At 72.4% G+C, this 56886-nt stretch carries 49 protein-coding genes and 1 riboswitch (1 of these 50 only partly in view); of the genes, 27 read left to right on the top strand and 22 right to left on the bottom strand.

The genetic code is table 11. From position 1 onward, the window contains the following. A protein-coding gene (locus tag IEZ07_RS16690) for a cell division protein SepF (protein ID WP_231647566.1) crosses the window boundary here: on the top strand, window positions 1-43 show its 3' end. 338 nt of this gene lie to the left of the window's left edge; only the last 43 of its 381 coding nucleotides appear in the window; its start codon lies off the left edge, out of view; the stop codon is at window positions 41-43. 103 nt (window positions 44-146) lie between these two features. Here IEZ07_RS16690 and IEZ07_RS16685 read toward each other — a convergent pair whose 3' ends face one another. The 4 genes from IEZ07_RS16685 to IEZ07_RS35725 form a co-directional block, all read right to left on the bottom strand. Continuing rightward, the gene (locus IEZ07_RS16685; RefSeq protein WP_239321330.1) at window positions 147-1475 is read right to left on the bottom strand and encodes a hypothetical protein; all 1329 of its coding nucleotides are present in this window, start codon (window positions 1473-1475) and stop codon (window positions 147-149) included. 146 nt (window positions 1476-1621) lie between these two features. Then, entirely contained in the window at window positions 1622-3358 is a 1737-nt protein-coding gene (argS, locus tag IEZ07_RS16680) for an arginine--tRNA ligase (RefSeq protein ID WP_191895585.1), read from the bottom strand. Between the two features lie 37 nt (window positions 3359-3395). Next, window positions 3396-4382: a phosphate acyltransferase PlsX gene (gene plsX / locus IEZ07_RS16675; RefSeq protein WP_239321333.1), complete on the bottom strand. Its 987-nt coding sequence runs from the start codon at window positions 4380-4382 to the stop codon at window positions 3396-3398. 174 nt (window positions 4383-4556) lie between these two features. Continuing rightward, complete coding sequence (locus IEZ07_RS35725; protein WP_275413890.1) at window positions 4557-4691, bottom strand: hypothetical protein; 135 nt, start codon at window positions 4689-4691, stop codon at window positions 4557-4559. Window positions 4692-4838: 147 nt separating this feature from the next. Between IEZ07_RS35725 and IEZ07_RS16670 the strand changes: the two genes are divergently transcribed. Further along, window positions 4839-6161 (top strand): KamA family radical SAM protein, encoded by a 1323-nt coding sequence (locus tag IEZ07_RS16670; RefSeq protein WP_191895583.1) that lies wholly within the window; start codon window positions 4839-4841, stop codon window positions 6159-6161. A 441-nt stretch (window positions 6162-6602) separates the two neighbouring features. Continuing rightward, complete coding sequence (locus tag IEZ07_RS16665) at window positions 6603-7382, top strand: hypothetical protein (RefSeq protein ID WP_191895582.1); 780 nt, start codon at window positions 6603-6605, stop codon at window positions 7380-7382. A 104-nt stretch (window positions 7383-7486) separates the two neighbouring features. On the opposite strand, the gene IEZ07_RS16660 is transcribed toward IEZ07_RS16665, so the two are convergent. The 4 genes from IEZ07_RS16660 to IEZ07_RS16645 form a co-directional block, all read right to left on the bottom strand. Continuing rightward, the gene (locus IEZ07_RS16660) at window positions 7487-7648 is read right to left on the bottom strand and encodes a hypothetical protein (protein ID WP_230883993.1); all 162 of its coding nucleotides are present in this window, start codon (window positions 7646-7648) and stop codon (window positions 7487-7489) included. Window positions 7649-7979: 331 nt separating this feature from the next. Continuing rightward, the gene (locus IEZ07_RS16655; protein WP_191895581.1) at window positions 7980-8504 is read right to left on the bottom strand and encodes a YbhB/YbcL family Raf kinase inhibitor-like protein; all 525 of its coding nucleotides are present in this window, start codon (window positions 8502-8504) and stop codon (window positions 7980-7982) included. 53 nt (window positions 8505-8557) lie between these two features. After that, entirely contained in the window at window positions 8558-9406 is an 849-nt protein-coding gene (locus IEZ07_RS16650) for an ABC transporter ATP-binding protein (protein WP_191895580.1), read from the bottom strand. Beyond that, on the bottom strand, window positions 9399-10334 hold the full coding sequence (locus tag IEZ07_RS16645) for an ABC transporter permease (protein WP_191895579.1): 936 nt from the start codon (window positions 10332-10334) through the stop codon (window positions 9399-9401). Before IEZ07_RS16645 ends, IEZ07_RS16650 begins: the two co-directional genes overlap by 8 nt. A 497-nt stretch (window positions 10335-10831) precedes the next feature. On the opposite strand from IEZ07_RS16645, the gene IEZ07_RS16640 reads away from it, so the two are divergent. The 5 genes from IEZ07_RS16640 to IEZ07_RS16620 all read left to right on the top strand — a co-directional run bounded on the left by IEZ07_RS16640 (window position 10832) and on the right by IEZ07_RS16620 (window position 16610). Next, window positions 10832-12457 (top strand): peptide ABC transporter substrate-binding protein, encoded by a 1626-nt coding sequence (locus IEZ07_RS16640; protein ID WP_191895578.1) that lies wholly within the window; start codon window positions 10832-10834, stop codon window positions 12455-12457. A 209-nt stretch (window positions 12458-12666) separates the two neighbouring features. After that, window positions 12667-13608, top strand: a complete 942-nt coding sequence (locus IEZ07_RS16635; RefSeq protein ID WP_068902015.1) for an ABC transporter permease — start codon at window positions 12667-12669, stop codon at window positions 13606-13608. After that, complete coding sequence (locus IEZ07_RS16630) at window positions 13601-14545, top strand: ABC transporter permease (RefSeq protein WP_191895577.1); 945 nt, start codon at window positions 13601-13603, stop codon at window positions 14543-14545. Before IEZ07_RS16635 ends, IEZ07_RS16630 begins: the two co-directional genes overlap by 8 nt. A gap of 9 nt (window positions 14546-14554) precedes the next feature. Further along, on the top strand, window positions 14555-15610 hold the full coding sequence (locus tag IEZ07_RS16625; protein WP_444980674.1) for an ABC transporter ATP-binding protein: 1056 nt from the start codon (window positions 14555-14557) through the stop codon (window positions 15608-15610). After that, window positions 15594-16610, top strand: a complete 1017-nt coding sequence (locus IEZ07_RS16620; protein ID WP_191895576.1) for an ABC transporter ATP-binding protein — start codon at window positions 15594-15596, stop codon at window positions 16608-16610. The genes IEZ07_RS16625 and IEZ07_RS16620 overlap by 17 nt, the downstream gene beginning before the upstream one ends. A 137-nt stretch (window positions 16611-16747) precedes the next feature. Here IEZ07_RS16620 and IEZ07_RS16615 read toward each other — a convergent pair whose 3' ends face one another. From IEZ07_RS16615 to IEZ07_RS16605, 3 genes are all read right to left on the bottom strand, one after another. After that, window positions 16748-17044 (bottom strand): hypothetical protein, encoded by a 297-nt coding sequence (locus tag IEZ07_RS16615; protein WP_191895575.1) that lies wholly within the window; start codon window positions 17042-17044, stop codon window positions 16748-16750. Window positions 17045-17296: 252 nt separating this feature from the next. Further along, a complete protein-coding gene (locus IEZ07_RS16610; protein WP_191895574.1) occupies window positions 17297-18466 on the bottom strand; it encodes a S8 family serine peptidase in 1170 nt (389 codons plus the stop codon). Between the two features lie 289 nt (window positions 18467-18755). Next, on the bottom strand, window positions 18756-19562 hold the full coding sequence (locus IEZ07_RS16605; RefSeq protein WP_068902026.1) for an SAM hydrolase/SAM-dependent halogenase family protein: 807 nt from the start codon (window positions 19560-19562) through the stop codon (window positions 18756-18758). A gap of 117 nt (window positions 19563-19679) precedes the next feature. On the opposite strand from IEZ07_RS16605, the gene IEZ07_RS16600 reads away from it, so the two are divergent. The 3 genes from IEZ07_RS16600 (at window position 19680) to IEZ07_RS16590 (ending at window position 21697) form a co-directional block, all read left to right on the top strand. After that, window positions 19680-19994 (top strand): DUF3263 domain-containing protein, encoded by a 315-nt coding sequence (locus tag IEZ07_RS16600; RefSeq protein ID WP_068902028.1) that lies wholly within the window; start codon window positions 19680-19682, stop codon window positions 19992-19994. 171 nt (window positions 19995-20165) lie between these two features. Beyond that, window positions 20166-20936 (top strand): trehalose-phosphatase, encoded by a 771-nt coding sequence (otsB, locus tag IEZ07_RS16595; RefSeq protein WP_191895573.1) that lies wholly within the window; start codon window positions 20166-20168, stop codon window positions 20934-20936. Between the two features lie 140 nt (window positions 20937-21076). Beyond that, on the top strand, window positions 21077-21697 hold the full coding sequence (locus tag IEZ07_RS16590; RefSeq protein ID WP_191895572.1) for a hypothetical protein: 621 nt from the start codon (window positions 21077-21079) through the stop codon (window positions 21695-21697). A gap of 187 nt (window positions 21698-21884) precedes the next feature. Here the strand turns inward: IEZ07_RS16590 and IEZ07_RS16585 are convergent, their stop codons facing one another. Together IEZ07_RS16585 and IEZ07_RS16580 are read right to left on the bottom strand one after the other, a co-directional pair. Next, on the bottom strand, window positions 21885-23138 hold the full coding sequence (locus IEZ07_RS16585; RefSeq protein WP_191895571.1) for an MFS transporter: 1254 nt from the start codon (window positions 23136-23138) through the stop codon (window positions 21885-21887). Between the two features lie 42 nt (window positions 23139-23180). Further along, window positions 23181-24626 (bottom strand): alpha,alpha-trehalose-phosphate synthase (UDP-forming), encoded by a 1446-nt coding sequence (locus IEZ07_RS16580; protein WP_191895570.1) that lies wholly within the window; start codon window positions 24624-24626, stop codon window positions 23181-23183. Between the two features lie 155 nt (window positions 24627-24781). On the opposite strand from IEZ07_RS16580, the gene IEZ07_RS16575 reads away from it, so the two are divergent. The 5 genes from IEZ07_RS16575 to groL all read left to right on the top strand — a co-directional run bounded on the left by IEZ07_RS16575 (window position 24782) and on the right by groL (window position 29704). Beyond that, window positions 24782-25339 carry an RNA polymerase sigma factor gene (locus tag IEZ07_RS16575; RefSeq protein ID WP_068902039.1) on the top strand — a complete coding sequence of 186 codons (558 nt, stop codon included), beginning with the start codon at window positions 24782-24784 and terminating at the stop codon, window positions 25337-25339. A 135-nt stretch (window positions 25340-25474) separates the two neighbouring features. Beyond that, window positions 25475-25615, top strand: a riboswitch (SAM riboswitch). A 14-nt stretch (window positions 25616-25629) separates the two neighbouring features. Beyond that, window positions 25630-26895, top strand: coding sequence for a threonine synthase (gene thrC / locus IEZ07_RS16570; protein WP_191895569.1), 1266 nt, complete (start codon window positions 25630-25632; stop codon window positions 26893-26895). Window positions 26896-26918: 23 nt separating this feature from the next. Beyond that, complete coding sequence (locus IEZ07_RS16565) at window positions 26919-27194, top strand: MoaD/ThiS family protein (RefSeq protein ID WP_068902043.1); 276 nt, start codon at window positions 26919-26921, stop codon at window positions 27192-27194. A 338-nt stretch (window positions 27195-27532) separates the two neighbouring features. Further along, window positions 27533-27733, top strand: a complete 201-nt coding sequence (locus IEZ07_RS16560) for a cold-shock protein (protein WP_068902046.1) — start codon at window positions 27533-27535, stop codon at window positions 27731-27733. Between the two features lie 342 nt (window positions 27734-28075). After that, window positions 28076-29704 carry a chaperonin GroEL gene (groL, locus tag IEZ07_RS16555; RefSeq protein WP_068902048.1) on the top strand — a complete coding sequence of 543 codons (1629 nt, stop codon included), beginning with the start codon at window positions 28076-28078 and terminating at the stop codon, window positions 29702-29704. Window positions 29705-29813: 109 nt separating this feature from the next. Here groL and IEZ07_RS16550 read toward each other — a convergent pair whose 3' ends face one another. The 5 genes from IEZ07_RS16550 to IEZ07_RS16530 form a co-directional block, all read right to left on the bottom strand. Next, entirely contained in the window at window positions 29814-31952 is a 2139-nt protein-coding gene (locus IEZ07_RS16550) for a HelD family protein (protein ID WP_191895568.1), read from the bottom strand. A gap of 456 nt (window positions 31953-32408) precedes the next feature. Continuing rightward, the gene (locus tag IEZ07_RS16545; protein ID WP_191895567.1) at window positions 32409-34064 is read right to left on the bottom strand and encodes a DNA repair helicase XPB; all 1656 of its coding nucleotides are present in this window, start codon (window positions 34062-34064) and stop codon (window positions 32409-32411) included. Window positions 34065-34137: 73 nt separating this feature from the next. Further along, window positions 34138-34797 carry a chromosomal replication initiator protein DnaA gene (locus IEZ07_RS16540; protein WP_191895566.1) on the bottom strand — a complete coding sequence of 220 codons (660 nt, stop codon included), beginning with the start codon at window positions 34795-34797 and terminating at the stop codon, window positions 34138-34140. A gap of 160 nt (window positions 34798-34957) precedes the next feature. Then, window positions 34958-37399: a helicase-associated domain-containing protein gene (locus tag IEZ07_RS16535; protein WP_191895565.1), complete on the bottom strand. Its 2442-nt coding sequence runs from the start codon at window positions 37397-37399 to the stop codon at window positions 34958-34960. An 85-nt stretch (window positions 37400-37484) separates the two neighbouring features. Further along, window positions 37485-38108 carry a TetR/AcrR family transcriptional regulator gene (locus IEZ07_RS16530; RefSeq protein ID WP_191895564.1) on the bottom strand — a complete coding sequence of 208 codons (624 nt, stop codon included), beginning with the start codon at window positions 38106-38108 and terminating at the stop codon, window positions 37485-37487. Between the two features lie 247 nt (window positions 38109-38355). Here IEZ07_RS16530 and IEZ07_RS16525 point away from each other — a divergent pair, with 247 nt between their 5' ends. Further along, window positions 38356-38973, top strand: coding sequence for an HAD family hydrolase (locus tag IEZ07_RS16525; protein ID WP_191895563.1), 618 nt, complete (start codon window positions 38356-38358; stop codon window positions 38971-38973). A gap of 89 nt (window positions 38974-39062) precedes the next feature. After that, window positions 39063-39461: a cold-shock protein gene (locus tag IEZ07_RS16520; protein ID WP_191895562.1), complete on the top strand. Its 399-nt coding sequence runs from the start codon at window positions 39063-39065 to the stop codon at window positions 39459-39461. Window positions 39462-39644: 183 nt separating this feature from the next. Here IEZ07_RS16520 and IEZ07_RS16515 read toward each other — a convergent pair whose 3' ends face one another. Beyond that, window positions 39645-41330: an MFS transporter gene (locus tag IEZ07_RS16515; protein ID WP_239320171.1), complete on the bottom strand. Its 1686-nt coding sequence runs from the start codon at window positions 41328-41330 to the stop codon at window positions 39645-39647. Between the two features lie 301 nt (window positions 41331-41631). Between IEZ07_RS16515 and IEZ07_RS16510 the strand changes: the two genes are divergently transcribed. Continuing rightward, on the top strand, window positions 41632-42462 hold the full coding sequence (locus tag IEZ07_RS16510) for a DUF3027 domain-containing protein (protein ID WP_068902068.1): 831 nt from the start codon (window positions 41632-41634) through the stop codon (window positions 42460-42462). 191 nt (window positions 42463-42653) lie between these two features. Next, on the top strand, window positions 42654-45992 hold the full coding sequence (locus tag IEZ07_RS16505; RefSeq protein WP_191895560.1) for a sacsin N-terminal ATP-binding-like domain-containing protein: 3339 nt from the start codon (window positions 42654-42656) through the stop codon (window positions 45990-45992). Between the two features lie 167 nt (window positions 45993-46159). Here IEZ07_RS16505 and IEZ07_RS16500 read toward each other — a convergent pair whose 3' ends face one another. Beyond that, window positions 46160-46501 (bottom strand): DUF2530 domain-containing protein, encoded by a 342-nt coding sequence (locus IEZ07_RS16500; RefSeq protein WP_239320173.1) that lies wholly within the window; start codon window positions 46499-46501, stop codon window positions 46160-46162. 157 nt (window positions 46502-46658) lie between these two features. Here IEZ07_RS16500 and IEZ07_RS16495 point away from each other — a divergent pair, with 157 nt between their 5' ends. The 6 genes from IEZ07_RS16495 to thpR all read left to right on the top strand — a co-directional run bounded on the left by IEZ07_RS16495 (window position 46659) and on the right by thpR (window position 52479). Next, window positions 46659-48092: an NCS2 family permease gene (locus tag IEZ07_RS16495; RefSeq protein ID WP_191895559.1), complete on the top strand. Its 1434-nt coding sequence runs from the start codon at window positions 46659-46661 to the stop codon at window positions 48090-48092. A gap of 896 nt (window positions 48093-48988) precedes the next feature. After that, on the top strand, window positions 48989-49426 hold the full coding sequence (locus IEZ07_RS16490; RefSeq protein ID WP_191895558.1) for an SSI family serine proteinase inhibitor: 438 nt from the start codon (window positions 48989-48991) through the stop codon (window positions 49424-49426). A 286-nt stretch (window positions 49427-49712) separates the two neighbouring features. Continuing rightward, window positions 49713-49910 (top strand): hypothetical protein, encoded by a 198-nt coding sequence (locus IEZ07_RS16485; protein WP_191895557.1) that lies wholly within the window; start codon window positions 49713-49715, stop codon window positions 49908-49910. Between the two features lie 127 nt (window positions 49911-50037). After that, window positions 50038-50499, top strand: coding sequence for a MarR family winged helix-turn-helix transcriptional regulator (locus IEZ07_RS16480; RefSeq protein ID WP_068902081.1), 462 nt, complete (start codon window positions 50038-50040; stop codon window positions 50497-50499). A 53-nt stretch (window positions 50500-50552) separates the two neighbouring features. Continuing rightward, a complete protein-coding gene (locus tag IEZ07_RS16475; RefSeq protein WP_307729023.1) occupies window positions 50553-51842 on the top strand; it encodes an MFS transporter in 1290 nt (429 codons plus the stop codon). After that, window positions 51799-52479 (top strand): RNA 2',3'-cyclic phosphodiesterase, encoded by a 681-nt coding sequence (thpR, locus tag IEZ07_RS16470; RefSeq protein WP_191895556.1) that lies wholly within the window; start codon window positions 51799-51801, stop codon window positions 52477-52479. Before IEZ07_RS16475 ends, thpR begins: the two co-directional genes overlap by 44 nt. Before the next feature lie 122 nt (window positions 52480-52601). On the opposite strand, the gene IEZ07_RS16465 is transcribed toward thpR, so the two are convergent. Beyond that, window positions 52602-53570, bottom strand: coding sequence for an aldo/keto reductase (locus IEZ07_RS16465; RefSeq protein WP_068902085.1), 969 nt, complete (start codon window positions 53568-53570; stop codon window positions 52602-52604). Between the two features lie 300 nt (window positions 53571-53870). After that, complete coding sequence (locus IEZ07_RS16460; protein ID WP_204054429.1) at window positions 53871-55544, bottom strand: methyl-accepting chemotaxis protein; 1674 nt, start codon at window positions 55542-55544, stop codon at window positions 53871-53873. 610 nt (window positions 55545-56154) lie between these two features. On the opposite strand from IEZ07_RS16460, the gene IEZ07_RS16455 reads away from it, so the two are divergent. Beyond that, window positions 56155-56838: a neutral zinc metallopeptidase gene (locus IEZ07_RS16455; protein WP_239320176.1), complete on the top strand. Its 684-nt coding sequence runs from the start codon at window positions 56155-56157 to the stop codon at window positions 56836-56838. The last annotated feature ends 48 nt before the right edge of the window (window positions 56839-56886 follow it).

The following is a 56886-nucleotide window of genomic DNA, read 5'->3' as shown; positions in this document are numbered from 1 at the left end:
CTTCCTGCTGGCCCCGGCCGATATGGAGATCACCAGCGGCTGACCCCCGACGTGAGACCGTCGCCGTCCCCTCGGGACGGCGGACCCCCCATTCCGCCCCCGCCGCGGTCTCACGTCACCGGTCTCCTGCCCGGACGGGTCCCGGGTCAGCCTGCCCGAGGACCGCGCCGCAGCAGGCGGGTCAGCTCGGTCAGATCAGAGGAGGCGGTCTGCGCGCGCTTCTCCGCCTCGCGGGCGTACTCGTGCAGGGCCCACACGGCTCCGTCGGCGAGTTCGCGTAACTCGGCGAGTTGGGCCGCGACGTAGTCGGCGTCCTCCTGCTCGCGTGCACGCCGCTGCCAGAGCAGGTAGGCGCCCCCCGCCGACAGCAGGAGCGCGAGCGCCGCGGCCGGGAGCGGCGCCGGGACGAGGAAGGCCGCGGCCACGAGCACCGCGCCGAGAGCGAACAGGGCGTAGGCGGGCCAGGGGAGTCCTCGGGGCGGGACGCTCTCGGCCACCAGGTGTTCTTCGGCGGTGGCGAGCGAGGCGGGGTCGGGGCCCTCCGGGCGAAGGGCTACGTCGTGCCCGAGCAGGGAGACGGTGACCGCGGAGGGCGGGGCGGCCTGGGTGGCCTGGACGAGTTCCTCGGCGGCGCTCCGCACGGCCGGTGCGGCCACGTGCAGGGCGATGGCCGCGAGCCGGGGGTCGGATCCGGGGCGCAGGTCCGCCAGGAGGTAGTCGGTCAGGGACAGCGCCCGGCCGCCGGTCTCGTCGGAGACGATCAGCCGGCGCAGCACCGCCGCCGGTTCGTCCTCGGTGCCCGCCGCTCCGGGGCGGTGGGGCGTACCACCGGTGCCGTCACCTCGCTCCTCGCGGACCGAGGTGATCTCGACGCAGCGGCTGCGGAGCCGGGCCAGCTGGATGGCAGCGTGTACGGGCCGGGCCAGTTCGGGAAGCTGGGCGATCTCCGGGAAGTCGGCCAGCGACGGGGGGACCACGATCGAGGGTTCGTCGGGGGCCAGGGCGCGGAGCCAGCGGGCGGGATCGGAGTCGGCGGAGAGGGAGAACGCGTCGAGCTTGCGCAGCACGAAGATCTTTCCCGCCGGGCCGTACGCGCCGCGGGCGGCGGTGAGCCAGAGGGCCCGCTGGCCCGGGGTGACGGGCCGGTCCATGGAGAGGTCGCCGAAGGCGGTGCCGAACCAGGAGGCGTGGATGCGGTCTCCCTGGCCGGCGGCGGCGAGGGCGAGGCAGAGGAAGAGCGCGGTCCTGCGCTCGTCGCACTGGGCGGCGCGGCCGAGGGGACCCAGCGCGTCTTCGCCCCGGGAGAGGGCCGCCAGGGCTTCGACGGCCGGGGGCAGCCAGTGGCCGGGCGCGTCCGTTAGCTCCCGCGGCGGTGGTGCCGGGAGTGCGTCGGTGGAGAGACTCGCCAGGAGTGCGTCGGCATAGCGGTGCAACTCCGCCCCGGCGTGGGGGGTCGCGGTCAGGTCCGTGCTCAAGGGCGGGGAACTCTTTCGAAGTCGTGACCGTTGACCGCGCCAGCGTAGTCCGCTGCGGAGATCACCGTTGGGAGGCGCGCCGTACCGGTCTTTGCCGGACGATCACCTGGATTTGACGAATCCGGGTGATCGTCCGGCGGACGGGGTCACATGCGCTCGGGCACCGGGACGCCGAGGAGGTCGAGCCCGGTCTCCAGCACGCGGAGGGTGAGGGCGCACAGCGCGAGGCGCGAGGCGCGGGTGGCCTCGTCGACGCCCTCCTTCAGGACCGGGCAGTTCTCGTAGAACGCGGTGAACGCGCTGGCGGTCTCGAAGAGGAAGGTGGCGACCTTGTGCGGGGCGGAGCCCTCCGCCATCTCCTCGACGGCCGCGCCGAACCCCAGCAGTCGCAGGGCCAGGGCGCGCTCGGCCGGGTGGCCGAGGACGATCGGGCCGGTGGCCTCCGCCGGGGCGGCGCCGCCCCTGCGGAAGATGGAGCGGATACGGGCCGTGGCGTACTGCAGGTAGGGGCCGGTGTTGCCGGTGAGGGCGAGCATGCGGTCGAAGTCGAAGACGTACTCGCTGTCGTGGCTGACCGACAGGTCGGCGTACTTGACCGCGCCCATGCCGACCGCGTGGGCGATCTCGGCGCGGGCGGCGTCGGCGTAGTCGCGGTCCGCGATCACGGCGGCGGCGCGGACGTCGGCCTCGTCGAGCAGCTCCAGCAGCTTGATCGACTTTCCGCTCCGGGTCTTGAACATCTTGCCGTCGCTGCCGAGCACGCTGCCGATCTGGACGTGTTCGGCGCGGACGTGGTCGGGCAGCCAGCCCGCGATCCGGGCCGAGTCGAACAGCATCGACATGTGCAGGGCCTGCGTCGCGCCGATCACGTAGAGGATGCGGTCGGCCTTGAGGTCCTGGACGCGGTAGCGGATCGTGGCCATGTCGGTGGTGGCGTAGCCGTACCCGCCGTCGCTCTTGCGGATCATGAACGGCAGCGGCTGGCCCTCCCGGCCGGTGTAGCCCGGCGGGAAGACACAGAGCGCGCCGTCGCTGACCACGGCGATGCCGCGGTCCTGCAGCTCGTCGCAGACCTGGGAGAGCATGGCGTTGTACATGCTCTCGCCGGCGATGTCCTCGTCGGTCAGGGTGACGCCGAGCCGGTGGTAGACCTTGTTGAAGTAGCGGACCGTGGCGTCCATGAACAGGTGCCACAGGCGCATGGTCTCCGGCTCCTCGGCCTGGAGGGTCACGACCCGGGCGCGGGCGCGCTTGTTGAACTCCGGATCGGAGTCGAACTTCACGCGGGCGGCCTGGTAGTACTCGTTGCCCTCGCCGGCTTCGAGCTGGGCGACGGCGGCCTCCTCGCCGATGTCCAGGAGGTGCTCGATGAGCATGCCGAACGGGGTGCCCCAGTCGCCCAGGTGGTTCTGCCGGACGACCTTGTTGCCGAGGTGCTCGTGCACCCGGACCAGGGCGTCGCCGACGATGGTCGTGCGCAGGTGGCCGACGTGCATCTCCTTGGCCGCGTTGGGCGCGGAGTAGTCGATCACGACGGTCTGCGGCGCGGACGCCGCGGCGACGCCGGTGCGCGGGTCGGCGAGGATCTCGGCGGCCTGCGCGGCGATCCAGGAGTCGTCGAGCGTGATGTTGAGGAAGCCGGGGCCGCTGACCTCGACGGTGCCGGGGAACGCGGTCTTCGCGGTGAGCCGATCGGCGATCTCCTGGGCGACCTCCCGCGGGGCACGTCGCAGGCGCTTGCTCAGGCTCATCGCGACGTTCGCCTGGTAGTCGGCGAACTGCGAGGGGCGGATCAGCGGGTCTGCGTCGGAGTACTCGGCACCGAAGGCGGCGGCCAGCGCCTGCTGGACGCGCTCGGTGAGGACGAGCTGCGGGTCGGTCATGTGCCAAGGATATCGGTAGTGCCGCCGTGGCTCCGGGTCACCAGAGGCGGTGCGGCCGGTGTGCGTGGCCGAGGCGTTCGCCGATGCGGGCCACCACGCCGCGGTGGGCCAGCGCGGCGGCCAGCTCGCAGGCGGCGCTCACGCCCGGCGCCTGCGAGGCCCCGTGCGCGATGACCACGGTGCCGTTCAGCCCGAGCAGTACGGCGCCGCCGTACGCCTCGGGGTCCAGCCGGCGGCGGAGCTCCATGATGCGCCTGCGCTGCAGCAGCCCGCCCAGCCGGGCGGTGCGGCTCTCCTGGATCGTCTCGCGCAGCTCGGCGAAGGCGTAGCGCACGCTGCCCTCCATGGTCTTGAGCGCCACGTTGCCGGTGAAGCCGTCGGCGACGATGACGTCCACGGCCCCGGTGAGCAGGTCGTGCCCCTCGACGTTGCCGGCGAAGTCCAGGCCGGAGGCGGCCGAGAGCAGTTCGTGCGCCCGTTTGACGAGCTTGTTGCCCTTGCCGGGTTCGCTGCCGATGGTCAGCAGGCCGATGCGGGGCCCGGTGATGCCGAGCGCGGTCTCGGCGTAGGCGGCGCCGAGGTGCGCGAACTGGACCAGCATCTCGGGCTTGACCTCGGCGTTCGCTCCGGCGTCCAGGAGGATGGAGGGGCGCGGGCGGGTGGGCAGGGCCACCGCGATCGCGGGGCGGAGCACACCGGGCTGTCCCTTGAGCCGGAGCTTGCCGGTGGCCACCACCCCGGCGGTGGAGCCCGCCGAGACGACGGCGCACGCGTCGCCGCGCCGTACGAGGTGGCAGGCGACGGCGATGCTGGAGCGGGGGCGGCGCAGGCTGGCGAGGGCCCCCTCGTCCATCGCCAGTGCCTCCTCGGCGCGGACGATCGGGATCTCGGCGGTCGCGCCGTGCCGGGCCAGCGCCTCGTGGATCGGGCGGGGCGCGCCGACGAGGACGACGGGGACCCCGTGTTCCCGGACGGCCTGCACGGCTCCGGCGACGATCTCGCCGGGGGCGTGGTCGCCGCCCATCGCGTCCAGCGCGACGGGAGCGCCGGAGACGTCGGCGGTGTCAGGCAAGCGGTCACCTCGTACGGGATGGGCCCCGCGTCGTAGGCGCCGTGATGCCGGGCGGCGGTCACCTCGTGCGGGGCGGGATCCCCGCATCGTAGGCGTCGCCGCCGGGTGTCACACAGGCGGGGGCGATCAGGGAGCGCTCGGGATGTTCCAGTCGGTTCTCTCCCGGGAGACGACGACCTTGCCGGAGGTCACCCGGTCGGTGACCTGGAGGACCGGGCCGCGGAAGCGGGAGCGGTCATGGCCGAGTCTAGACGAGATCAAGATATATCGCGATGGATGTGCCTGTGAGTTCGGTATCGGATGGAACCGATTCCGGGTGTGGAGGCGTCCGGTGTGTAAGCGTTCTCGACGCGCGGGTGTCCGAAGAGGTTTACGTGAGGAAGATTAAAAAACGAGAGGAAACACTTAGTGATCTTGAAAGAGACGTCCACCCGGGGGTTCCGCGCCTACACGGCGAAACACCTCGACGACCTGCTGCGGCGGGCCGGCCTCGACGAGGATGAGCGGCTCCGGATCCGGGCGGTGGCGACCGTGCTGCCCTTCCGCACCAACGCCTACGTGGTGGAGGAGCTGATCGACTGGTCGGCCGTGCCCGAGGACCCGATCTACCGGCTGGTCTTCCCCCAGCCCGACATGCTGCCCGCCGCGGACGTCGCCCGGCTGGCGGGCCTGCTGCGCGACGGCGCCCCGAACGCGCGGCTCCAGGCGGCCGCGAACGAGGTGCGGGCGCGGCTCAACCCGCATCCGGCCGGGCAGCTCGACCTCAACGTCCCGCGTGTCGGGGCCGAGCCGGTCCCCGGGATGCAGCACAAGTATCCGGAGACGGTGCTGTTCTTCCCCAAGCAGGGCCAGACCTGCCACGCCTACTGCACCTACTGCTTCCGGTGGGCGCAGTTCATCGGGGAGCCCGACCTGAAGTTCGCCTCCGACGACGTGACCGCGCTGGTGGCCTACCTGCGGGCCCACCCCGAGGTGACCAGCGTGCTGCTGACCGGCGGCGACCCCATGATCATGGGCGAGGCGGTGCTCCGCCGCTACGTGGAGCCGCTGCTGGAGGTCGAGCAGCTGGAGTCCGTCCGGATCGGCACCAAGTCCCTGGCCTACTGGCCGCAGCGGTTCGTCTCGGACCCGGACGCCGACGACACGCTCAAGCTGCTCGCCTCCGTGGTGGACGCGGGCAAGAACCTCGCCTTCATGGCCCACTTCTCCCATCCCCGGGAGATGGACTCCCCGCTGGTGGAGGCGGCGGTGGCGGGGATCCTCGGCACGGGGGCGGTGATCCGCACCCAGGCGCCGCTCATCCGCACCGTCAACGACGACCCGGCCGTCTGGTCGTCGATGTGGCGTCGGCAGCACGTGATGGGCATGGTGCCGTACTACATGTTCGTCGAGCGGGACACCGGGCCGCAGGACTACTTCGCGGTGCCGCTCGCGCGGGCCCACGAGATCTTCCGGGACGCGTACGCGGACGTTTCGGGGCTGTGCCGTACCGTGCGGGGGCCGTCGATGTCGGCCACGCCCGGCAAGGTCTGCGTCGACGGCGTCGCGGAGGTCGCCGGGCGGAAGGTCTTCGTGCTCCACCTCATCCAGGCGCGCGACCCCGGGCTGGTGGGCAGGCCGTTCTTCGCCGAGTACGACCCCGAGGCGGTGTGGCTCACCGACCTGCGGCCGGCCTTCGCCGACCGCTTCCCCTTCGAACCGGCCGAGGCCGGGACGCGGCTGTCCGCCTGATCGCGTCCGGTCAAGCCGTTCCCCGGTGACGGGAAAGCCCGGGCCCGCGGTTCGCCGGAGCCCTTTTCCCGTCTCTTTCCCCGCGGTCCGCCCGGCGATCGGGAAGCCCCTTCCCGGCTTCCGGGATTTTTCCGGCGTACAGGAACCAAGGCGTTCTCTTTCATGGGGACATTTCCGTTTTCGTGGCCTCGCGGGACGGGCTCCCGGACCCTCACGTGCAGGTGGGGAGCCCTCCCGGTCCTTGCTTCAACAGGTGCTCTGGTCATCGTAAACAGGCCGGAACGCCCGACGCGGCGGTGATAGAAATTCGCAGGACAGCTTCCGGTCGGTGCACCCCCTGTAATCCTCTCAAACCGCGCCACCGGCGAAAACGGAGTCTTGGGGCCCGCGTTCTCTGAAATGTCAGGGAAAACGGGCTGATCACGAGCTGGGAAGGCAATCATGAAGCGAGTCATCAAGACGGCCGTGGCCGTTGCGGCACTGGGGCTGGCGGCGGCGATCTGCACGCCCGCCCAGGCGCAGTCGATCCCCTCCCTCGGCGGTCAGGACGCGACCGAGACCGTCTCCATGGCGATCCGGGGGCTCGCCGGCGGGCTCACCGGCGGTCGGCTGGACGGCCTGGCGGGGGGTCAGGGACTGGACGGCCTGACAGGCGGTCAGGGACTGGAGGGCCTGGCGGGCGGGCAGGGCGCCCCGCCGGTCACCGACGGAGTGTTCGGGAAGGCCTCGGCCGCCGTCGAGCGGCTGCTGGGCGTCCCCGCCGAGCAGCTGACCCAGGGGGGCGCCCCGCTGCGGGGCGTCACCGGTGAGGCGGGACCGCTGGCCGGGACCACCGACAGCGCCGGGCACCTCGTCGGCGCCACGAACGGGCTGACCCATTCCGGGGCGCGCTCGGTGGAGAACGTCCAGGGGACCGTGGAGGGCGCCGAGGGTCTCACCCACCAGCGGCCCCGGGTCGAGGGCCTGGTGGACGGCCTGAACCAGGCGGTCCCGCAGGGAGCCGAGCGGGCGGGCACCGTCGCCCCGCTCGTCGGCGGCCTGGCCCCGGCCGAGGCCGGCCCGCTCGTGGGCGCGGTCGAGCCGGTCACCCGCTCGGCCTCCATCGACGAGCTCTCGCCGCTGCTGGGCAACCGCAGCGCGCAGAGCGGCGAGGCGGCCGCCGGAACGCTCGACTCGGTGACAGGCGTGGTCCGGGGCGTCACGGAGAACCTCACCCGGTAGCCGCTTTCCGGACGCTCCGTACGGAGGTCCGGGCACACGCGCGAGGAGACCGGCCGGTGCGCACCGGCCGGTCTCCTCGCGTGCGGGGCCGGGGCGGGAACCGCTCAGCCGCCGGGGGTCCGGACGGATGTGCGGCGGGCGATCTGGGCCTGGAGCCTGGCCATCTGCCAGTGCAGCTCGATGAGCTGCTGGGTGAGCTGGAGATGGGGGATCTCGGACGGATCTTCTGCGGCCAGGTGGTCGATCGCGGTCGACAGCTCTCGCATCGCGTGCCCCCACTCCATCATCTTCCAGCGGCTTCTCGATTTTTCGCCCGGCAGGAGAACCGCTCACCTGTCACGGTTCCGCTGTCCGAAGCGGTCAGGGCTCGGCCGTCGCCCACCTCGGTGGAGGGAAGCGGGAAGCCGCTCCCTTGGGGGAATGGAGGAGTCACGACGGCTTCCTAGGTAGAATCCGTTGCTCGAACCGGCGTTCGAATCATAGCCGAACACCGGTCCCGGTGTCAGTCGATCGCCGCACGACTCGCCGTGCGGCGGCGCCGGACGGGTCCGTCTGCGGCCTCGTCGTATCCGGCGCCGCCGGAGGTGCCGACCGCGCTCAGCCCACCTCGTAGACGGGCGCGAGGTGGCCGCGGGCCAGGGTGTTGGCGGTGATGTTGAAACCGATCACGGCCGGCGGGGCGTCGGCGTCCACGCCGAGCTTCTCCACGCCCAGGGCGTGGACGGCGAACAGGTAGCGGTGCGGGTGGCCGGGCGGCGGGGCGGCGCCGCCGTACTCCTTGGTGCTGTAGTCGTTGCGGCCGTGCAGGCCGAAGCGGGTGTCGGCGGTGCCCGCGCCCCGGGGCAGCTCGGTGACGTCGGCGGGGATGTCGTACAGGAGCCAGTGCCAGAACCCGCTGCCGGTGGGGGCGTCGGGGTCGAAGCAGGTGACCGCGTAGCTCCGGGTGCCCTCCGGGGCACCCGACCAGCGCAGGTGCGGTGAGACGTTGCCGCCGGACATGCCCCAGCCGTCGAAGACGTGGGCCTCCGGCAGGGTCTCGCCGTCGCGGACGTCGTCGCTTTCGACGGTCAGGGCGGGGACGGGCGGCAGGAAGTCGTACGGGATGGGTGGCCGTGAGGACACCGTTCACCTCCGGTGGGAGCGTCGTTTCGGACGCTCCTCATCCTGCCCGGTCGTCAGCCCTTGTTGTAGGCGGCGAGCACCGTCTTCGGGTCGCCGTCCATCTTGATCTTGCCCTTGTGCAGCCAGATGACCCGGTTGCAGGTCTCCTCGATCACGTCGAGGTTGTGCGCGACCAGGAAGACCGTGCCGGCCTCCTCGCGCATCTTCTTGATGCGCTCCTGGCTCTTGCGCTTGAAGTCGCGGTCGCCGGTGGCCAGGGCCTCGTCGATGAGCAGCACGTCGTGGGCCTTGGCGGAGGCGATGGCGAAGCGGAGCCGGGCGCCCATGCCGGAGGAGTAGGTCGACATGGGGAACTGCACGAACTCCCCGATGCCGGAGAAGTCGACGATGTCGTCGTACTTTTCCTTGACCTGCTTGGGGTTGAGCCCCATCGCGTAGCAGCCGAGCACGATGTTGCGCTCGCCGGTGAGCTCGCGCATCAGGGCGGCGTTGACGCCGAGCAGGGAGGGCTGGCCGTCGGTGTAGACCGCGCCGGAGTGCGGGGGGAGCAGGCCGGCGATGGCGCGCAGCAGGGTGGACTTGCCGGAGCCGTTGCGGCCGACGATGCCGATGGCGTCGCCGTGGTAGGCGACGAAGGAGACGCCGCGGACGGCGTGCACCTCCTTCATCTGGGGGCGGCCCTGGCGCTTGAGGAGGCGCATCAGGGCGTTGGCCGCGTTGCCCTTCTCCGCCTCGGTGGCGGCGCCGTACACCCGGTAGATGATGTGCAGGTCGTCGACGACGACGGTGGGGGTGCGGGTCACCTGCGGGGGCTCCGGGTCGGGGTGCACCCGGACGTCCGCGCGGGGGGTGCCGGGTTCCTCGGCCTTCACTCGGGACAGCTCCTCGGTCGACTCAGCCACGGCCGTACTTCTCCTCGGCTCGCCAGAAGTACCAGAAGCCACCGATCAGTGTGAACAACGCCCAGAATACGCAGACGGACCAGATGTACGGCCGGGGTGCGTGGGACGTCATGAGCAGGTCGCGCATGAGCTCGATGTAGGCGGCCGCCGGGTTGAAGTACATGACGTCCGCGACCCAGCCCGGGATGTTCTCGGCGCTGCCGACCTTGTCGCCGATCGAGAAGAAGACCCCGGAGGCGTAGAGCCAGGTGCGCATGATGAAGGGCAGGAGCTGGTTCAGGTCGCGGGCGGTGGCGCCGACGCGGGCGAGGACCAGGCTGGCGCCGATGTTGAACATCGTCTGCAGCAGCAGGGCGACCGGGACGAGCAGCCAGAGCCAGGTGATCGGCTCGCCGGTGACGAGCACCAGCACGACCAGCACGCCCATGGAGATCATGAGCTGCTGGAACTCCTGGATCGTGTAGGCCAGGGGGAGCGCCGCGCGGGGGAAGTGCAGGGCGCGGATCAGCGACAGGTTGCCGGAGATCGACTTGGCGCCGCCGGTCACCGCGCGCTGGGTGTAGGTGAAGACGAACATCCCGGTGATGAGGAACGCGGGGTAGTTCTCGATGCCCTTGCTCGTGCCGAGGATCAGGCCGAACATCAGGTAGTAGATCGCGGCGTTGAGCAGCGGGGTGAGGACCTGCCAGAGCTGGCCCAGGGCGGAGTTGCTGTACTTCGAGACGTTGCGCGAGGTCGCGTACGTCATGACGAAGTGCCGCCGCTCCCACAGCTGTCGCAGGTAGGCGGGCAGGCTCGGGCGTGCGATGGCACGCCGAAGACCGTGGCGCGCGGCGAGCTCGGCCAGCGGCTCCTGCCCCTTGGCGGGGGTGCCGTCACTAGGGCCGCCCGCCTGGGCGTCCGCGATGGCGGATTCCGGCTGGCTCATGGCAAGGACTCTATTGGATGGTGGTAGGTGACATGCCTGCGGCGGTGGGCCCGCCGCACATTGGACGGGGGCTCCGGCCGGGAGGTTCCCTGCGGATTGGGGGGATTCTTCCGGGGGTGGGGCCCCTGCCTCCAGGCCAACGGTAGCCCAGGAGCCCCCGGGCGCGGACCCCAGCGTGAGCACCCCGGTCGCGAAGGTATCTTGACGGGGCCATTCCTGTGCCACATATGCATTAATGTCTCTTTTGTATGCATGTGGGAGTCTACGTCACGCGGAGCGGTCGCTGTGTGACGCCTGGCGACGCGCGCGTGACCGAACTGCAACACCACGGAGACGACCCGGTGTGGGGCGGTGCGGAATAGTCGCGTCCGACTGGTGTGGCGTCAGTGCGTTGGCCGGGTCAGCGGGGGGCCGAGGTGCGCGCATCCTCCGCCTGGCTGCCCCGGGCATCGGAGCTCAGTATCGACGCCCACCTGTAAAGGGAGGATTTACCACAAATGCGTGTCACCAAGGGCGCGAAGATCATCGCCGGTACCGTGCTGCTCGCGCTGGGGCTCGCCGCATGTGGCAGCGGGACCTCCGCGGACGGGGTCGCCGGAGCCGACCAGCCCGTACGCATGAAGATCGGCGAGCCGCAGAAGCTGTTCTACCCCGCCGACAGCACCGAGGCCGAGGGCGCCGAGGTCATGGGGGCGATCTTCGCCCCGCTCGTGAAGTACGACGAGAACAAGCAGGTCATCGACTTCGTCGCGGACTCGATCTCGTCGACCGACAACAAGGTCTGGACGATCAAGATCGAGCCGGGGTTCACCTGGCACAACGGTGAGAAGCTGATCGCGCAGAACTACGTGGACGCGTGGAACTACGCGGCCAACCAGGAGAACGCGCAGGGCGGCAACTACTTCTTCGCCCGCATCCTGGGCTACGACGACCTGAACCCGGGTGAGGGCAAGACCCCCGTGACCACGGAGATGAAGGGTCTGCGGGTCATCGACAACGAGACCTTCCGGGTCACCCTCAGCCAGCCGTTCTCCCAGTTCAGGACGATGCTCGGCTACACCGTGTTCTACCCGCTGCCCAAGGCCGCCTTCGGCGACGACGGGAAGATCACCGAGGCGTACGCCAGGCAGCCGATCGGCCAGGGCTACTTCAAGATGGACAAGCCCTACAACAAGGGCACCGACCAGACGATCGAGCTGACGCGCTACGAGTACTTCCCCGAGGTCAAGCCGAAGTTCAAGAAGCTGCGGTTCATGATCTACACCAGTGCCGAGACGGCCTGGAACGACCTGCAGGGCGGCACGCTCGACATCCTCGAGCAGCTGCCGCCGTCGGCGATCTCGACCGCCAAGGAGCTCGGCGACCGCTACATCGACCAGGCCGACGCCGGCGTGGGCTACGTGGGCTTCCCGCTCATGGCCAACAAGGCGTACGAGAACCCGCAGATCCGCCAGGCCATTTCGATGGCCATCGACCGCAAGACCATCACCCAGACGGTCTTCTCCGGCACGCGCGCCCCGGCCGACGACTTCATCAACCCGCTGCTGGACGGCTACCGCCCCGGCGCCTGCACGGCCTGCGCCTACGACCCGGCCCAGGCCAAGCGGCTGTACGACGAGGCCGGCGGGCCGAAGCAGCTGGAGCTGGCCTCCAACATGGACGGCGGGCACAAGGAGTGGATCGAGGCGGTCGCCAACAACCTCCGCTCCAACCTGGGCATCGAGGTCACGGTCCGGCCGTTCGAGAAGCTCCAGCAGATCCTCGACGAGCTGGACACCAAGAAGTACGGCGGCATGTACCGGATGGGCTGGAGCATCGACTACCCGTCCGCGGAGAACTACCTGACCCCGATGTTCGCCACCGGCTCCATCAAGACCGGTTCGAACTTCTCCGGCTACTCGAACACCCAGTTCGACGAGCTCGTGGCCAAGGGCGACACCGCCACCAGCCAGGAGGAGAGCCTGAAGTACTACCAGAAGGCCGACGACCTGCTCCTGCGCGACCTGCCGATGATCCCGATCTTCTTCTACCGGTTGAACGCCGCGTTCTCCGAGCACGTCCGGGGAGTCAAGATCAACCTGATCAACCAGGTCGAGTGGACCACGGTCGAGAGAGCGGCCTAGGACCCGCGGAAGCGGACCGCCCCCGGCCTGACGGACTCAACCCGGCCCCCACCCGGGCCACCGGGCCCTGACGGGCCCCGGGCGACGCGGCGGCCCGGTGTCCTCCCACAAGGAGGCGCCGGGCGGCCCCGCCCGTTCCCATTGACGAAAGGCCACCCGTGAAGCGCCTCCCCCGCCGGTCGATCCCGGCACGCTCCTAGCCGGATCCGATGGGCCGCTACGTCATCCGGCGCCTGCTCCAGGTGATCCCCGTGCTGCTGGGCGCCACGTTCCTCATCTTCTCCGTCGTCTTCGCGCTGCCGGGCGACCCGATCGCGTCGATGGCCGGGGACAAGCGGATGCCGCCCCACATCGTCGCCGAGCTCACCGAGCGATACCACCTGGACGACCCCTTCCTCGTCCAGTACTGGCACTATCTCTCGGGACTCCTGCAGGGGGACTTCGGCGAGACGTTCGCGGGGGGCGGCGTCTCGGAGATCATCGCCGGCAAGTTCCAGGTCTCGCTGAACCTCGCGCTCACCGCGCTGGTCATGGAGACCGTCGTCGGCGTCGGCCTCGGCTTCTACGCGGCGTTGCGCCGGGGCCGGGCCCAGGACACGCTGGTGCTGGCCGCCACCCTGCTGCTGATCTCCGTCCCGACGCTGGTCACCGGCTTCGTGCTGCAGCTCCTGCTCGGCGTCGAGCTCAAGCGGAGCACCGGGATCGACTTCTTCCCCATCTCGGGCGCCTTCGACGGGTGGCGCAGCTACCTGCTGCCCGGCTTCGTGCTGGCCGGGACGTCGATCGCGTACCTGACCCGGCTCACCCGGACCACGCTGGCGGAGACCCTGCGCGCTGACTACGTCCGCACGGCGGTGGCCAAGGGGCTGCCCCGGCGCCGGATCGTCGGGCGGCACGCGCTGCGCAACGCGCTCATCCCCGTGGTCACCTATCTCGGCGCCGATCTCGGCACCCTGATGGGGAGCGCGGTGATCACCGAGACCATCTTCAACCTGCCCGGTCTGGGACAGGAGCTGTTCCGCTCGATCTACGAGCGCCAGCAGCCCGTCGTCGTGGGCATCGTGACGCTCCTGGTCCTGGTCTACGTGCTGGCCAACCTGGTCGTCGACCTGCTCTACGCCGTGCTCGACCCGAGGATCCGCTATGAGTAGCGCCGCACCCCCGAAGGGCGCGCCCCCGAAGACCCGGCGCGCCCGGCACGCCAAGGCCTCCGGCCGGGGCGCCCGGACGGCCAGGCCCGCCGGGCTCTGGCGCGACGCCTGGCACGACCTGCGCCGCCGCCCGCTCTTCACCGTCTCGGCCGTCCTGATCGCGGTGGTCCTGGTGATGGCGGCGGTGCCCTCGCTGTTCACCTCCGTGGACCCGTACGACGCGGCGGGCTGCGTGCTCGGCGACGCCCGGCAGGGGCCGAGCGCCGCGCACTGGTTCGGCACCGACAACCAGGGCTGCGACACCTACGCCCGGACTGTGTACGGCGCCCGCAACTCGGTGCTGGTGGGGCTGGGCACCACCGTGCTCACCGCGCTCGCCGGCGGCCTGCTCGGCCTGGTGGCCGGGTTCCGGGGCGGGTGGCTCGACGCGGTGCTGTCCCGGGTGACCGAGGTGTTCTTCGCCATCCCGTCGGTCCTCGGCGCGCTGCTGATCCTGTCGATCTTCCGGACCGGCACGGTGTGGACGGTCACGCTGGCGCTGGCCGTACTGGCGTGGCCGATGACGTTCCGCATCATGCGGGCGTCGGTGATCACGGCCAGGGGGCAGGACTACGTGGTCGCGGCCCGGGGGCTCGGCGCGTCCGCGGGGCGGCTCATGTTCCGGCACATCCTGCCGAACGCGATCGCCCCGCTGATCGTGGTCTCGACCATCAACCTCGGCGTGTTCATCGCCGCCGAAGCGGGCCTGTCGTTCCTCGGGCTCGGCGTCCAGTCGCCGGACATCACCTGGGGACTGATGATCGCCGACGCCCGGGCGCGCTTCCACGAGGCCGCCGGGCCGCTGCTGTTCCCGGCGGCGCTGCTGAGCGTCACGGTGCTGGCCTTCATCATGCTGGGCGACGCGGTGCGCGACGCCCTCGATCCGAAGCTGCGGTAGGGGGAGAGCATGACCGGCATCACGGGCGGTACGCCATCGATGCTGCCCGCCTGGGGAGGCGGCGCCGTGCCGCGCAACGAGCCGCTGCTGGCGGTCGAGGACCTGCACGTGGAGTTCGCCACCCGGCAGGGCGCCGTGAAGGCGGTCAACGGGGTGGACTACACGCTGGAGGCGGGTGAGACGCTGGCCGTGCTCGGCGAGTCGGGCTCGGGCAAGTCCGTGACCGCCCAGGCGATCATGGGCATCCTCGACACCCCGCCGGCGCGCGTCACCCGGGGCCGGGTCCTCTTCCGGGGCACGGACCTGCTCGGGCTGAGCGAGGAGAACCGGGCGCGGGTCAGGGGGCGCCGGATCGCGATGATCTTCCAGGACGCGCTCTCCGCGCTGAACCCGGTCTTCACCGTGGGGTGGCAGATCGGCGAGATGTTCCGGGTGCACCAGGGCGCCTCCCGGCGCGACGCCGAGCGCCGGGCCGTCGAGCTGATGGACCGGGTCCGCATCCCCGGGGCCGCCCGCCGGCTGCACGACTACCCGCACCAGTTCTCCGGCGGCATGCGCCAGCGCATCATGATCGCGATGGCGGTCGCGCTGGAGCCGGAGCTGCTGATCGCCGACGAGCCGACCACCGCGCTCGACGTGACGGTCCAGGCGCAGATCATGGAGCTGCTCACGGAGATCCAGCGCGAGAGCGGCATGGGGATGATCCTGATCACCCACGACCTCGGCGTGGTCGCCGACGCGGCCGACAAGATCGCCGTCATGTACGGCGGGCGGATCGTCGAGCACGCCCTCGTGCATGACGCCTACCGGGCCCCCGCCCACCCCTACACCCGGGGCCTGCTGGACTCGATCCCGCGCATCGACCGCAAGGGGCGGGAACTGCACGCCATCACGGGCCTGCCGCCGAACCTGCTGGACATGCCGCCGGGCTGCTCCTTCGCCCCGCGCTGCCCCTACCGGCAGGGGGACTGCGCCGTCGAGGCGCCGCCGCTGCACCGCATCGGCCCGACCCGCGGCAGCGCCTGCCACTACTGGAGGGAGGTCCTCGATGGCAGCCACGGGTGACCCGGTTCTCGAGGTCCGCGACCTGGTCAAGCACTTCCCGGTGACGCAGGGCGTCCTGGCCAGGAGGCAGGTCGGCGCGATCAGGGCCGTGGACGGCGTCTCCTTCGACCTGCGCCGGGGCGAGACGCTCGGCATCGTGGGCGAGTCCGGCTGCGGGAAGTCCACGCTGGCCAGGCTGCTGATGGCGCTGGAGCGGCCGACCTCGGGCTCGGTGCGGGTCGGCGGCCGGGAGATCACCCGGGCGAAGGGCGCCGAGCTCAAGCAGGTCCGCCGCAACATCCAGCTGGTGATGCAGGACCCGTACACGTCGCTGAACCCGCGGATGACCGTCGGGGACATCGTCGGCGAGCCGTACGAGATCCATCAGGACGTGCTGCCCAGGGGGAGGCGCCGGCGCAGGGTGCAGGAGCTCCTGGAGATCGTGGGCCTCGACCCGGACCACGCCGACCGCTACCCGCACCAGTTCTCCGGCGGACAGCGTCAGCGCATCGGCATCGCGCGGGGACTGGCGCTCCGGCCCGAGATCATCGTCTGCGACGAGCCGGTCTCGGCGCTCGACGTGTCGATCCAGGCGCAGGTCGTCAACCTGCTGGGGCGGTTGCAGCAGGAGTTCGGGCTGTCCTACATCTTCATCGCCCACGACCTGTCGGTGGTCCGGCACATCTCCGACCGCGTCGGCGTGATGTACCTCGGCAAGGTGGTCGAGCTCGGCCGGGACGCCGACATCTACGGCCGCCCGGAGCACCCCTACACCAGGGCGCTCCTGTCGGCGGTCCCCGTCCCCGATCCGGACGGGCGCGAGCGGCGCGAGCGGATCATCCTGCAGGGGGACCCGCCCTCCCCGGCCGACCCGCCGTCGGGCTGCCGGTTCCGCACCCGGTGCTGGAAGGCGCGGGACGTCTGCGCCCAGCAGGAGCCGCCGCTCCAGGTACGGCCCGGCGCCTCGCACGAGAGCGCCTGCCACTTCCCCGAGCTGTACCCGGTGCCCCGGCCCTACTGACCCGCAGGGCCGACCGGCAGGGTCAGGGGAGCGCGGCAGGCGGGCCGCCTCCGGCGGCGGGCGCGGGGGCGCCGCCGGGGGTGCACGGCCCGCCTGATGTCGCCGGCGGACCGGCCTTGCGGGCGGTCACCCGGGTACTAGCCCTGCGGGCCGTCGCCGCGGTACTCGCCGTACGGGCCGTCACCGGGGTAGCCGCCGTCCGGGCCGCCGCCCGGGTACTGCTCGTGCGGAGCCCCGTGCTGGGCCCCTTCGCCGCGGCCCAGGAGGTCGCCGAGGCCGTCGGGGCCGCCCAGGAGCGAGCTGAGCGGACCGTTCTCGCCCAGGATGCGCTCGAGCGGGTTGGGACTGTCGAAGACGTTCGCGGAGGCCAGGGTGGCCGTGCCGGCGACGGCGATGCCGGCGATGGCGGTGGCCGCGAGAATGCGACGGATCATGGTTGTTCTTCCCCCGAGGATTTTCCGGGCCGGGCACGTGGGATGCGATCGTGCTGGGCCGATGTGACGCCGAACTGGCGCTTAGCAGTATGGGGACCGGGTCGCCGCCGCAGGGAGGGAACTCCGAAGGGCGGTGGCGATGATGGCCGAGCCGTTACCGAACCGGCCATGGTCGAGGGCGGAAACGGTTCGGATCTTGACCGTCGGGGGAGTGTCCGCTGTACGGCGGGCTCACCGGGGGCCGGGGCGGGCTCACCGGGGGCCGGGGAAGCCGGAGGTGCCGCTGCGGCGCCGGGTCAGCCGGTGGACCGTCAGTGCGAGGACGAGCAGGACCAGCAGGACGCAGACCGCCCGGCGGGAGAGCACCGCGTCGACGAGCGGGCCGGGCGGGGTCCACCGCGGGGCGGAGGCCCGGAGCGGCCGACGGCGGATCCCGGCCGCCTCCTCCAGCGCCCGGGCCGCGTTGACCACGCCGTGGCCGTAGGCCGGGTCGTGCCCGTCCGCCGGGGCGTGGACGGTGCCGCGCTCGACGGCCCGGCGGACCTCGGCCGGACCCAGTTCGGGGAAGGCCGCCCTGACCAGCGCCGCCACCCCGGCGACCAGCGCGGCGGCCGAGCTCGTGCCGTCCCCGACCACGTAGGAGTCCGGCCCGTCGGCGGTGAGGATCCCGCTGCCCGGCGCGACCACGGACAGGTAGTCCTGCCGGTTGGAGAAGGACGTCACGCGCATCCTCTCGTCCACCGCGCCCACCGCGATCACCCCCGGGTAGGCCGCGGGGAAGTTCCGCCGGTTCGGGCCCGCGCCGTCGTTGCCGGAGGAGGCCACCAGCACCGCGCCCCTGCCGAGGGCGTACCGCACCGCCCTCTCCTCGGCCGCGGACCCCTTCCATGATCCTCCGCCGCCGCCCAGGGACATGCTGATCACCCGGGCGCCGTGGTCCGCGGCGTAGCGGATGCCCCGGGCCAGCGCGTCCCGGCCCCGCTCGCGGCCCCGGCCGCGCCGGGGGTCGTGGTTCTCCAGCGCGACCCGGACGGACAGGACCGTCGCGGCGGGGGCGATCCCCGTGACGCCCGGGGAGCGGCCGCCGCCGTGCCCGCGGCCGGCGATGACGCTGGCCATGGCGGTGCCGTGGCGTCCCCACAGTGACCTCCTGCGCGCCGTGCCCGTCAGGTCGGGGCCCTCGACGACCGCGCCCGCGAGGTCGGGGTGGGAGGCGTCGACCCCCGTGTCCAGCACCGCGACGGTCACCCCCGCGCCGCGGGTGGTCCGCCAGGCCTCCCGCGCGTCCAGCGCGGTCAGCGCCCACTGCGGCTCCTGTCGCCCCGGGTGGTCCGGGGAGCCGTCGGCGGAGTCGGCGGGCCAGGTGAACGCGGTGAGGACGGTCACGGCCAGAGCGGCACTGAGCGCGCGTGCAGAGGACACGGCGACCTCGACAAGGGGGAGGGGAGAAGACGTCAGAGGGGATTCTGACACGTGATCACCGGGTCGGTCCGGTGCTTTCAGTAAACGAGACAATACGGATGGTTATTGCCTTTAGTCACTTCAGTACCGTCTGTAGAGCACCATGCCCTGTATGCGGGGTATGGCCGGGCGGACCCGGCGCCGGGCTCGGCCGGTGATAGGTCCAGCAGGCCGGCACCGGTCTCATCCGGGCTCAGCAAGCCGGCGCGGGTCATCAGGGTTCAGGAGGCCGGCACCGGTCTCACCGGGTTCAGGAGGCCGGCGCGAGCCTCACGTGGGCTCCGGGCGGCAGACCGAGGCGCTGCGAGGCATCGCCGGAGTGCACGGCCAACGCGACCAGCCCGGCCGAGTCGGTGAAGGCGACCAGGTCGCCCGGGGGGACCGCGGCGAACGTCTCGCGGAACGGCACCGCGATCTGCCGCCTGCCGAGCCGGACCGCCAGGACGCTCCCCGCCCGGACGCCCAGGGAGCCCAGATCGCCCGCGCTGATGGAGAGCTGGACGTTCCCGTAGCGGTCCACCGACAGCACCTCGCCCTCCACGGCGTCCTCCCGGAGCAGGGAGGTCGGGGCGGGCAGGGAGACCAGCCTGTCCGGCGGGACCTCCGGCCCGAGCTCGGCCGGGGTGCGGCCGGTCGCCAGGTGGGCGGCCACGGGGGCGAAGACGTCGCGTCCCTGGAACGTCGGCGAGACCCGTTCCAGGAAGAACTCCGCCCGGGTGACCTGGTGGGCCGTCCGCGCACCGCCGGCGGCGTGGACCGCCCAGGAGAGCACCCCGTTGTCCGGGCCGAGGAAGACGTGGTCGCCGGCCTCCACCGCCACGGCCCGGCGGGAGCCGCCGACGCCGGGGTCGATGACGGCGACATGTATGCCCGGGGGGAGATAGGGAACCGTCTGTGCCAGGATCGCCGCGCCGCGCCGTACGTCGCCGGAGGGAACGAGGTGGCACACGTCGATGATGCGGATGCCCGGCGCGATCCCGGCGATGACGCCGTGGCACATGGCGGCGTAGCCGTCTTCCAGCCCGTAGTCGGTGAGGAGGGTGATGACAGAGGTCACATCAGGTGACTGTACGTCTGACCATCTGCCATGAACAGCCGGAAATTCCCGACTATCCTGGCATCGGGCCGCGTGCGCGCGGTGCGGTCACCGCGCGCCCGACCGAGGAGGACACCAATGGACACTGCGCCGATTCCCGGTGACAGTGCTGCCCAGGACGCCGCTCAGGGCGCTGCCGCGCGGGCCCTCACCGAGAGGGAGCGGGAGCTGCTCGCCTTCGAACGCCAGTGGTGGCGTTACGCGGGCGCCAAGGAGCAGGCCATCCGCGAGGCCTTCGACCTGTCCGCCACCCGTTACTACCAGCTGCTCAGCGAGCTCATCGAGCGACCCGAGGCCCTCGCCCACGACCCGATGCTGGTCAAACGCCTGCGCCGGCTCCGCGAGAGCCGCAGACGCGACCGCGCCGCCCGGAGGCTGGGCTTGCGCCCCTGATCCGCGGGTACGGCACCGGTGATCCGCGGGTGCGGCACCGGCGGGCCCGCCGCGGCGGGCGTCTTCCGGGGCTCCGCGGCGGGCACGGGACCCGACAGGACGGGCGCCGAAGCACGACCTTCGACGGGACGGACGGCGAAGCATGACCTTCGACAGGACGGGCACCGAAGCATGATCGAAGCACTGGAGGCGATCGTGGCCGACCCCGCCGGAGCGGTGGTCGGCCTCGACTTCGACGGCACGCTCGCGCCGATCGTGCCGGACCCGGAGTCGGCCAGGATCCACCCGGCCGGTCCGGAGGCGTTGGCCAGACTCGGCGGGTTGGTCGGCTCCCTGGTCGTCATCACGGGCCGCCCGGCGGCCACGGCCGTCGAGTACGGCTCCCTGGCCGGAGTGCCCGGCCTGGTCGTGCTCGGCCACTACGGCCTCGAACGCTGGGAGGGCGGCGAGCTGTCCAGTCCGCCGCCCCACCCCGGCCTGATCACGGTCAGAGCCGAGCTGCCCACGCTGGTCGCCGGGATCGCCGGGGTCGGGATCGAGGACAAGGGGCGGGCGGTGGCCGTGCACACCCGGCGGACCGCGTCACCGCAGGCCGCGTTCGACGCGCTGGCCGGTCCGGTCGCGGAGCTGGCCGCGGAGACGGGCCTGGCGGTCGAGCCGGGCAAGTTCGTGCTGGAGCTCCGGCCGCCGGGGACGGACAAGGGGGTGGCGCTGGGCGACTTCCTGCGGGAGCGCTCGGCGCGCTCGGTGCTGTTCGCCGGGGACGACCTCGGCGACCTGGCGGCCTTCGAGGCCGTACGGACCTGCGGGCTGCCCGGTGTGACGGTGTTCAGCGGGTCGGCCGAACTGAGCGTGGAGGCCGACATCGTGGTGGACGGGCCCGCCGGGGTCGTCGAGCTGCTCGGCTCGATCAGCGACGCGATCGCCGCGCGCCGCCTGTGACCCGGAGCGGACATGATCGGCCGCGGCCCGGAACGGGCACGATCGGCCGCGGCCCGGAGCGGGCATGATCTGTCATGGCCCGGAGCGGGCACAACCGGTCGTCAAGTCGGCGGCAAGTGGCGGCCGATAGCTTGCCCGGCATGAGAAAGCGATCTTTCGTCCTCGCCGCGCTGGCCGGCGTCACCGTGTTCGCCGCCCCGGTCACCGCCTCGGCCGCCGCGGGGACCCCGGGGATCCCGGGTGCGGCGACCGCAGCGGTGGCCTCGGGGGCGGCGGGCACCCGGACCGTCTCCTTCCGGGGGATGAGGTTGCGGGTCCCCTCCGGCTGGCAGGTGCACCGCCAGGGCGACTGGATGCTGGTGCAGACGGGCCGGTGCGACCGGCCCGCCTACTTCGCCCCCGGTTGCAAGGGCTTCTGGGTGCTCGGCCCGGAGGCGATCAAGTACGGTCGCGAGGGCTTCGGCGCCTACACCGGCGAGCAGCCCTTCTATCCGGCGAGTGACGTGCAGTCCTGCCCCTTCAGCGCCAAGACCGGCCAGGTGATCGGCAAGCCCACCGCGGTCGGCCTGCGCCGGGTCGGGCGCGGGCACAAGGCGAAGTACGTCTCCTGGTTCGGCCGGTGCGTGACGCACCGGGGCGGGCGGCAGACGGCGACCTTCGCCCAGCGGGAGTGGTTCCTGCCGACCTCGAAGATCCTGGTGGTGGACGTGTGGAACACCCCCGGTCTTGCGAACGTGCTGAAGAACGCCACCTGGAGCTGACCGGACGGGGACGGGGAACGAGCGGGGCCGGAGGGCACGGCCTCGGCCGCCTCGCGGCCATCCGCCGGTCCCGCGCCTTCTGCCGGTCCGGTGCCGTCCGCCGCCCTCGCACGGTCTGCCCGCCCTGCGTCGTCCGCCGGCCCCGGGCCTTCTGCCGGTCCGGTGCCGTCCGCCGGTCCCGCGTCGTCTACCGGCCGCCGGCCAGGATCCCGCCGACGGCCAGGCCGATCAGCACGGGGACCATGAGGAAGGCGCGCTGGGCGCCGAACCCGTCGGCCAGCGCGCCCAGCACGAACGGTCCCGCGCCGATGGCCAGGCCGGAGAAGACCGAGGCCACGGCCGAGGCCCGGTCCAGGAGGCCGCCGGAGGCGGCGAGCACGCGCGAGAGCGCCAGCGGGAAGTGCAGCGAGACGCCGATCCCGGACAGGACCAGGCCCAGGTAGGACACGACGGGGTCCCCGCTCACCCAGAAGATCGCCCAGCCCGCGCCGGTGAGCGCGAGCGCGCCGATGAACAGGGAGGTGGGCGCGATCCGCAGGGCCAGCCAGGCGCCGCCCCAGCGACCGGCGGCCATGCCGGCGGTGAACGCGGTCAGCGCGGTCGCCGCCACCGCCGCCGACAGCCCCGTCTGGTCGGAGACCAGCTTCGCCGCCCACAGGTTGAAGCAGAACTCCATCGCGACGCAGCAGAACAGCACCGCGCCGGCCAGGTAGAACCGCCCGCCGAACCGCTCCCCACCCGCCGGGGCCGCGCCGTCCCCGGCGGCACCGGCGCCGTCGTGCCCGCCGGACCGCCCGCCGAACCGGCCCCCGGACCGTTCCCGGGCCGCGGCGACCGCGCCGTCCCCGGCGGTCCCGCCACGTCCGGCCTCGGGGATCCGGACGCGGCCCATGGCCAGCACGAGCAGGGCGCTCGCGACCGGGGTGGCCAGCAGCGCGGCCCGCCAGCCGAGCGCGCTCTGCGCGGCGAGGCTGACCAGGAACGGCACCGCGATGCCGACGGTCACGCACACCGCGTTGGCCTCGCTGATCGCCGCGGGACCCGCCGGGCCGTGGTGGTCGCTGAGCACGGCCATGCCCGAGTAGAGCATGATCGAGGCCATTCCGCCGGCGACGGCGTACCCGAGGAGGGTGACCGGCAGGACGCCGCCGAACAGCACCAGCAGCACGCCGGCGTTCATCCCGGCCAGACCGGTCCAGGCGACGGCCGGGCGGCCGATCGCGCGGGTCAGCCGGGGCAGCGCGAGCCCGGTCAGGACGGCGCCCGCGGCCATCGCGGTGCCGTGCAGCCCGGCGACGGCCTGGGTGATCTCCAGGTCGAGGCGGAGCAGCGGCAGGACCGCGCTGAGGCCGTACAGGTAGGTGGCGAAGACGCCGAGCTGGAGGTAGATGAGCCAGGTGGCGCGGTCACGGACCAATCGGACGGACGTGATCGCGGTCACCGATGTTCCCCCAGCGGACGGAAGGCGATTTGCCCACCGAAACTACCTCACCTGGTCGGGTGACCAGCCGAGGGCCGCCAGCTGCTCGGCGAACCACAGGTGCGGGGGGAGCGCGGCGGCCGCGGCGGCCAGCCGGGCGCCTCGCCGCCTGCGCTCCTCCTCGGGCATCACCAGCCCTCGGTGCAGGGCCTCGGCCGTGGCCGAGACGTCGTAGGGGTTGATCACCAGGGCGTCCGGACCCAGTTCGACCGCCGCGCCCGCCTCCCGAGACAGGACCAGCGCGCCGGCGGGGGAGAGGATGGGGCCCTCCTTGGCCACCAGGTTCATGCCGTCGCGGATGGGGTTGACCAGGAGCACGTCGGCCAGCCGGTAGGCGGCCAGGGAACGCGGGTAGTCGTCGTTCACGTTGAGGATGAGCGGGTCCCAGTCCTCGGTGGCGTACTCGTCCTCGATCTCCTTGGCGCAGCGCTGCACCGCCGCGGTGTACTCCCGGTACTCGGGCAGGTCGTGCCGGGACGGGTAGGCGAAGGCCAGGTGCACGACGCGGCCGTGCCACTCCGGATGGGCGGCCAGGAACTCGCGGTAGGCGGCCAGCCCCCGGACGATGTTCTTGGACAGCTCGGTCCGGTCGATCCTGACGATCAGCTTCCGGCCGCCGACCTGGTCGCGCAGGGCCGCCATGTGCGACTCGACGTCGGGCTCGCCCGCCCTGGCCCACAGCGCCTCGCCGTCCACGCCCAGCGGGTGCACGCCGATCCGGGTGGTACGGCCGGCGTGGGAGACGGTGTGGCCGGCGCGGTCGATCTCGGCGCCGAGGACCGCCTCGCAGCAGTCCATGAACGCACCCGCCCAGCGCGTGGTCAGGAAGCCGGCGTGGTCGGCGCCCAGGACGCCCTCCAGCAGCTCGACGGCGACGTCGTCGGGGAGCAGGGCGAAGTACTCGGGAGGGGCCCACGGGGTGTGCGAGAAGTGCGCGATGCGCAGGTCGGGCCGGTCGACCCGGAGCATCGCCGGGGTCAGGCTGAGGTGGTAGTCCTGGACCAGCACCTGCGCGCCGTGCGCGGCCTCCTCGGCCAGCGCCACGGCGAACGCGGCGTTGTAGGACTGGTAGGACTCCCATTCCCGGCGGAAGCGCGCGTCGAAGTGCGGGGTGTTGGCGGTGTCGTAGAGCAGGTGGTGGACGAACCAGAGCGTGGAGTTGGCCACCGCGTTGTAGGCCCGGTGGAACGTCGCCGGCGGGATGTCCAGCATGCGCAGCGCGCCGGTGTCGTAGCCGGCCTGGTCGATGCGGCCGCCGGGCGCCAGCCGTACGGCGCCGCGGTCGCCGTCGGAGAGCGCGGCGCAGACCCAGAGCATGTCCAGCTCCTTGGCCACCTCGGACAGGCCGGACACCAGCCCGCCGCCGCCCCTGCGCATGCACAGGGAGCCGTCCTCCGAAACGGTGAACGAGACGGGACCACGATTGGACGCCACCAGGATCGTGTTCATCTGTTCTTCCTCGTCTAGGACATGCCCCTCGTCTCCTGCCTACTGCGGACGGCGGCCGGTCGGTCCGCCCCGGGGCACGCTTGCCCCAGAGGTTAACCAAACATTGCCCCCGCCCATAGGATGTCCAGCGACCGTGATCGCTGATGGGGGCTCGGATGGCGCTGGACGAGACGACCGAGGCACTGGCCCGCGCGGCCGCCCAGGGCGACCACCGCGCGCTGGGCGAACTGCTCAAGCGGATCGAGCCCGACGTGCTGCGGCACTGCGGGCGGATCCTGCCCTACCGGCAGGACGCCGAGGAGGCGTGCCAGGACACCCTGCTGGCGGTGGCGCGCAACATCGGCCGCTTCGAGGGCCGGGCCCGGTTCACCACCTGGCTGCACATCGTGACGGCCAACTGCGCCCGGACGACCTACCGCTCGCTGAAGCGCCGGGCGGCCGAGCAGAGCTCCGACGAGCTGCCGCTGCAGAAGCCCGACGTGGCCCGGGTGAGCGTGATCGCCGGGTCCCGGCTGGACCTGCTCGACGTGATGGAGGCGCTGGAGGCCGACAAGCCCGAGCTGGCCCAGGCATTGGTGCTGCGCGACATCTGCCAGCTCGACTACAACGAGGTGGCCGAGCAGCTCGGCATCCCGCTGGGCACCGCCAAGTCCCGCATCCACCAGGCGCGCAAGTACGTCCAGAACGCGCTGGGCGACGCCTACGGCTTCTGACCCGGCCGGGTGCGCCCGCCCCTGGTGTCCGCCGGTCGACACACGCCGTCTCGGAAAGTGAGATGGATGGTCAGAGCGGTGAGCGGCCGGGGTAGAGTGCTTGCAACCTGCTCATCAGGTTCGACAACTGAATATTGCTCATCCAGAGGGGTGGAGGGACCGGCCCTGCGAAGCCCCGGCAACCCTCCCGGTTCAAGACTCGTGATCTGACGAGGTCGGCCGGGACAGGTGCCAATTCCGGTCTGTGACCAAGGTGGTCGCAGACGAAGATGAGGGAAAGGCCTCGCTTCATGGCGCTTGCAAGCACTGAAACCACCACCACCTCCCTTGACTTCGGTCCGGCCGTCGCGCTCTCCTGCCGCGAGTGCGGGGCGCGCTCCCCCCTCGGTCCGGACTTCGCCTGTACCGAGTGTTTCGGCCCCCTCGAGATCGCCTACGAGTTCCCCCGGGTCACCCGCGAGCAGATCGCGGCGGGGCCGGCGAACATCTGGCGCTACCGCGCGCTGCTCCCCGTCCCGGCGGACGTGACCGCCAAGCGAAACATGGCCCCCGGCTGGACCAAGCTGGTCAAGGCCGACAACCTCGCCCGCGAGCTGGGCCTGCGCTCCCTGCACGTGAAGGACGACTCGGGCAACCCCACGCACTCCTTCAAGGACCGCGTGGTGGCCATCGCGGTCGAGGCGGCCCGCAACTTCGGTTTCCACACCCTGTCCTGCTCCTCCACCGGCAACCTCGCGGGCGCGGTCACCGCGGCCGCCGCGCGCGCCGGACTGGACGCCTGCGTGTTCATCCCCTCCGACCTGGAGCAGGCCAAGATCGTCATGGCCTCGGTGTACGGCGGGCGCCTGGTGGCCATCGACGGCAGCTACGACGACGTGAACCGCTTCTGCTCGGAGCTCATCGGCGACGAGCTGGGCGACCGGTGGGGCTTCGTCAACGTCAACCTCCGCCCGTACTACGCGGAGGGCTCCAAGACGCTGGCCTACGAGATCGCCGAGCAGCTCGGCTGGCGGCTCCCCGAGCAGATCATCGTCCCGGTGGCCTCCGGCTCCCAGCTGACGAAGATCGACAAGGGGTTCAAGGAGCTGGTGACCCTCGGTCTCGTCGAGGACCGGCCGTACAAGATCTTCGCCGCGCAGGCCGAGGGGTGCTCGCCCGTCTCGGCGGCCTACAAGGCCGGCCACGACGTGATCCGCCCGGTCAAGCCGGACACCATCGCCAAGTCGCTGGCGATCGGCAACCCGGCCGACGGCCCGTACGTCCTGGACATCGCCCGGCGCACCGGCGGCGCGGTGGAGGACGTCACGGACGCCGAGATCGTCGACGCGATCAGGCTGCTGGCCCGCACCGAGGGCGTCTTCGCCGAGACCGCGGGCGGCGTCACCGTCGGCGTGCTCCGCAAGCTGGTCGCCGAGGGCAGGCTCGACCCCGACGCCGAGACGGTCGTCCTCAACACCGGGGAGGGGCTCAAGACCCTCGACGCGGTGGCCGACCACGCCCGGCCCACCGCGGTCATCCGGCCGTCTCTTGACGCATTCCGTGCCGCCCTCGCCTGAGAACTCCTGAAAGGTACTGGACTATGAGCGTTTCTGTGCGGATTCCGACGATTCTTCGCACGTACACCAATGGCGCCGCCGAGGTGAGCGGAGAGGGGGCGACCCTGCGGGAGGTCCTGGAGAAGCTCGACGCGGACTTCCCCGGCATCGGTGCCCGGATTCTCGATGAAACGGGCAAGATCCGACGTTTTGTCAACGTTTATGTGGGAGAAGAGGACGTCCGTTTCGCGGACAACCTCGAGACCGCCACACCGTCCGGGGTCCAGATCTCCATCATCCCGGCGGTCGCCGGGGGCTGATCCCCTCGGGCCGTCCAGGCCGCTCCGGGCGCCCTCGGCGCCCCTATGACACCCGTACGCCGCTCCGGCCGCGTGCGGGTGTCGTGCTTTGTGGCGCCCGTTCATATCTGGGACGTGAGGAAATAATGCAATATTGAACTAAACGGCGCGAGGGCAAAAGCTTGTTCTCCCGCCAAAGGCTCCGGTAAACGGATGATTAGTGGCTTGACTCTGTTGCCCTACGGTGTCCCACAGGTATGGTCGAGAACGATCGATGCGGGCGAGGCCTTCGCCGCGGAGATCGAAGGCTTCGCGAGTGGAATGGGCGTGGTCTTCAGGGCCGGTAAGAGGAGTCGGAAGTGGCGCAGGGCACCGTCAAATGGTTCAACGCGGACAAGGGCTACGGCTTCATCGCGGTAGACGGTGGTAAGGATGTTTTCGTCCATTACTCCGCGATCCTGATGGACGGCTATCGTGCGCTCGAGCAAGGCCAGCGGGTCGAGTTCGAGATCACCCAGGGGCAGAAGGGCCCGCAGGCGGAGGCCGTCCGGACCGTCTGAGGCGGTCGGCCGGCGGATGCGCCGGAGACGGCCGGGACTCCCGCGGCAGTGCGGTCCGCGCGGATCCCCCACATGTCGGCCCGGCCCGCCGGAGGCTCCGGAGGGCCGGGCCTTCGCGTTCCCGCATCCGGGGCTTCGCTCTGGGCGGAGCCCAGCTCAGCGGGGCGTAGCTTGCACTCGGCAGGGTAGAGTGCTAAACAGTTCGTTGGCACTCTCTGTTTGAGAGTGCCAACCCTGGATCGAGACGATGGGACCCGCCGAACGGAGTCGCGGGTCCACATGCCGTCGCGGGCGTCGGCTCGATCCGGTGCACGCCACCCTGTGTTTGGGAGGTCTAGCCGTATGGCAGCCAAGATGATCGCGTTTGACGAGGACGCCCGGCGCGGTCTCGAGCGTGGTATGAACCAGCTCGCGGACGCCGTGAAGGTGACCCTCGGCCCCAAGGGCCGTAACGTCGTTCTGGAGAAGAAGTGGGGCGCCCCCACGATCACCAACGACGGTGTCTCCATCGCCAAGGAGATCGAGCTCGAGGACCCGTGGGAGAAGATCGGGGCCGAGCTCGTCAAGGAAGTCGCCAAGAAGACCGACGACGTCGCGGGTGACGGCACCACCACCGCCACCGTGCTCGCCCAGGCGCTGGTCCGCGAGGGCCTGCGCAACGTCGCCGCCGGCGCCAACCCGATGGCCCTGAAGAAGGGCATCGAGGCCGCCGTCGAGCGCGTCAGCGAGGAGCTCTCCAAGCTGGCCAAGGACGTGGAGACGAAGGCGCAGATCGCCTCCACGGCCTCCATCTCCGCGGGCGACCCGCAGATCGGCGAGATGATCGCCGAGGCGATGGACAAGGTCGGCAAGGAAGGCGTCATCACCGTCGAGGAGAGCAACACCTTCGGTCTGGAGCTCGAGCTCACCGAGGGCATGCGCTTCGACAAGGGTTACATCTCGCCCTACTTCGTGACCGACCCGGAGCGTATGGAGGCCGTCCTCGACGACCCCTACATCCTCGTCGTCAACTCCAAGGTGTCCGCCAACAAGGACCTGCTCCCGGTCCTCGACAAGGTCGTGCAGGCCGGCAAGCCGCTGCTGATCATCGCCGAGGACGTCGAGGGCGAGGCCCTGGCCACCCTGGTCGTCAACAAGATCCGCGGCCTGTTCCGCTCGGTCGCCGTCAAGGCCCCGGGCTTCGGCGACCGCCGCAAGGCGATGCTGGGCGACATCGGCGTCCTGACCGGCGCCCAGGTCATCAGCGAGGACCTCGGCCTCAAGCTCGAGTCCACCGCGCTGGAGCAGCTCGGCCGCGCCCGCCAGGTCATCATCACCAAGGACGAGACCACCATCGTCGACGGTGCCGGTGACGCCGAGCAGATCGCCGGCCGGGTCAACCAGATCCGCGCCGAGATCGAGAACACCGACTCCGACTACGACCGCGAGAAGCTCCAGGAGCGCCTCGCCAAGCTGGCCGGCGGCGTCGCCGTCATCAAGGCCGGCGCGGCGACCGAGGTCGAGCTCAAGGAGCGCAAGCACCGCATCGAGGACGCCGTGCGCAACGCCAAGGCGGCCGTCGAGGAGGGCATCGTCCCCGGCGGTGGCGTGGCCCTGCTGCAGGCCGGCGCCAAGGCGTTCGACAAGCTCGAGCTGCTCGGTGACGAGGCCACCGGCGCCGCGATCGTCCGCAAGGCGCTCGAGGAGCCGCTGAAGCAGATCGCCGTCAACGCCGGCCTCGAGGGCGGCGTCGTGGTGGAGAAGGTGCGCAACCTCACCCCGGGTGAGGGCCTGAACGCCGCCACCGGCGACTACGTCAACATGTTCGAGTCGGGCATCATCGACCCGGCCAAGGTGACCCGTTCCGCGCTGCAGAACGCGGCGTCCATCGCGGCGCTGTTCCTCACCACCGAGGCCGTCATCGCCGAGAAGCCCGAGAAGAACCCCGCTCCGGCCGGCGGCATGCCGGGCGGCGGCGACATGGACTTCTAGTCCGGCGCCTGCTCGAAGAAGAGGCCGGTCCCGCACGGGACCGGCCCTTTCCTTTTCCCGGCCGCCTTTCCTTTTCCCGGCTCCCGCGCGGCCCCCTCCGCGCGGCCGGTCAGCCGGTCAGCTGGGGCGGGAGATCCCTGGCGTACAGCACCGTCAGGGAGGTGACCGCGCGGGTCAGCACCACGTACAGCCTGGCCAGCCCGCGGGGCTCGGCCTCCACGATGTCGGCCGGCTCGACCACGATGACGTGGTCGTACTCCAGGCCCTTGGCCAGGCTCGCGGGGACGACCAGGAGGCGGTGCTCCTCGACGGAGTCGGGCGCCAGCACGCGGTGGTCGAACCCGGACAGCGCCTCGGAGGCGGCGGAGACCCCGGCGTCGGCGACGATGACGCCGATCGAGCCCTCCCGGGAGAGCGCCTGCGCGGCCGCCTCCGCCAGGGATGCGGCCGGGTCGGGCGAGTGCCGTACGGACAGGGAGCCCGCGCCGGGACGGAGCGACCGGGGCGCGGCCAGGCCGGGGGCGACCGAGGGCAGCAGGCGGGCGGCGTAGTCCAGGACCTCGCGGGGCACGCGGAAGCCCAGGGTCAGCTCGGTCACCGCGCCCCCGCCGCCGTCCTGCCCGTCGCCCGGCGGGAAGCCGAGGTGGTGCAGGACCTCGGTCCAGGAGCGCGCCGACCACGGGGTGGTGCCCTGGGCGAGGTCGCCCAGGACGGTGGCCGACCCCGTACGGCACCGCCGCCCCAGGGCGCGCAGCTGCATCGCCGACAGGTCCTGGGCCTCGTCCACGACCAGGTGGCCGAGGGACGGGGTGCGCTCCATCAGGTCGCCGAGCTCGTCCAGCAGCGCGCTGTCGGCCGCCGACCACTTCGCCGAGCGGAACGACTTGGGCGGTCTGGGCCACAGCAGCGCGGCCTGCTCGCCAGGGGTGAGGTCGTCCCTGGCGGAGGCGGCCAGGAACGCGGGGTCGCTCAGCAGCCGGTGCAGGACCTGCTGGGGGGTGAGCTTGGGCCAGACCTGCTCCACCAGCTGCTTGACCGGCTTGGAGCGGGCGACGGCGTCCTGCACCCGGTCGTCGGGGGACTCGCCGCGCTGCTCCATCCGGACCAGCACCAGGTGGGCCAGGCGCTGGGCGAGGGTCGCGCGGCCGGGGTTGTAGCGGGTGGTGCCGCGCAGGGCGGCGACGATCTCGCGGACCTCGTGGTCGGCCACCCGGTAGCGGTTGATCCCCCGGGTGTACAGCAGGCCCTCGGCAGGCTTGACGATGTGCGCCCAGAGCGCCCGCCGCAGCACCGGCACCATCCGGGCGTCGCCCTTGACCGCGGCCACCGCGGGGTCCTCCGGGGCGGCGTGGTCGCCGAGCATCCCGGCGACCGTGGTCTGGTCGACCTTGACCTCGCCCAGGGCGGGGAGCACCGAGGAGATGTAGGACAGGAAGGCCCGGTTGGGCCCGACGATCATCACTCCGGACCGGGCGAGCTTCTCCCGGTGGGTGAAGAGCAGGTAGGCGGCGCGGTGCAGGCCGACGGCGGTCTTCCCGGTGCCGGGGGCGCCCTGGACGCACACCGTCCGGGTCAGCGCGGAGCGGACGATCTCGTCCTGGTCGGGCTGGATGGTCGCGACGATGTCGCGCATCGGGCCGGAGCGGGGCCGTTCGATCTCCTCGGTGAGGATCTTCGACTGGCGGAGCACCTCCCCCTGGTCGAGCCGTTCGTCCTCGAAGGCGGTGAGCTCGCCGCCGTGGTAGCCGAACCGGCGGCGGCGCGAGACGCCCATCGGGTCGGACGGGCTGGCCTGGTAGAACGCCCGGGAGATCGGGGCCCGCCAGTCGACGACCAGGGGACGGCTGCGGTCGTCGTGGACGTGCCGGCGCCCGACGTGGACGGTGCCCGGCAGGTCGTCGGCGACGGAGCGGTCGAGCCGGCCGAAGAAGAGGGGGGTGCCGGAGTGGTCGGCGAGCGCGGCCACCCGCTGGTCCAGCAGCGCCTGCAGGATCTGCTGGGAGACCCAGTCTCCGGCGGCGTCCGAGGACAGGGACTGCGCGTGCTCGCGCATCGCGCGCAGGGCGGCCCGGGAGACGGCCAGGTGCTCGCGCTCGGCGGCGAGGATCCGGGCCGCGGACGCCTCGTCGGCCGCCTCGCCGGAGGGCCCGGGAGAGGGTGGACGGTCCGGGGAGGGGCCTGGGGCGGAGGGCGGGTCGTCCGGGGGCGGACCGTCGTCCGTACCGGAGAGCAGTCGTTCGGTGGGCATGCGGAAATCGCCTCGCATTCGTAAACGGAGGTGGTGGTCATCAGGCAGCGAATCGACTAGCTTACCGAGGGGCCGGACGGCGCTCAAAAGGATTGTTTCCGTGCCCGGGAGACCGGACGGCACGCCGCCACGCGCGGCGACACGGCCTCTCCGCGCACCGGAGAGGCCCGGTGCGGTGCGGGGACCCGGCCGCTCAGCCGGGTGCCGCCGCAGCCGAACGGGATTCGCGAAAAGGCGCGTGCTTCACCGGGGAAATGAGCGGTAGGTGACTATTCGGTGACCATCCGTCATTTCTTTGCGGGGCGCCAAAAAGGTAGGCAAATCTGGTGGAGCATGCAGAATACGGGGTATGCCGCCACTGTTTGTCGCGGTCCGAGGAGGGGGTGGTTCCTTTGTCGAAGACCCGCGGGCTCTCGTGGATCTGACAGAGGCCATGCGGTGCTCGCCGGCGCGATCTCAGTCGCCGGCGAGCACGTCGTCCGCGTCGATGATCTGGTAGGCGTACCCCTGCTCGGCCAGGAACCTCTGCCGGTGCGCGGCGAACTCCTGGTCGACGGTGTCCCGGCTGACCACCGAGTAGAACCTGGCCCCGCCCCCGCCCGACTTGGGCCGCAGCACCCGGCCGAGCCGCTGGGCCTCCTCCTGGCGTGAGCCGAACGTCCCCGACACCTGGACGGCCACCGACGCCTCCGGCAGGTCGATGGAGAAGTTGGCGACCTTGGACACCACCAGGACCCGGATCTCCCGGTCGCGGAAGGCCTGGAAGAGCCGCTCCCGCTCCTTGACCTTGGTGTCCCCCTTGATCACCGGAGCGCCCAGGTGCTCGCCGAGCTCGTCGAGCTGGTCGATGTACTGCCCGATGACCAGCACCTGCTCGTCCGGGTGCCGGTTCACCAGCGCCTCGGTCACCCGGGTCTTGGACGGCGTGGTGGCGCAGAACCGGTAGCGCTCCTCGGCGTCGGCCATCGCGTAGGCGAGCCGCTCGTCGTCGGTGAGCGTCACCCGGACCTCGACGCAGTCCGCCGGGGCGATCCAGCCCTGGTTCTCCATGTCCTTCCACGGCGCGTCGTAGCGCTTGGGGCCGATCAGCGAGAACACGTCGCCCTCCCGGCCGTCCTCGCGCACCAGCGTCGCGGTCAGCCCGACCCGCCGCCTGGCCTGCAGGTCGGCGGTCATCCGGAAGATCGGCGCGGGCAGCAGGTGCACCTCGTCGTAGATGACCAGCCCCCAGTCGCGGGCGTCGAACAGCTCCAGGTGGCGGTAGGCGCCCTGCCGCCGCGTCGTCATCACCTGATAGGTGGCGATGGTGACCGGGCGGATCTCCTTCTTGGTCCCGGTGTACTCGCCGATCTCGTCCTCGGTCAGCGACGTCCGCTTGATGAGCTCCTGCTTCCACTGGTGCGCCGAGACCGTGTTCGTCACCAGGATCAGCGTGGTGGCCTTGGCGTGCGCCATCGCCGCCGCGCCCACGATCGTCTTCCCCGCGCCGCAGGGCAGCACGACCACGCCCGAGCCGCCGTGCCAGAACGCCTCGGCCGCCTCCCGCTGGTACGAGCGCAGTTCCCAGCCGTCCTCGGCCAGTGTGATCGGGTGGTGCTCGCCGTCGACGTAGCCGGCGAGGTCCTCGGCCGGCCAGCCCAGCTTGAGCAGGAGCTGCTTGATGTTGCCGCGCTCGCTCGGGTGGACCGCCACCGAACCGCCGTCGGCGCCGTCCAGCCGCTCGCCCAGCAGCGGCTGGATCTTCTTGGAGCGCAGCACCTCCTCCAGCACCGCGCGGTCGGTGCTGGTCAGGACGAGCCCGTGCACGGGGTGCTTCTCCAGCCGGAGCCGGCCGTAGCGCGCCATGGTCTCGGCGATGTCCACCAGCAGCGCGTGCGGCACCGGGTAGCGGCTGTGGGTGATCAGCGCGTCGATCACCTGCTCGGCGTCGTGGCCCGCGGCCCGCGCGTTCCACAGCGCCAGCGGGGTCACCCGGTAGGTGTGCACGTGCTCGGGCGCGCGCTCCAGCTCGGCGAACGGCGCGATCGCCTTCCGGCACGCGTCGGCCTGCTCATGGTCGACTTCCAGTAGAAGCGTCTTGTCGGACTGGACGATCAGCGGGCCGTCGGCCACAGACTTCTCCCTCGTGTACGGCTACCGCCTATCCAACGCCGGATGACGCCCCCGCAGTCCCGAAACGGCCGGACTAGGCTCCGGCGGCCGTGGCGAACAGGGCGACCAGACCCAGCAGGAGCAGCCCGAAGTTGGCGCCGATGCCGATCCAGGTCCACTTGAGCAGCTTCCTGGCGTAGGCGGTGTCGGTCTCGACCCTGCCGAGCGCGATCCCCGACAGGATCGTTCCGATGATGCCGCCGAGGCTGATGAAACAGCTCATCGCCAGCGTGATGCTGATGACGAGCGCGACGATCGCGTGCGTCCTGACGCCGTCGACGTTCTGCTGCGGCCGGGGGCCGTACGGGCCGCCGTAACCCGGGGAGGCGTAGCCCTGGGCCCCGTAGCCGGGGTCGTACGCCGTGGCCCCGTAACCCTGAGCCCCGTAACCTTGAGCCCCGTAACCCTGAGTCGCGTAGTCCTGAGCTCCGTAGTCCTGGGCCCCGTAACCCGGGTCGTACGCCTGGGAGCCGTGGCCCGGGTCGTAGCCGGGGGAGCCGTACGCCTGGGAGCCGTGGCCCTGCCCATGGGCGGTCTGGCCGTAGGGGTCGTAGGGCGTGCCGTGGCCCTGCCGGTGCGGGTCGTGACCGGAGGGCTGCCCGCCGTACCCCGAGGTCCGGCCGGGGCCCGTGCTGTAGGGGCTCTTCCAGTCGTCCGGGTTCGGACTGGGGCCTTCGGGGGTGCCACTGCTCACGGGGGAACTCGCCTCACCTCTAAGAACGGTCTACGTCAACAGATATCACGACCCGGACGGAACGGTCACAAAGATGCCGGGACGGACACCTGCCCCCCGCCGGGGGCGGGGTCCGGATCGAGGCCGGGCGGCGGGTCGCGGCCCGGCGCCCGGACCCGGCCTACGGCTGGATGTCGGCCACCCCGGTGATGCGGTGCAGGGCGAAGCGGTGGACCGCGGCCCGGGTCTCGTCGTAGGCGGTGAGGTAGCCGCCCTCCATGCGGGCGGGTTCGAGGATGCGGCTGGTGGCGTTGCCTTGCGAGTCGAGGTAGCCGATCCAGACCTGCGACCCCTGCCGGATGGCCTCGCGCAGGGCGCCGATCGTGGCGGTCGCGGGGGAGCGGGGCACCTGCCCGTCGGGGGCGGCCGCGGGCTTGCGGCGGGCCCGGTGGGCGGCGTCCCCGGCCCGCACCGCGCGGACGGCGGCCGTGATCACCTCGGCGTCCGGGCCGACGGCCGTGACCGGGGCACGGAGCTGCGGCGGGCCCTCGGTCCTGCGCACGTCCAGCCGGGTGATGATCACGTCACCCTCCAGGGACTCGGCCACCGGGGCGTAACCCATCGCGCGCAGCGAGTCGACCAGGGTCGCCCGGGCGGTCTTGGACGCGATCACGGTGGGCGCCAGGCGGCGCAACCGCAGCGGGGCGGCGCGCCGGTCGGCCATCACCTCGTCGAGCGCGGAGGGGTCGTCGCAGCGGATGTAGGAGCTGGCCGTGCCGACCCGCATGCGGCCGTGGCGGCGGGCCACGTCGGTGACCAGGTAGCTGAGCGGCTGCGGGACCGGCGTGGTCGAGTGCCGCTCCAGCATGGCCAGCATCTCGTCGGCGCCCTGCCCGGCGTCCAGCGCCCGCCGGATCGAGTGCTCGCCGAACCGGTAGACCGTCGCGCCGCCGGTGGACTCCACGTCGGCGGCGAGCGCCAGCCAGCGGCCCAGCTCGCCGGTGAGCGGGCCGGGCGCCACCGCGGTCAGGTCGGCCTGGAGCAGCACGTGGTCGAGCGGCACGGGCAGCAGCGGGGCCAGCAGCCCGGCGGCCGCTCCCGCGCCGGTCCCCGTCCCGGCGACCGCCCCCGGGCCGGTCTCGGCCCGCCTCGGGGCGTCGCCGCCGGCCTGGGCGGGCAGCAGGGCGCGGCCGTGTCGGGCGAGGGCGCCGAGACCGGTGACCCCGATCTGCTCGGCCTCGCGCAGGGTGAACTCCACCAGCCGGTCGCGGTGGGGGCCGCGGCGGCGCGGCTGCTCCCAGGCCAGGCGCTCCCGGACCGAGTCGAGGGTCGGCGCCAGCGGCGCGGTCGCGGCGTCCCCGGCCGCGGCCAGGACGCCGAGCACGGCCGCGCGGACCTCCGGCGCGGCGGCGCGGCGCAGATCGGGGTGGAGCGCGTTGAGCAGCCGGTCACGCTCGTCGCGGTCACCGATCACCCCCGGCACGCGGTCCGTGGCGAGCCAGGTCGACGCCAGCGTTACCCAGCGCTCCTCGGTGGCGCGCACCCGCCAGCCGTCGTAGACGGGGGTGGGCATCCAGTCGCCGTCGACCGCGCCGCTCGCCGCCACCAGGCCGGCGGCGTGCGCCACCTCGATGACCAGGCCGGCCGCCCAGTCGGGCAGGTCGAGCAGGGCCGCGGCGCGCTTCAGGTCGCGCACGGCCAGGCCCCCGCCGCGGAGCACGCCGGGGGGCTCGGCGCTCCACCGCTCGCAGAGCTCCTCCACCGCGCGGGTGAACGCGAACGCCTGCCCGGCGGCCGTCCGGTCGGTGAGATCGCGCTTGCGCTCGGCGCCCTCCAGCGGCGGCGGGACGGGGCGGAGATTACGGTGGACCCGGTCGCCGCGGAGGAACAGCCCGACCTCGCGCGGCAGCACGACGGACTCCTCCCCGGTCGCGCAGAGCAGCGCCCGGGCGAGCAGCTGCTCGATCGGCGACAGGGCGGTGGCGGCCCGCACCTCGCGGCGGGCGTTGGCCACCCGGCCGCTGGCCGGGCCCCAGGCGAGCTCGTCGAGGGCGGACCGGGCCTGCGGGGAGACCTCTCCGACCAGCCGGGCGACGACCTCCGGATCGGCCAGCAGCGTGCCGAGGGCCTCCGCGGTGTCGCCGCTCCCGCCGAGGTCCTCGACCAGCTCGGCCAGGCGCTCCCGGTGGTAGTGCCGGAACGCCTCCCGGGCCGGCGGGCCCAGGCCCGCGGGGCCGTCCAGGACCTCCCGCACGCCGGGGGCCGGGGCCAGGGCGCGGTCGGGCCCGTAGACCAGGGCCAGCGTCCGCAGCCGGTCGACGGTCTCCCTGAACCTGGCCTCGAAGACGGAGTCCGCCGGTCCGGCCAGCGCGCGGGCCAGTCTGGCGCGGAGCGGCCGGTAGGAGACCGGGGAGGGGAGCACGGCGAGCGTCTCCACGACCGCGAAGGTGAAGCGGTCGAGCCGGTCGAGCACCCGGCCGACCGCCGACGGGCTGCTCGCCCGCCCCGCCAGCCCCTCGACGTGGGCGGGGACGGGGGTGATGAGTTCGGGGCGCAGGGCGACGAGCTCCCGCAGCTGCTCGTCGCTCCGGCCGCGCAGCCACTTGGTGAACTCCGTGCTCATTCCCACCATGCTAGGAGTCCTCACCGACAACGCGCGGACCGGTACGGGCCCGAGGCGCGGGCCTGCACGGAACCGGCGGCCGGGTCTAGCCGATCGCCTGCACGGCGGGACTCGGCATGAGGCCGAGCGCGAGCCGTACCCAGGAGTCGACGAAGCGGTCCTTCTCGGCGCGGCCGGGGGGCTCGCCCACGGTCTCCTGGAACAGGCGGTAGTGGATGACCGCGCCGCCCAGCACCGCTCCGATCGCGGGCCAGTCGAGGTCGGCCCCGGCGTACTCGGGCTGGGCCCGGAACCACGTGGTGATCGCGTCGAACATGGGCTGCAGCAGGCCCTCGCGCACCACCGCGACCAGCTCGGGGAACTGGCTGAGGTCGCGGAAGAAGACGCGCGTCAGCTCGCTCTCCTCGCGCACCTTGGCCAGTCCCGACCGGCACAGGTGGGCCAGGCGCTCCTCGATGGGCAGGTCCGCCTCGACGGTGCTCATCTCGGCCAGGGTCTCGGCGATCTGCGTGCTGGTCCGGGCGGCGTGCTCGTTCATCGCCGCGGCGAGCACCTCGTACTTCGACTTGAAGTGCCGGTAGAGCCCTCCGGCGCCGGGGGACAGCCCGGAGGCGGCCTCGATCTCGGCGACCGAGGTCGCCGAGTAGCCCCGTTCGGCGAACAGGCGCAGGGCCTCGTCGATGATCCGCTCGCGCGTCGATCTGGTCATTTGTCTGCCGATACCTCCGTCATGACCCTATCCAGTCGCGGCCCGTCAGGGTGCGGCTCACCGGACGAGACCGGCGGGCCCGGGTGCGCCGGCGCGCACCGGCGGACGCGTCGGCCGGGGGAGTAAGCGACTCCTTTCGTAAAGGGTTCCACAGCGGCCGCCGCGGCGTACAGCGAGGGGCCCGGCCGTGCGGGACGGCGGAGACCGGATTACCTGTGGGTTGCCCTGCTTTGGCATGCTGCGGGGCATGCACTCGGTGGGATTCGACCTGGACATGACGCTCGCGGACACCCGGGCGGGGATCGCCGCCGTCTACGACGAGCTGTCGCTGCGGATCGGGGTGCCCATCGACAGCGCCGCGGTGGTCGCGCGGCTGGGGCCCCCGCTGGAGCTGGAGCTGGCCAACTGGCTCCCGGCGGACGAGATCCCCGCCGCCGCCGCGATCTTCCGCTCCCTCTACCCCTCGATCGCCGTCCCCGCCACCACCCCGCTGCCCGGCGCCCGGGAGGCCGTCACGGCCGTACGGCGCGCGGGCGGCCGGATCGTCGTGGTCACCGGCAAGAACGCCGGGGACGCGGTGCGGACCGTGGAGTTCCTCGGCCTGGACGTCGACGAGGTCGCCGGCTCGGTGTTCGGCGCGGCCAAGGGCCCGGCCCTCGCGGCGTTCGGCGCGGGCGCCTACGTCGGGGACCACGTCGCCGACATCGAGGCGGCGCGGGCGGGAGGCGCCGTCAGCGTGGCGGTGGCGACGGGCCCCTACCGGGCGGGGGAACTGCGCGAGTACGGAGCCGACGTCGTGCTGGGCGATCTGACGGAGTTTGCCGGGTGGTTCGACGGGTGGCGGAGCGCCGCCGCGGTCGGTTGATTCGTCCCTTTTTACACGGTCGCTCTGAGCGGCCTATGGGCATAACCTACTTCCATCCCCTACACCACAGTCTGAACGAGGTCACCCCTGTGCCGAGTGGCAAGGTCAAGTGGTACGACGCCGACAAGGGTTTCGGCTTCCTCACCCGCGACGACGGCGGTGAGGTCTTCGTGCATTCCTCCGCGCTGCCCGGCGGCGTGGACTCCCTCAAACCGGGCCAGAAGGTCGAGTTCGGAGTGGCCGAAGGGCGCCGCGGCCAGCAGGCGCTCTCGGTCCGGGTGATCGACCAGCCTCCGGCACTCGACAGGAGCGCCAAACCGAAGGGCAAGCGCAAGAAGCCCGACGAGATGGTGGTCATCGTCGAGGACCTGATCAAGCTCCTCGACGCGGTCTCCACGTCCTACCAGCGGGGCAAGCACCCGGACGCCGCGCACGCCAAGAAGATCGCGACCGTGCTCCGCGCGGTGGCCGACGACCTGGACGTCTGACCCGCTCCCCGTCCGGGCGCCGACGGGATCCTCCGGCCCGGGTCCGCAGGTGGAGGACGTCCTCGGCACCCGCCCCGGGCTTCCGGGCGGGGAGGTCCGGAGGGGACCCGGGCCTTCGCCGCCCGCCCCAGCCCTCGGGCGGGGAGGTCCGGCGGGGATCCGGGCCTTGGCCGGCCGCCCGGCTCAGCCGTGAGGGTTGGTCAGGGGTTTGGTCCGCTGCTCGGTGGGCGGTTCGCCGCGCCGTACGACCGCGGTGGTGGTCCCCGCGGGTGGCTTCCGCGGGCGGGCCGGCCCGGCTTCGCGCCGGGTGGCGTCCGGGCCGGACGGCGGGGCCGCGGGCTCGGGGCCGGACTCCTCCTCCGGATCGCCGTGGCCCGCCGGGCCGTGCGGTGAGTCCGGGGCGGCGGCACGGGCGGCCCGCGCCCGCGCGTCCCTGGCCCGGATGCGCGCGCGCCGCCGCACGACCAGCCAGCCGAGCGAACCGGCCAGCACCGCGGCCATCGCCGCCAGCCCGCCGGGCCCCGCGGCGAACAGCGAGAGCAGCAGCCCGATCAGCCCGCCGACCACCCAGGAGATCTGCAGGAACGCCTCGACCACGCCGAAGGTGGACGAGCGGATCTCCTCGCCGATCTCGCGCTGCACGATCGCGTCCAGCGCGAGCTTGCCCAGCCCCTGGGAGAAGGCGGCCGCCAGCGCGACGGCCACCGCGGTCCACAGGCCGAACGCCACGGCCGCCACGACCGTGACCGCTCCCGACAGCGCGAGCGTGGCCAGCACGATGACCTGCGGGGAGTGGCTCCGCGCCCACGAGGCCACCCCGGCCCCGGCCAGGCCCCCCGCGCCGGCGGCCAGGGCCAGCACGCCGATCGCCGCCGCCGGGGGCATACCGGGCAGCTTCTTCTCCTGGACCAGGAAGAGCAGGTAGAACAGCAGGAATCCGGAGTGGAACCGGATCGCCACGTTGGCCAGCATCGACTCGGCGACCACCGGGCCGACGTTGAGCATGGTCCGCCAGCGCGGCGGGCGCTCCTCGCCCTCCTGCAGCTCGTCGAGGTCGGGGGAGTCGACGTGACGGGGGAGCCGTACGGCCAGCACGCCCTGGAGCAGGAAGAGCACCGTCGCCGCGCGCAGCACCCACTCGGCGCCGAGCCAGGCGCTGACCCCCGCGCCGACGGGCACCGCGACCCCCGCCGAGACCAGGGCGAACAGGGCGACCCGGGCGTTGGCGGTGACCAGCGCGATGTCGGCGGGCAGCACGCTCGGCATGATCGCGGCCCGGGAGACGTTGTAGGCCTTGGAGAGCACCAGCACGGCCAGCGCCGCGGGGAAGATGGTGAAGACGTCGCCGGGGACGACCGCCGCGGCCATGGCGAAGCAGAGCAGCCCCCGGCCGAACAGCGTGCCGGCCATGACGAAGCGGCGGCCGGAGCGGAACCGGTCGAGGACCGGGCCGACGAACGGCGCGACCACCACGAACGGGATCATGGTGATCAGCAGGTAGAGCGCGACCTGGCCCCGGGCCTCGTTGACCGGGAGCTTGAACAGCGTGCCGGCCAGCGCCGCGGTGACCAGCGCGTCGCCCGCGCTGTGCGCGGCCGTGAGCTCGATCAGCTGGCCCAGTCCGGTGCGGCCCGCCCCCTGGGCGTGGGTCAGCCGGCGCGCCGCCCTGCCGACCCCCAGGGTCGCGTCCGCCGCGCCGCGCCCGGCGCGCGCGGTCGCCCGGCCTGTGCCCCGGGCCGCCCGCGCAGTCACCCGGCCCGTATCCCGGGCCGCCCGCGCGGTCGCCCGGCCCGCCCGCACGGCGGCGCGGCCGAAGCGGCGGGAGGCCTCCCCCGCCGTCCGCCGTGCCCGTTCCCAGTCCGCTGCCACGCCTCCAGTCATACCCGACGGCCGGCCGCGCTGTCCGACGCGGCACGTCGGACGGGGAGGCCGGCCGGTGCGCGGAGGAGGGGCGGCGCCGGCCGGTACGGGGAGGAGGGGCGGCGCCGGCCGGTACGGGGAGGAGGGGCGGCGCCGGCCGGTACGGGGAGGAGGGGCGGCGCCGGCCGGTACGGGGAGGAGGGGCGGGGCGGCTCCGGTGATCATTCGATATCGGGACGGGCCATCACATATGGGGGCGTCAGTCGGTACGCGGTGCCGTTCGCTCCGGGCATAGGCGAGAATGAATTACGTGACCCGTACTCGATCTCGCGCTGTAGCTCTCGACCAGGCCTGCGTCGCCGCCGTCGATCTGGCCCGCTCCGCGATCGAGGAGAACGTCAGACCGGATCAGATCGGCGAGCACCTGGGGGTCGAGGGCGAGGGCGACCGGGTGGTCACCCACTATTTCGCCTGCCTGGACCGCGCCTACCGGGGCTGGCGCTGGGCCGTCACCGTCGCGCGGGCCTCGCGGGCCCGCAACGTCACGGTCAGCGAGGTCGTGCTGCTGCCCGGTCCCGGCGCTCTCCTGGCCCCGCAGTGGGTGCCGTGGAGCGAGCGGCTGCGCCCCGGCGACCTCGGTGTGGGCGACCTGCTGCCCACCGGTGAGGACGACGACCGGCTCGCTCCCGGCTTCACCGCCACCGGTGACGAGACCGGCGGCGAGATCGACCACCAGATGATCTTCGAGTACGGCCTCGGCCGGGCCCGGGTGCTCTCCCCGATCGGCCGCGACCTCGCGGTGCGGCGCTGGCACTCCGGCGAGGCCGGCCCGCACACCCCGATCGCCCACGCGGCTCCCGCCCAGTGCTCCACCTGCGGGTTCTACTGGCCGCTGGCCGGTGCGCTGCGCACCGGCTTCGGCGTCTGCGCCAACGAGTACGCTCCCGACGACGGCCGCGTGGTCGCCGCCGACCACGGCTGCGGCGCGCACTCCGAGGCCACCGTGGTGCCGCACCAGGTGGTGCCCACCTCGCCGATCCTCGACGACCACCTCTACGACGTCGAGGAGGAGGCGGGAGAGGCCGACCTGGCCGGTTCCGTGGACGACGGCTCCTCCGACGAGCCTCTGGGCCACTCCTGACCTGACCGATCCGACACCGTTCCACGGACCGCCGGGTCGCCCTCCGTCCCGATCCGCCGGGTCGTCTCCCGTCCCGGGCCGCCTTCCGCCCCGGGACGCCGGGTCGCCTTCCGTCCCGATCCGCCGGGTCGCCTTCCGTCCCGGTCGCCGCCACAGCGGCGACCGGGGCCCTGACCTCTGGGAACATCGCTGTGACTGACATCTTCGGCACCGATCGCCTGCGCTCCGCCGTGCTCGCGGCGTGGACCGCCTCGCCTGCGCGCTTCCGCGAGGACGCCAACGCGGAGGAGGACTTCGCCCTCGGCGGCTACCGCGACCGGCTGATCGTCGAGCTGGCCCAGAACGCCGCGGACGCCGCGCTCCGCGCCGGAGTGCCGGGACGGCTCCGGCTGTCGCTGCGCGAGGGCGTGCTCTCCGCGGCCAACACCGGCGCCCCGATCGACGCCGCCGGGATCGAGGGGCTGTCGACGCTGCGCGTCTCCGCCAAGCGCGGCGAGTCCGGCGCGGCGGGCCGGTTCGGCGTCGGCTTCGCGGCCGTGGTCTCGGTCTGCGACGAGCCGGTGATCGGCTCTCTCGGGACCGGGGTGGTCCGCTGGTCCCGCGAGCAGACCGCCGCGCTGGTGGCCGCCGAGCCCGCGCTGGCCGCCGAGCTCGGCGAGCGCGGCGGGCACGTGCCGCTGCTGCGCCTGCCGTTCCCCGCGGGTCCGGTGGAGATCCCCGCCGGGTTCGACACGCTGGTACGGCTCCCGCTGCGCGACGGGGCGGCGGTGGAGGCCGTACGGCGGATGCTCCACCAGGCCGGTCCCGCGCTGCTGCTCGGGCTGCCCGCGCTGGAGACGATCGAGATCGACGTGGACGGCGAGATCCGGACGATCGTCCCCGACGGCTGGCGGGTCGTCTCGGCCTCCGGGCAGTTCGCCCCCGAGCAGGTGGCCGGGCTCTTCGCCGACCGGCCGACCGAGGAGCGGGCCCGGCCGTACTGGACGGTCCGCTGGGCCGTACCGGTCTCCCCGGAGGACGGCCCGGCCGGGGCCGAGCCCCGGCCGCTGCCGGAGCGGGTGCCGCCCGTGGTGCACGCGCCGACGCCGAGCGACGAGCCGCTGGACCTGCCCGCGCTGCTGATCGCGTCCTTCCCGATGGCCACCGACCGGCGGCACGTGGCCATGGGGCCGCTGGCGGAGTTCCTGGTCGAGCGCGCCGCGGAGCTCTACGTGGAGCTGCTGTCGGGCCTGCCCCGGACGCCGAAGCTGCTCGACCTCGTCCCCGGCCTGATGGGCAAGGGCGAGCTCGACGCCCGGATCCGCCAGGCGATCCTGCGCCTGCTCCCGGACGCCCCGCTGCTGCCCGCGCTCTCCCCGCCCGCCGACGCCCGGGAGGCGGCCGGACGCGTCACCGGCCCCGGTGCCACCGGCTCTGGCACCACCGGCCCCGGTTCCGCCGGTTCCGGTGATGCGGCCGGCGGCGGTTCCGCCGGTTCCGGTGGCGCGGCTGGCGGCGGTTCCGCCGGTTCCGGTGGCGCGTCCGGCGGTCCCGGCGGCGGGCTCGTCGTGTCCGGCCGGCAGGCGAGCGTGGTGGCGGCCTCCGGCGAGCTGCTGGAGCGGATCGCCGCGGCGGTGCCCGGCCTGCTGCCCGCCGGCTGGCCGGTCCGGCATCCCGCGATCACCACGCTCGGCGTGAAGCGGGTCGAGCTCGCCGACGTCGTGGACCTGCTGGCCGGCGACCTGTCGGGCGAGGCCGCCGCCGACCGGGACCCGGCCTGGTGGCGCTCGCTGTACGAGGTGCTGCCCGCCGACGACCTGGAGGCGCTCGGCGCGCTGCCGGTCCCGCTCTCCGACGGCCGCCTGGTCCGCGGCCCGCGCGGCACGCTGGTGCTGACCGAGCGCGGCGCCCTGGACCCGGACGTGCTCGCCCCGCTCGGGCTCCGCGTGGTCCACCCGGACGCCGCCCACCCGCTGCTGCTGCGCCTCGGCGCCGCCGAGGCGACGCCGCGCACGGTCCTGGAGGACCCGCTCACCCGCCGGGCCGTCTCCGAGTCCCTGGAGAGCGCCGACCCCGAGCCGGTGGCCCAGGCCGTGCTCGCCCTGGTCGACGCCGCCGGGCTGGCCGCCGGGGAGGCCCCGTGGCTGGCCGACCTGGCGCTGCGCGGCGCCGACGGCGAGCTCTACCCGGCGGGCGAGCTGCTGCTGGCCGACGGTTCGCTGGCCGGGCTGCTGGACACCGAGACCCACTTCGGCACGGCCGCGCCGGAGCTGGTCGAGCGGTACGGCCCGCGGGTGCTGGCCGCGGCGGGGGTGCTCGACGGCTTCGCGGTCGTCAACGACACCGACGTGATGATCGACCCGGACGACTGCGACCACGACCTCGACCGCGAGGACGAGTGGCTGGAGGCCGTTCTCGACCTGCTGCCGGAACTGGACGTCCCCCCGGTCGCCAGGGAGTTCTCCGCCGTCCGCGACCTGGAGTACGTCGCCGACTGGCCCTCCGCCCTGGCGCTGCTCTCACGCCCGCCGCTGCGGGCGGTCCTGCACCCGCTGCGCGTCGTGGCCGCGGGCGAGGTCGTGGAGGTGCCGTCCTACACCTCGTGGTGGCTGTCCACCCACCCGGTGCTCGGCGGCAGGCGTCCCACCCAGCTGCGCCTGCCGGGCGGCGACCCGCTCCTGTTCGGCCTGTACGGCGACGCCCCGCCCGCGGCCGACCCGGCGGCCCTGGCGATGATCGGCGTGCGGACCACGCTGGCCGACCTGCTCGCCTCGCACGGCGGCCCCGACGAGCTCCTCGACCTGCTCGCCGATCCCTCCGTCGAGGTGGACCGCGTCCAGCTCCGGGCGCTGTGGGTGGCCCTGGCCGCCGTCGACCCGGCCCGCGTCGCGCCCCCGCGGGCGGTCCGCGCGGTCCTCGGCGGCGAGATCGTCGTCGCCGACGTCGAGGACGGCCGCCTGCTGTCCGGCGGCCCCGGTGCCGGCCCGGCGGCCGGCTCAGCGGCCGAGGCGGGTTCCGGTTCGGGACCGGTGTCCGGTCCGGGTGCCGGCTCGGGCTCCGACTCCGGCTCGGGCACGGGTTCCAGTGCCGGGACGGATGGGGTGGAGGCGGGCGAGCCGGTCGTGGTCGAGGCACCCGACCTGCTCCCGCTGGTCGCCGACCGGCCGCTGATCCTGGCCCCGTTCGACCTGGCCGAGGCGCTTTCGGAACTGCTCGACCTGCCGCTGGCGGGCGAGGAGGCGGCCGGCGAGGTGACCTCCTCGGGCGAGGTCCGGCAGGTCCCGCCCGCGGTGCGGTCGCTGCTGCCCACCGCTCCGGCGACCTACGTGGAGCACGAGAAACTGCTCGTGGACGGCGTCCCCGCGGCCTGGCGGTTCTTCGAGGGCACGGTGCACGCCTCCGGCGTGGAGGGCCTGGCGCGCGGGCTCGCGTGGGCGTCGGGCCAGTGGGGCGACCGGCTCGCGGTCGCCGCGCTGCTGCGCGACCCCGCCGCGGTGCCGCTGCTGCTCGCCGAGGCCGACCTGGACAGTTGGACCGCCTCGACCACGTGACGGGCGAACGGAGACGGAAGGGCACCGCCGGTGCCCTTCCGTCTCCGTCCTGTCTCCGCTCAGCTCGCCCCGTCTGCCGATGAACCCTTCGGCCGACCGTCCCCTATGTAGATTCGTTCTACCTAAATCCGATCTACATAGAAACAGGGAAGGGGCCGGGCTCCGCCTCAGCCGTTGACGGGCCGGTTGGGGTCCTCGGCGGTGCCGGTGGGCTCCCGGCCGGGGACGGGCGGCACGTGGGAGGCGGGCGGGACGGCCGTGGCGGGTTCGAGGGGCTCCTCTCCGGCGGGCAGCGGCGCAGGGTGGTGGCGGGGCCGGACGTACCAGAGGCCGAACACGCCGAGGCCCAGACCCGACACGCAGGTCCAGATCCACCAGCGGTCCTCCGGGTCCAGTCCGAGCAGCAGGAGCACGACCAGGGCGACCGCCCACAGGACCATGCCCATGAGGATCGTGGCCGTGTCGTTGGTCTTCAACGGCTGGAGATCCTGACGGCGAGGCTGGTTCACGTGCTCCAGCGTAGGCGACGGCTTCTCACTATCCGCAAAACGGGCGCGGTGAAGGCGCGGATCGGTTGCGATCCCATCACCATCGCGACCGGGACCTTCCTCGGCGAGGGACGCGATGTCACGCTGAACGTCCGTGAGTGATACCAAAACAAGCTCAATGAGCTCTCTTGACCGTTTCTTCCACATCTCTGCTCGCGGTTCCACGGTGGGGCGGGAGGTCCGCGGCGGTCTCGCGACCTTCTTCACGATGGCCTACATCGTGGTGCTCAACCCGCTGATCATCGCCACGGCCAAGGACGCCGAGGGCCAGTACATCGCCGACGCGGCCTCCGCGCCGATCCCCCTGGTCGCCGCCGGCACCGCCTTCGTCGCCGGTGTGCTGAGCATCCTGATGGGCGTGGTCGGCAAGGTGCCGTTCGCGATGGCGGCGGGCCTCGGCCTGAACGCCTTCGTCACGTACGGCATCGCCACGCAGATGTCGTGGGAGTCGGCGATGGGCCTGGTCTTCCTGGAGGGTGTGATCATCGCCCTGCTGGTGCTGACCGGCTTCCGCACCGCGGTGTTCAACGCCATCCCGGCCCAGCTCAAGACCGCGATCAGCGTCGGCATCGGCCTGTTCATCGCGCTGATCGGCTTCGTGGACGCCGGTTTCGTCCGCAGCGGGTCCGGCGTGCCGGTGGACCTCGGCATCGGCGGCAAGCTGACCAGCTGGCCGATGGTCGTGTTCGTGGTCGGCGTGCTGCTGATCGCCGTGCTGGTGGCCCGGAAGGTGAAGGGCGCGATCCTGATCGGCATCGTCGCCACCACGATCCTCGCGATCGTCGTCGAGGCGCTGGTCAAGGCCGGTGGCGCCGGCACGCCGGACGCGCCGAACCCGCAGGGCTGGCGGCTCAACGTCCCCGCCCTGCCCGAGCGGGTCTTCGGCTTCGAGAACCCGCTCCGGCTCTTCACCGAGTTCGACCCCTTCGGGGCGTTCGCCTCGGTCTCGGTCACCCTGGCGGTGCTGCTCGTCTTCACTCTCCTGATCACCGACTTCTTCGACACCATGGGCACCGTCGTCGGCGTCGGCGCGCAGGCCGGCCTGGTCGGGGAGGACGGCTCGCTGCCCCGCACCCGGGAGATCCTGCTCGTCGACTCGATCGGCGCGGCGGCCGGAGGTGCCGGCTCCGTCTCCTCCAACACCACCTACGTCGAGTCGGCCGCGGGCGTCGGCGAGGGCGCGCGCACCGGCCTGGCCAGCGTGGTCACCGGGGTGCTCTTCCTCCTGGCGATCTTCCTCTCGCCGCTGGTCGGGGTCGTCCCCCACGAGGCCGCCGCCCCCGCGCTGGTCATCGTCGGCTTCCTGATGATGACGGCGATCCGCGAGATCGACTTCACCGACTACGAGATCGCCATCCCGGCCTTCCTGGTGATCGTGCTCATGCCGTTCACCTACTCCATCGCCAACGGCATCGGCGCCGGATTCCTCGCCTTCGTGCTGATCAAGGCCGTGAAGGGCAAGGCGCGCGAGGTCCATCCGCTGATGTGGCTCGTCGCGGCGCTGTTCGTGGTCTACTTCGCGCGCGGCGCGATCGAGGGCCTGCTCGCCTGAGCGGTCCTTGAACGGCTCAGGACCGCTCAGGGCGGAGGGCGACCCTGGGCGGGCCGGGCCGGTGCGGGGCGGGCTCACCCGGTCGCGGGCTCCGGCGGCGTACGGCCGGCGAGCAGTTCGGCTCCCAGGGCCAGGCCGAGCGCGGTGACGACCCCTTCGGGCCAGTAGATGTGGCTGCCCACGCGACCCTCGTCCAGAGGCCGTCCATGCCGCGCAGGAGGAGCAGCAGGGACCCGGCCGGCAGGAGCACCAGGTGCAGGGTCACCCAGTGCCCGGCGGTCTCCTGCGTCAGGTGGTGCGGGTGCAGCAGGCCCGCCAGGGCGGCACGGAGGGGACGATCGCCACGGCGGCCACGCGGAGCACGGTCCGGCGCGCGGGGGGCCGCCGTCCAGGGGACGGACGCGGACCGGTGTGCGGGGGCCGCCTCCCGGCGGGCGGACGCGGGCCGGTGGAGGGGGGTCACGGGCGGGCCCCGGCGGGTGCGGATGTCGGCATGTGAGGGATCTTCGCGGCGGCCGGGCCGTGCGCGCTTCGGACGAACCGCCGACCGGTCCGCTACGACTTCGGTCGGCGGCGGGTGCACCCTTCGTCGGTGCGGCGTACGCCTCCGGTCGCGGCGGACGGCCGCGGAACCCCAGCGCCGGGGGGAAATCTTTGTCCGTTCAATGGATAAGCGGGTTCACCGGCCGGGTAAGTATGTGGCCGATTGAGGACGGGGACCGAGGTTGCCCGGGAGATATTCTCGCCCTAATATCGCAGGGCGAAAGGATTTGCGGCCGACCGCCGGAGAATTCTGGAGCATCGATATCCGTTCCCGGCGGGGCGCCGATTCATCGGCCCGCCGCCTCGCCGTGCCGAACACCGCAGAACGCGGTGGATATTCAAGGGAGACGTTCATGCGAATCCGGCCGTCCGCTCACGTCCGTGCCAGGCGGCTGGCCGCGGCCTCCGCGGCGGGTCTGGCGGGCCTGGCGGTGCTGCTCGGCGCCGCCCCGGCCTCGGCCGGCGCGCCCGCGGCGGACGGGCCCACCGGCTCCTATCTCCTGGAGGTGGCCCGGGAGGACGGTTCGGCGCCGACCAGGACGGCGACGCTGACCTGCGGTCCCGACGGCGGCACGCATCCCCGCGCGGTCGCAGCCTGTGATCGGCTCCGCCGGGCCGGCGGCCGGGTGGAGGACGTTCCCGAGCGCCCGGGGGCGTGCACGCTGGAGTACGCACCGGTCCGCGTCACCGCCACCGGGACGTGGCAGGGGCGGCGTTACCGCTACGCCGAGACCCATCCGAACCGGTGCGCGGCGATACGCGCCACCGGAGGCGTCCTCTTCGCTTTCTGATCCGCCGTTCAGTGGAATGTTTTTCCGGTCGGCAGGTGAAAGCATTTTCCGGATGATCGCCTGTTGGATTTCCCTGGGCGGCCGTTATCCGGGCCCGGGTGATTCGCCCGGCCGCCGGCACCGATTCGCCGGTGGATTCGCATCGGCGGATGTCCGCTCCCTTGATATCCGGAGTCCGCGCCGGAAAGGATCGCAGAGGCTCGGGGCGCACCCGCGGACGAACGGGCGCCCCGGCGCCTCGGCCGATCGCACCCGCCCGCTCCTCCCCACCGTTTGGAGACGACGCATGCAGCCCATCTACCACGAGCAGCCCGTCCAGGACGCGGCCCGCCTGCTGCACGACGCCGTGGACCGGGCGGTCCACGGCAGGCCGGGCGCCGACGCCCTGGCGCTGGCGGGGGTCGGCCTGGCCCTGGTGGATCTGGCGACGGAGTTGAGGGCCGCGCGGGAGGGCTCCGAGCGGGACGCCGGTCGCACGCCCTGACGGGGGAGCGGGGCCGGCCCGGGTTGGGGATCCCGGTCGTGTCTGAGACTCTGACGGCCCACGGGAATAAAACCCGGTCCGGAGGGAATGAGATGCGATCAGACATCGTTAGCAAGGGCAATGACTTATGCTAACGAACCCACCAAGGAAGGACCCCGTCGCGAACCTGCGCAGCGACGCCGGTCTGGCCTCGGCGCTGCGCGTGTCGCTGGCGCGCCTGACCCGGCGCCTGCGCAGGCAGGCCGGAAGCCACTCGCTGACCCCCACCCAGGTCGCGACGCTCGTCGCCGTGGAACGGCATTCCGGGATAACCCCCGGCGAATTGGCCGAGCACGAGAAGGTGCAACCGCCCTCGATGACCCGCGTGATCGCCGCGTTGGAAGAGCGGGGGCTGGTGTCGCGCACACCGCACCCGACCGACCGGCGGCAGGTGACCGTGACCGTGACCGAGGCCGGCTCGGCCCTGCTGAAGGAGGAGCGCCGCCGCAGGGACGCCTGGCTGACCCAGCGGTTGAAGGAGCTCACCCCCGAGGAGAGGGCGGTGCTCCGGCAGGCGGCACCGATTCTGGAGAAGCTCAGCCGGATCTAGCCGAGCCTGAGGAACCTCGCGCCTCGGCCGCCTCCGCAGCGGCCGGGGCGCCGGTGGCCGGGGCGCGCGCCGTACCCGGGGACGCCGGCGCGCGGGGCGCGATGTTCCGCTCGCTGCGCAACCGCAACTACCGGTTGTTCGCGATCGGCGGCGTGGTCTCCAACGTCGGCGGATGGATGCAGCGCACCGCGCAGGACCTGCTGGTGCTGGACCTGACGAACGGCAGCGCCACCGCCCTGGGCGTGGCCACCGCGCTGCAGTTCCTGCCGATGCTGCTGTTCGGCCTCTGGGGCGGGATGCTCGCCGACCGCTATCCCAAGCGGCGGGTGCTGCTCGTCGCCCAGTCGCTCATGGGCCTGCTGGCGCTGACCATGGGCGTGCTCACCGTGACCGGTGCCGTGCGGGAGTGGCACGTCTACGTCATGGCCTTCGCACTGGGGCTCATCGCCTGCGTCGAGGTGCCGACCCGGCAGTCGTTCGTGGTCGAGATGGTCGGCCGCAAGGACCTGCCCAACGCGATCGCGCTCAACGCCTCCAGCTTCAACCTGGCCCGCGTGGTCGGCCCGGCGGTCGCGGGTCTGCTGATCCACATGCTCGGCGGCACCGGCCCGATCTTCCTGGTCAACGCGCTCTCGTTCCTCGCCGTGCTCGGCGGCCTGCTGCTGATGCGCGCCTCGGAGCTGACGACCCCCGACCCGGTGCCCCGGGTCAAGGGCCAGCTCCGCGAGGGCCTGCGCTACGTGCTGGAGCGGCCGGACCTGCTGATGCCGATCCTGATGATCGCCTTCGTGTCGATGTTCACGCAGTCGTTCTCGATGTCCATCGCGCTGATGGCCCGCGAGGTCTTCGCCGCGGGCCCCTCCTCCTTCGGCCTGGCCTCCAGCATGTTCGCGGTGGGCGCGCTGGGCGGCGCGCTCATGGCGGCCCGGCGCACGAAGCCGAGCCGGAGACTGCTGGTCGGCGGCGCGATCTCGTTCGGCCTGTTCCAGGTCGCCGCCGGTCTGGCCCCCGGATACCCCGTCTACCTGCTCCTGCTCGTCCCCACCGGGGTCGCGCTGATCACGGTCAACACGACCGCCAACGCCGGTGTGCAGCTCGCCGCCGCGCCGGAGATGCGCGGCCGGGTGATGGGCCTGTACGTGCTGGTGTTCACCGGCGGCGCCCCGGTCGGCGCGCCGCTGCTCGGCTGGGTCTCCGACCTGGGAGGCCCGCGCACGGGTGTCGTGATCGGCGGGGCGCTCACCCTGATCGGCGTCGGCGCGGCGATAATGCTGACGAAGGCGATCGGCAGGAGGACGCATGCGGCTGTTCGTGGCGTTGCTGCCGCCGCGGCCGGTGCGTGATGAGCTCGCCCGCGCGCTCGCGCCCCACCGGGAGCACTGGCCCCAGCTGCGCTGGGCCGATCCGGACAACTGGCATCTGACGCTGGCGTTCCTGGGCGAGGTGGCCGAGGAGCTCCTGCCCGCGCTCCAGACCCGCCTCGCCCGCGCCGCGTCGAGGTACGAGCCGATGACGCTGGCGTTCGCCGGCGCGGGCGCGTTCCCCTCGGCCCGGCGGGCCCGGGTCTTCTGGGCCGGGCTGCGCGGAGGCGAGACGCCGCAGGGGGGCGGCGGGCCGTACGGCGGTGCGCCGCACGAAGACGGTGGGTCGTACGGGGGCGCCGGGCCGCACGGAGACGGTGGGCCGCACGGCGGCCGCCCCGGGATCGTCCGCCTCGCCGACTCCGTCGGTGCGGCGGCGCGGCGCGAGGGCATCGCGGTGGACGAGCGGCGGTTCCGGCCGCACCTGACCCTGGCCAGGGCCAAGATCAGGGGCGATGTCGATCTGCGTCCGCTGGTCGGAGCCCTGGAACCGTTCGCCGGCAGCGCGTGGGAGGCGGACACCGTGCACCTGATGAGAAGCCACCTGGGCGGCCGGGTCCGCTACGAGACGGTCGAGAGATGGCCGCTCGTGGCACGGGCATCCCGTGGGCAGGACTAGGCTCCAGGGCGTGGATCGTCCCCGTCGCTGGCTGCTGCCCACGGTGCTCGCACTGCTCGTGCTCCTCGTGGTGGTCGGAGCCCTCGTCTCCTAGCGCGGCGCCCTCCCGAGCGGAGCGCCCGCTACCAGGCGTACTCCTCGGGGGCGGTCTTGAAGCCCGGGAAGATCTCGTCGAGGCGGGCCAGGGCCTTCTCGTCGAGCGTGACCTCCAGGGCCTTGACGGTCCCGTCGAGCTGCTCCAGCGTGCGCGGGCCGATGATCGGCGCGGTGACGGCCCGCTGGTGGAGCAGCCACGCCAGGCCGACGTTGGCGGGGTCCTCGCCGAGCTCGTCGCAGAACGCCTCGTACCGCTCGATCTTGTCGCGGTGCTTGTCCAGCTCCTTGACGATGTTCTCCGAGGCCGAGCGGCCCTTGTCGATCTTCCGGAGGACGCCGCCGAGCAGGCCGCCCGCGAGCGGGCTCCACGGGATCAGTCCGAGACCGTAGTCCTCGCAGGCCGGGACGACCTCGAGCTCGGCGGCCCGGACCAGCAGGTTGTAGTGGGACTGCTCGGAGACCAGACCCACCGTGCCCCGGCGGCGGGCCTCCTCCTGGGCCTTGGCGATGTGCCAGCCCGCGAAATTGGACGACCCGACGTACAGGATCTTGCCCTGCTGCTTGAGGATGTCCATGGCCTCCCAGAACTCCTCGAACGGGGTGTTCCGGTCGACGTGGTGCGCCTGGTAGAGGTCGATGTAGTCGGTCTGCATGCGCTTCAGCGAGGCGTCGCAGGCGCGGCGGATGTTGAGCGCCGAGAGCCGGTCCTCGTTGGGCCAGTCGCCCATCCCGCCGTAGAGCTTCGTGGCGATGACCGTCTTCTCCCGGCGGCCGCCGCCCTGGGCGAACCAGCGCCCGATGATGTTCTCGGTGATGCCCTCGCCCTTCTTCCACCCGTAGACGTTGGCGGTGTCGAAGAAGTTGATCCCCAGCTCGTGGGCGTGGTCCATGATCGCGAAGGAGTCTTCCTCCGTGGTCACGGGGCCGAAGTTCATGGTGCCGAGGCACAGGCGGCTGACCTTCAGGCCGGTACGGCCAAGCTGCGTGTAATCCATGCGTTCCACATTAGGGACCTGGAGCGCGCTCCAGGCGAGTGCCTTTTCCGGAGACGCCGGATGTCCCGATGCTCCGCGGCGGCCGGATACTTCGCTTCCAGGGCGTCGATGACCCAGGTGCGCTGGGGTGCGCACCGTCTCGGCGGCCGGCCGCGCGAAGGCGGTGCGCACCAGCGTGGCCACCCATCGGGCAGCGGTGAGCGAAGTGGGCCTCACCCGCAGAGACGGTGGTGATGGCGGCCCGCAGAGTGCCATCACCACCGTCCGTCACGTTGTTGATCGAGTCCGGGTGCCACCGGTTCAGTATCGGTAGTGTCCGATCACCGCCTGCAGATCACTGCCCATCCGGGCCAGTTCGGCCGTGGCGCGTTTGGCTTCGTCGATACCGCCGGCCGCGTTCTGGGCGGCCTCGGCCACTCCGGCGATGTTGGTCGCGATGTCGCCGGTTCCGGTTGCGGCCTCGGTGACGCTGCGGTTGATCTCGTTGGTCGTGGCGGTCTGCTCCTCGACCGCGCTGGCGATGGTGGTCTGGTAGTCGTTGATCTTGCCGATCACCTCGGTGATCTGTGCGATCGCCTCGACGGAACCCCGGCTGTCGCTTTGCAGGGTCGCGATCCGGCCGGCGATGTTCTCGGTGGCCTTGGCGGTCTCCTGGGCCAGGTCCTTGACCTCGGAGGCGACCACGGCGAAACCCTTGCCGGCATCCCCGGCGCGGGCGGCCTCGATGGTGGCGTTCAGGGCCAAAAGGTTGGTCTGCTCGGCGATCGAGGTGATGACCTTGATGACGTCACCGATCTCCTGCGACGACTCGCCCAGCTTGCTCATGGTCTGGTTGGTCTGCTCGGCGATCGCGACGGCGTCGTTGACGACCCGGGCGGCCTCGTTGGCGTTCTGTGAGATCTCCCGGATCGACATGCCCATCTGCTCAGCCGCCGCGGCCACGGTCTGGACGTTGTGCGCCACCTGCTCAGCCGTACTGCTGACGACGGCGGCCCGACCGCTCGCCCGATCGGCGCTGTCGGCCACCAGCTCGCTGGTGGCCGACAGTTCCTGCGAGGAGGAAGCCAGCGTGTCGGCGCTGTCGGCGACGGTGCGGACCAGATCACGTTTGCGCGCCAGCTCGTCGTTGAACGCCTCCGCCAGTGCGGACAGCTCCCGGGTACCGGCGGGGGCGAGCTGGAAGGTCAGGTCGTTGTGATCACGGCTACGCAAGGAGGCGGTGTAGGCGACGATGACGCCGCCGACCTTCGTCTGCAGCAGGAACAGCACCGCACCCATCGCGACGGGCAGCAGCACGGCCAGCCCGATCAACAGCCGGATCGAGGTGTCGGTCGTGCTGCTGGCCTCTTCGACGGCCTGTGCCGCGCGGTCGTTGAGCAGCTTCTGGAATTCGTCCATCGGGCCGGTGATGACCGCCTTGTCGGCGGCGTAGGTGGCGTCGAACATGATGGTGCGTGCGACCTCGAGCTTGCGGGCCGGGCTGAGCGCCTCATCGGCCGCATCGAGCTCGGTCTGCGCGATGGCCGGTGGCATATCGGCCGAAGCCGTCCCGGAGGCTTCCAGAACCAGGCGCTGAGACCGGGACTCGGTATCGACCAGCGCGTCGGAATTGGCTTTGGCCTGGTCGACGAGCGCGAGCTCCTCCTGACTGGCGCCCAGCTGCTTGAGCCGGGCCAGGGCGGTATCGCGCGTCCTGGTGACGGTGATCTCGTTCCAGTAGTTGTCCAGGTGTGCGCGGTCGGCGGTGACCGCGTACATGCGTGCCTCGTCGGTGAGACGGTCCGAGGCGGACTGCAGCTGCAGACCCAGAGTCCTGAACTGGGTCTGCCGGTCATAGGCGGCTTTTTCCGCCGCCACAGCGGAGCTGACGAGCATCACCGCAAGCACCAGCAGTCCGGTGAACAGTACAAGGGTTCCGATGGCCGCTTTATTGATGGTCGACTGCCGCAGGCGTCGGCTTTGGCTGGTGAACACGCTGGTGCTCCTTCCCTCTGGCTTTCCACCCGGGCTCGGATGTCTCTTTGGATATCGGCCACCGGCGGCACCGCCGGAGGTATTCGGTGGCAGAGCGAGGGTGGGAAATCCGGTGCTCACGCCGCTGTCCACTCCCCTGCCGGTGCGCGGCGCCGGTCGTGGCAGGCCCGTGCCCGTCGAAGGCCGATCCGGTCGCGCCGGGCTCGAGATGGACGCGCACGAACGGGCGCGGTGGTTCGGCGAGGTCGCCTGCGGCTACGACCACGACGAGTACCGCCGCTTGCGCATCCGCCGGGAGAGTTCGCACCGACATGAACGAGGCCTCCATTGGGCCGACCGCATCGATCATCTGCAGGTGACGTCTGACCCGCTGATCGTTCTGTTGGGAGTTGTAGGCTGTCCGGCCATGCGCCTCCTCCCGTCCGGTGCCGGTTCCCTCCGGCCCCTCCGGCGCCCGGCCGTCCTCGTCCGGTGGGTCCTGCCCGCCGCCGTGTGCCTCGCCGTCCTGCCGCCGGGGGCCGCACAGGCCGCGCCAGGGGCCGTGCAGGCCGCATCGGGGGCCGTGCATGCCGAGGCGCCCGCAGGACGTCCGGCCGCGGAGAACGCGCCGGTGCGGAACCCGTTCGCGGGGACCGGCAGGCTGGCGGCCACGTCGTGCCCGGAGCCGCCCATCACCGAGGGCGGGATCCCGCGGACACGCGAGTACCTCGCGGCGGCCGTGAAGTGCCTGGACCGGGCATGGTCCGCGCATTTCTCCCGGGCCGGGCTGAGGTTCCGCGCACCCGCCGTGCGCTTCCACGAGGAGCTCCCGGAGTACGTGTGCGGGGTGAGGAACCCCCACGTGGACGCCCTCTACTGCATCGAGCGGGCCACGCTGGTGTTCCCGCTCACCGGCATGTGGATCGAGGACCGGACCGACCTGTACCCCCTGCGGACGGCGGCCCACGAGTACGGCCACCACCTGCAGAGCCTCACCGGCATCAGGCGCGCCTACGAGACCCGGGCCCAGCGCCGCGGAGTCCCCGAGGCCGAGCGCGAACGGCTCAGGCGCCGCTACGAACTGCAGGCGGACTGCCTGGCGGGCGTGTTCCTGGGCGGCGTGCGGCACTCGCTGGCGCGCACCGGGCGGGACTGGGAGGCGCTGTCCGACACGCTCCGGGCCAGGGGCGACGACCCCGGGTACCGCACCCACGGCACCGGCGCGAACCGGGTCCGCTGGTTCGAGCGCGGTCTCGGCACGGTCTCCCCGGCCGCCTGCGACACCTGGAGCGCCCCGCCGTCCCGGGTCTCCTGATCCGGGACGCGATGTCCCGGGGCGGTCGGACACGGCCGGTCACCCTCT

Origin of the sequence: Planomonospora parontospora (assembly GCA_014647935.1) — a bacterium.
GTDB classification, from domain to species: domain Bacteria; phylum Actinomycetota; class Actinomycetes; order Streptosporangiales; family Streptosporangiaceae; genus Planomonospora; species Planomonospora parontospora.
This window is presented reverse-complemented; position numbering and strand designations above follow the sequence as displayed.

Coding starts and splice junctions, on each gene's coding strand:
- argS (WP_191895585.1), bottom strand. CDS start 3,358: ATGACCGACCCGCAGCTCGTCCTCACCGAGCGCGTCCAGCAGGCGCTG.
- plsX (WP_239321333.1), bottom strand. CDS start 4,382: ATGGGCGGCGACCACGCCCCCGGCGAGATCGTCGCCGGAGCCGTGCAG.
- IEZ07_RS16665 (WP_191895582.1), top strand. CDS start 6,603: ATGAAGCGAGTCATCAAGACGGCCGTGGCCGTTGCGGCACTGGGGCTG.
- IEZ07_RS16660 (WP_230883993.1), bottom strand. CDS start 7,648: ATGCGAGAGCTGTCGACCGCGATCGACCACCTGGCCGCAGAAGATCCG.
- IEZ07_RS16645 (WP_191895579.1), bottom strand. CDS start 10,334: ATGAGCCAGCCGGAATCCGCCATCGCGGACGCCCAGGCGGGCGGCCCT.
- IEZ07_RS16640 (WP_191895578.1), top strand. CDS start 10,832: ATGCGTGTCACCAAGGGCGCGAAGATCATCGCCGGTACCGTGCTGCTC.
- IEZ07_RS16635 (WP_068902015.1), top strand. CDS start 12,667: ATGGGCCGCTACGTCATCCGGCGCCTGCTCCAGGTGATCCCCGTGCTG.
- IEZ07_RS16630 (WP_191895577.1), top strand. CDS start 13,601: ATGAGTAGCGCCGCACCCCCGAAGGGCGCGCCCCCGAAGACCCGGCGC.
- IEZ07_RS16625 (WP_444980674.1), top strand. CDS start 14,555: ATGACCGGCATCACGGGCGGTACGCCATCGATGCTGCCCGCCTGGGGA.
- IEZ07_RS16620 (WP_191895576.1), top strand. CDS start 15,594: ATGGCAGCCACGGGTGACCCGGTTCTCGAGGTCCGCGACCTGGTCAAG.
- IEZ07_RS16615 (WP_191895575.1), bottom strand. CDS start 17,044: ATGATCCGTCGCATTCTCGCGGCCACCGCCATCGCCGGCATCGCCGTC.
- IEZ07_RS16600 (WP_068902028.1), top strand. CDS start 19,680: ATGGACACTGCGCCGATTCCCGGTGACAGTGCTGCCCAGGACGCCGCT.
- otsB (WP_191895573.1), top strand. CDS start 20,166: ATGATCGAAGCACTGGAGGCGATCGTGGCCGACCCCGCCGGAGCGGTG.
- IEZ07_RS16590 (WP_191895572.1), top strand. CDS start 21,077: ATGAGAAAGCGATCTTTCGTCCTCGCCGCGCTGGCCGGCGTCACCGTG.
- IEZ07_RS16580 (WP_191895570.1), bottom strand. CDS start 24,626: ATGAACACGATCCTGGTGGCGTCCAATCGTGGTCCCGTCTCGTTCACC.
- IEZ07_RS16575 (WP_068902039.1), top strand. CDS start 24,782: ATGGCGCTGGACGAGACGACCGAGGCACTGGCCCGCGCGGCCGCCCAG.
- thrC (WP_191895569.1), top strand. CDS start 25,630: ATGGCGCTTGCAAGCACTGAAACCACCACCACCTCCCTTGACTTCGGT.
- IEZ07_RS16565 (WP_068902043.1), top strand. CDS start 26,919: ATGAGCGTTTCTGTGCGGATTCCGACGATTCTTCGCACGTACACCAAT.
- groL (WP_068902048.1), top strand. CDS start 28,076: ATGGCAGCCAAGATGATCGCGTTTGACGAGGACGCCCGGCGCGGTCTC.
- IEZ07_RS16550 (WP_191895568.1), bottom strand. CDS start 31,952: ATGCCCACCGAACGACTGCTCTCCGGTACGGACGACGGTCCGCCCCCG.
- IEZ07_RS16535 (WP_191895565.1), bottom strand. CDS start 37,399: ATGAGCACGGAGTTCACCAAGTGGCTGCGCGGCCGGAGCGACGAGCAG.
- IEZ07_RS16530 (WP_191895564.1), bottom strand. CDS start 38,108: ATGACCAGATCGACGCGCGAGCGGATCATCGACGAGGCCCTGCGCCTG.
- IEZ07_RS16525 (WP_191895563.1), top strand. CDS start 38,356: ATGCACTCGGTGGGATTCGACCTGGACATGACGCTCGCGGACACCCGG.
- IEZ07_RS16495 (WP_191895559.1), top strand. CDS start 46,659: ATGAGCTCTCTTGACCGTTTCTTCCACATCTCTGCTCGCGGTTCCACG.
- IEZ07_RS16490 (WP_191895558.1), top strand. CDS start 48,989: ATGCGAATCCGGCCGTCCGCTCACGTCCGTGCCAGGCGGCTGGCCGCG.
- IEZ07_RS16485 (WP_191895557.1), top strand. CDS start 49,713: ATGCAGCCCATCTACCACGAGCAGCCCGTCCAGGACGCGGCCCGCCTG.
- IEZ07_RS16480 (WP_068902081.1), top strand. CDS start 50,038: ATGCTAACGAACCCACCAAGGAAGGACCCCGTCGCGAACCTGCGCAGC.
- thpR (WP_191895556.1), top strand. CDS start 51,799: ATGCGGCTGTTCGTGGCGTTGCTGCCGCCGCGGCCGGTGCGTGATGAG.
- IEZ07_RS16465 (WP_068902085.1), bottom strand. CDS start 53,570: ATGGATTACACGCAGCTTGGCCGTACCGGCCTGAAGGTCAGCCGCCTG.